At 71.6% G+C, this 56,378-nt stretch carries 50 protein-coding genes and 1 tRNA gene (1 of these 51 cut by a window edge); 29 read left to right on the top strand and 22 right to left on the bottom strand.

The window, feature by feature from the left end:
- Window positions 1-236, bottom strand: partial view of an ABC transporter ATP-binding protein gene (locus ACZ6QO_RS11510; protein WP_465849873.1) — the beginning only. The gene continues 466 nt to the left of window position 1, outside the view; the window shows 236 of its 702 coding nt (coding positions 1-236); it begins with the start codon at window positions 234-236; its stop codon lies beyond the left edge, outside the window.
- A 69-nt stretch (window positions 237-305) separates the two neighbouring features.
- Here ACZ6QO_RS11510 and ACZ6QO_RS11505 point away from each other — a divergent pair, with 69 nt between their 5' ends.
- Complete coding sequence (locus ACZ6QO_RS11505) at window positions 306-947, top strand: PadR family transcriptional regulator (RefSeq protein ID WP_465849871.1); 642 nt, start codon at window positions 306-308, stop codon at window positions 945-947.
- 57 nt (window positions 948-1,004) lie between these two features.
- Here ACZ6QO_RS11505 and ACZ6QO_RS11500 read toward each other — a convergent pair whose 3' ends face one another.
- A complete protein-coding gene (locus ACZ6QO_RS11500) occupies window positions 1,005-1,820 on the bottom strand; it encodes a crotonase/enoyl-CoA hydratase family protein (RefSeq protein ID WP_465849870.1) in 816 nt (271 codons plus the stop codon).
- A 194-nt stretch (window positions 1,821-2,014) separates the two neighbouring features.
- On the opposite strand from ACZ6QO_RS11500, the gene ACZ6QO_RS11495 reads away from it, so the two are divergent.
- The 6 genes from ACZ6QO_RS11495 (at window position 2,015) to ACZ6QO_RS11470 (ending at window position 9,412) form a co-directional block, all read left to right on the top strand.
- Window positions 2,015-3,559 carry an acyl-CoA synthetase gene (locus tag ACZ6QO_RS11495; protein WP_465849868.1) on the top strand — a complete coding sequence of 515 codons (1,545 nt, stop codon included), beginning with the start codon at window positions 2,015-2,017 and terminating at the stop codon, window positions 3,557-3,559.
- A complete protein-coding gene (locus tag ACZ6QO_RS11490) occupies window positions 3,549-4,466 on the top strand; it encodes a Zn-ribbon domain-containing OB-fold protein (protein WP_465849866.1) in 918 nt (305 codons plus the stop codon). The genes ACZ6QO_RS11495 and ACZ6QO_RS11490 overlap by 11 nt, the downstream gene beginning before the upstream one ends.
- 12 nt (window positions 4,467-4,478) lie before the next feature.
- Window positions 4,479-5,510, top strand: a complete 1,032-nt coding sequence (locus ACZ6QO_RS11485) for a lipid-transfer protein (RefSeq protein ID WP_465849865.1) — start codon at window positions 4,479-4,481, stop codon at window positions 5,508-5,510.
- A 2-nt stretch (window positions 5,511-5,512) separates the two neighbouring features.
- Window positions 5,513-6,661 (top strand): thiolase domain-containing protein, encoded by a 1,149-nt coding sequence (locus ACZ6QO_RS11480; RefSeq protein WP_465849863.1) that lies wholly within the window; start codon window positions 5,513-5,515, stop codon window positions 6,659-6,661.
- Window positions 6,662-6,774: 113 nt separating this feature from the next.
- A complete protein-coding gene (locus ACZ6QO_RS11475) occupies window positions 6,775-8,361 on the top strand; it encodes an acyl-CoA synthetase (protein WP_465849862.1) in 1,587 nt (528 codons plus the stop codon).
- A gap of 208 nt (window positions 8,362-8,569) precedes the next feature.
- A complete protein-coding gene (locus ACZ6QO_RS11470; RefSeq protein WP_465849861.1) occupies window positions 8,570-9,412 on the top strand; it encodes an SMP-30/gluconolactonase/LRE family protein in 843 nt (280 codons plus the stop codon).
- A 103-nt stretch (window positions 9,413-9,515) separates the two neighbouring features.
- Here the strand turns inward: ACZ6QO_RS11470 and ACZ6QO_RS11465 are convergent, their stop codons facing one another.
- Entirely contained in the window at window positions 9,516-10,151 is a 636-nt protein-coding gene (locus tag ACZ6QO_RS11465) for a LysE family translocator (protein WP_465849859.1), read from the bottom strand.
- Between the two features lie 135 nt (window positions 10,152-10,286).
- On the opposite strand from ACZ6QO_RS11465, the gene ACZ6QO_RS11460 reads away from it, so the two are divergent.
- Window positions 10,287-11,255, top strand: coding sequence for a threonine ammonia-lyase (locus ACZ6QO_RS11460; RefSeq protein ID WP_465849857.1), 969 nt, complete (start codon window positions 10,287-10,289; stop codon window positions 11,253-11,255).
- A 98-nt stretch (window positions 11,256-11,353) separates the two neighbouring features.
- On the opposite strand, the gene ACZ6QO_RS11455 is transcribed toward ACZ6QO_RS11460, so the two are convergent.
- Genes ACZ6QO_RS11455 through ACZ6QO_RS11445 form a run of 3 tightly spaced genes read right to left on the bottom strand, consistent with a single transcriptional unit; the run spans window position 11,354 to window position 13,082 of the window.
- Entirely contained in the window at window positions 11,354-11,863 is a 510-nt protein-coding gene (locus tag ACZ6QO_RS11455; RefSeq protein ID WP_465849856.1) for a hypothetical protein, read from the bottom strand.
- Between the two features lie 5 nt (window positions 11,864-11,868).
- On the bottom strand, window positions 11,869-12,753 hold the full coding sequence (locus ACZ6QO_RS11450; protein ID WP_465849854.1) for a WXG100-like domain-containing protein: 885 nt from the start codon (window positions 12,751-12,753) through the stop codon (window positions 11,869-11,871).
- Window positions 12,744-13,082 carry a hypothetical protein gene (locus ACZ6QO_RS11445; protein WP_465849853.1) on the bottom strand — a complete coding sequence of 113 codons (339 nt, stop codon included), beginning with the start codon at window positions 13,080-13,082 and terminating at the stop codon, window positions 12,744-12,746. Before ACZ6QO_RS11445 ends, ACZ6QO_RS11450 begins: the two co-directional genes overlap by 10 nt.
- Before the next feature lie 179 nt (window positions 13,083-13,261).
- On the opposite strand from ACZ6QO_RS11445, the gene ACZ6QO_RS11440 reads away from it, so the two are divergent.
- Window positions 13,262-13,654, top strand: coding sequence for a YbaB/EbfC family nucleoid-associated protein (locus ACZ6QO_RS11440; protein ID WP_465849851.1), 393 nt, complete (start codon window positions 13,262-13,264; stop codon window positions 13,652-13,654).
- A gap of 28 nt (window positions 13,655-13,682) precedes the next feature.
- Window positions 13,683-14,084, top strand: coding sequence for a YbaB/EbfC family nucleoid-associated protein (locus ACZ6QO_RS11435; RefSeq protein ID WP_465849849.1), 402 nt, complete (start codon window positions 13,683-13,685; stop codon window positions 14,082-14,084).
- A gap of 4 nt (window positions 14,085-14,088) precedes the next feature.
- Here the strand turns inward: ACZ6QO_RS11435 and ACZ6QO_RS11430 are convergent, their stop codons facing one another.
- Both ACZ6QO_RS11430 and ACZ6QO_RS11425 read right to left on the bottom strand, forming a co-directional pair.
- The gene (locus ACZ6QO_RS11430) at window positions 14,089-14,967 is read right to left on the bottom strand and encodes an alpha/beta fold hydrolase (protein WP_465849848.1); all 879 of its coding nucleotides are present in this window, start codon (window positions 14,965-14,967) and stop codon (window positions 14,089-14,091) included.
- A gap of 201 nt (window positions 14,968-15,168) precedes the next feature.
- Window positions 15,169-15,831 (bottom strand): PadR family transcriptional regulator, encoded by a 663-nt coding sequence (locus ACZ6QO_RS11425; RefSeq protein WP_465849846.1) that lies wholly within the window; start codon window positions 15,829-15,831, stop codon window positions 15,169-15,171.
- Between the two features lie 171 nt (window positions 15,832-16,002).
- Between ACZ6QO_RS11425 and ACZ6QO_RS11420 the strand changes: the two genes are divergently transcribed.
- From ACZ6QO_RS11420 to ACZ6QO_RS11410, 3 genes are all read left to right on the top strand, one after another.
- Window positions 16,003-16,452 carry a universal stress protein gene (locus ACZ6QO_RS11420; protein WP_465849845.1) on the top strand — a complete coding sequence of 150 codons (450 nt, stop codon included), beginning with the start codon at window positions 16,003-16,005 and terminating at the stop codon, window positions 16,450-16,452.
- Between the two features lie 382 nt (window positions 16,453-16,834).
- Entirely contained in the window at window positions 16,835-17,848 is a 1,014-nt protein-coding gene (locus ACZ6QO_RS11415) for a pectate lyase family protein (protein ID WP_465849843.1), read from the top strand.
- Between the two features lie 63 nt (window positions 17,849-17,911).
- Window positions 17,912-19,183 carry a pectate lyase gene (locus ACZ6QO_RS11410; RefSeq protein WP_465849841.1) on the top strand — a complete coding sequence of 424 codons (1,272 nt, stop codon included), beginning with the start codon at window positions 17,912-17,914 and terminating at the stop codon, window positions 19,181-19,183.
- Window positions 19,184-19,280: 97 nt separating this feature from the next.
- Here the strand turns inward: ACZ6QO_RS11410 and ACZ6QO_RS11405 are convergent, their stop codons facing one another.
- Window positions 19,281-20,621: a M20/M25/M40 family metallo-hydrolase gene (locus ACZ6QO_RS11405; protein WP_465849839.1), complete on the bottom strand. Its 1,341-nt coding sequence runs from the start codon at window positions 20,619-20,621 to the stop codon at window positions 19,281-19,283.
- A gap of 371 nt (window positions 20,622-20,992) precedes the next feature.
- Between ACZ6QO_RS11405 and ACZ6QO_RS11400 the strand changes: the two genes are divergently transcribed.
- Window positions 20,993-22,384, top strand: coding sequence for an aspartate aminotransferase family protein (locus ACZ6QO_RS11400; protein WP_465849838.1), 1,392 nt, complete (start codon window positions 20,993-20,995; stop codon window positions 22,382-22,384).
- A gap of 89 nt (window positions 22,385-22,473) precedes the next feature.
- Window positions 22,474-23,586 (top strand): alanine dehydrogenase, encoded by a 1,113-nt coding sequence (gene ald, locus ACZ6QO_RS11395; protein ID WP_465849836.1) that lies wholly within the window; start codon window positions 22,474-22,476, stop codon window positions 23,584-23,586.
- A 53-nt stretch (window positions 23,587-23,639) separates the two neighbouring features.
- Here the strand turns inward: ald and ACZ6QO_RS11390 are convergent, their stop codons facing one another.
- The 6 genes from ACZ6QO_RS11390 to ACZ6QO_RS11365 all read right to left on the bottom strand — a co-directional run bounded on the left by ACZ6QO_RS11390 (window position 23,640) and on the right by ACZ6QO_RS11365 (window position 29,618).
- Window positions 23,640-25,085: a tetratricopeptide repeat protein gene (locus ACZ6QO_RS11390; RefSeq protein ID WP_465849834.1), complete on the bottom strand. Its 1,446-nt coding sequence runs from the start codon at window positions 25,083-25,085 to the stop codon at window positions 23,640-23,642.
- Between the two features lie 82 nt (window positions 25,086-25,167).
- Entirely contained in the window at window positions 25,168-26,385 is a 1,218-nt protein-coding gene (locus tag ACZ6QO_RS11385; RefSeq protein WP_465849832.1) for a sulfite exporter TauE/SafE family protein, read from the bottom strand.
- A 223-nt stretch (window positions 26,386-26,608) separates the two neighbouring features.
- The gene (locus ACZ6QO_RS11380) at window positions 26,609-26,881 is read right to left on the bottom strand and encodes an SHOCT domain-containing protein (protein ID WP_465849831.1); all 273 of its coding nucleotides are present in this window, start codon (window positions 26,879-26,881) and stop codon (window positions 26,609-26,611) included.
- 216 nt (window positions 26,882-27,097) lie between these two features.
- On the bottom strand, window positions 27,098-27,706 hold the full coding sequence (locus ACZ6QO_RS11375) for an HD domain-containing protein (protein WP_465849830.1): 609 nt from the start codon (window positions 27,704-27,706) through the stop codon (window positions 27,098-27,100).
- Between the two features lie 89 nt (window positions 27,707-27,795).
- Window positions 27,796-28,443 (bottom strand): response regulator, encoded by a 648-nt coding sequence (locus tag ACZ6QO_RS11370; protein ID WP_465849828.1) that lies wholly within the window; start codon window positions 28,441-28,443, stop codon window positions 27,796-27,798.
- Complete coding sequence (locus ACZ6QO_RS11365) at window positions 28,440-29,618, bottom strand: sensor histidine kinase (protein WP_465849826.1); 1,179 nt, start codon at window positions 29,616-29,618, stop codon at window positions 28,440-28,442. Before ACZ6QO_RS11365 ends, ACZ6QO_RS11370 begins: the two co-directional genes overlap by 4 nt.
- Before the next feature lie 292 nt (window positions 29,619-29,910).
- On the opposite strand from ACZ6QO_RS11365, the gene ggt reads away from it, so the two are divergent.
- Complete coding sequence (gene ggt / locus ACZ6QO_RS11360; protein ID WP_465849825.1) at window positions 29,911-31,746, top strand: gamma-glutamyltransferase; 1,836 nt, start codon at window positions 29,911-29,913, stop codon at window positions 31,744-31,746.
- Between the two features lie 112 nt (window positions 31,747-31,858).
- On the opposite strand, the gene ACZ6QO_RS11355 is transcribed toward ggt, so the two are convergent.
- Window positions 31,859-33,322 carry a flavin-containing monooxygenase gene (locus ACZ6QO_RS11355; protein ID WP_465849824.1) on the bottom strand — a complete coding sequence of 488 codons (1,464 nt, stop codon included), beginning with the start codon at window positions 33,320-33,322 and terminating at the stop codon, window positions 31,859-31,861.
- 182 nt (window positions 33,323-33,504) lie between these two features.
- Window positions 33,505-33,675: a hypothetical protein gene (locus ACZ6QO_RS11350; protein ID WP_465849822.1), complete on the bottom strand. Its 171-nt coding sequence runs from the start codon at window positions 33,673-33,675 to the stop codon at window positions 33,505-33,507.
- A 232-nt stretch (window positions 33,676-33,907) separates the two neighbouring features.
- Between ACZ6QO_RS11350 and ACZ6QO_RS11345 the strand changes: the two genes are divergently transcribed.
- Together ACZ6QO_RS11345 and ACZ6QO_RS11340 are read left to right on the top strand one after the other, a co-directional pair.
- Window positions 33,908-34,924: an SURF1 family protein gene (locus tag ACZ6QO_RS11345; protein WP_465849820.1), complete on the top strand. Its 1,017-nt coding sequence runs from the start codon at window positions 33,908-33,910 to the stop codon at window positions 34,922-34,924.
- Between the two features lie 49 nt (window positions 34,925-34,973).
- A complete protein-coding gene (locus ACZ6QO_RS11340; protein WP_465849818.1) occupies window positions 34,974-35,294 on the top strand; it encodes a DUF3817 domain-containing protein in 321 nt (106 codons plus the stop codon).
- A gap of 83 nt (window positions 35,295-35,377) precedes the next feature.
- On the opposite strand, the gene ACZ6QO_RS11335 is transcribed toward ACZ6QO_RS11340, so the two are convergent.
- Window positions 35,378-35,569 (bottom strand): hypothetical protein, encoded by a 192-nt coding sequence (locus tag ACZ6QO_RS11335; protein WP_465849817.1) that lies wholly within the window; start codon window positions 35,567-35,569, stop codon window positions 35,378-35,380.
- Between the two features lie 93 nt (window positions 35,570-35,662).
- On the bottom strand, window positions 35,663-36,607 hold the full coding sequence (locus ACZ6QO_RS11330) for an LLM class F420-dependent oxidoreductase (protein WP_465849815.1): 945 nt from the start codon (window positions 36,605-36,607) through the stop codon (window positions 35,663-35,665).
- A gap of 519 nt (window positions 36,608-37,126) precedes the next feature.
- Here ACZ6QO_RS11330 and ACZ6QO_RS11325 point away from each other — a divergent pair.
- Window positions 37,127-38,131, top strand: a complete 1,005-nt coding sequence (locus ACZ6QO_RS11325; protein ID WP_465849814.1) for a winged helix-turn-helix transcriptional regulator — start codon at window positions 37,127-37,129, stop codon at window positions 38,129-38,131.
- A 179-nt stretch (window positions 38,132-38,310) separates the two neighbouring features.
- On the top strand, window positions 38,311-39,600 hold the full coding sequence (locus tag ACZ6QO_RS11320; protein WP_465849812.1) for a cellulose-binding domain-containing protein: 1,290 nt from the start codon (window positions 38,311-38,313) through the stop codon (window positions 39,598-39,600).
- A 67-nt stretch (window positions 39,601-39,667) separates the two neighbouring features.
- Here ACZ6QO_RS11320 and ACZ6QO_RS11315 read toward each other — a convergent pair whose 3' ends face one another.
- Complete coding sequence (locus tag ACZ6QO_RS11315; RefSeq protein WP_465849810.1) at window positions 39,668-40,558, bottom strand: arylamine N-acetyltransferase family protein; 891 nt, start codon at window positions 40,556-40,558, stop codon at window positions 39,668-39,670.
- Between the two features lie 79 nt (window positions 40,559-40,637).
- Between ACZ6QO_RS11315 and ACZ6QO_RS11310 the strand changes: the two genes are divergently transcribed.
- From ACZ6QO_RS11310 to ACZ6QO_RS11295, 4 genes are all read left to right on the top strand, one after another.
- The gene (locus ACZ6QO_RS11310) at window positions 40,638-41,321 is read left to right on the top strand and encodes a response regulator transcription factor (RefSeq protein ID WP_465849808.1); all 684 of its coding nucleotides are present in this window, start codon (window positions 40,638-40,640) and stop codon (window positions 41,319-41,321) included.
- The gene (locus tag ACZ6QO_RS11305) at window positions 41,318-44,563 is read left to right on the top strand and encodes a DUF4153 domain-containing protein (protein ID WP_465849806.1); all 3,246 of its coding nucleotides are present in this window, start codon (window positions 41,318-41,320) and stop codon (window positions 44,561-44,563) included. The genes ACZ6QO_RS11310 and ACZ6QO_RS11305 overlap by 4 nt, the downstream gene beginning before the upstream one ends.
- Window positions 44,564-44,599: 36 nt before the next feature.
- Window positions 44,600-45,817, top strand: a complete 1,218-nt coding sequence (locus ACZ6QO_RS11300) for a hypothetical protein (RefSeq protein WP_465849804.1) — start codon at window positions 44,600-44,602, stop codon at window positions 45,815-45,817.
- A 623-nt stretch (window positions 45,818-46,440) separates the two neighbouring features.
- Window positions 46,441-47,868: a glycoside hydrolase family 16 protein gene (locus ACZ6QO_RS11295; protein ID WP_465849802.1), complete on the top strand. Its 1,428-nt coding sequence runs from the start codon at window positions 46,441-46,443 to the stop codon at window positions 47,866-47,868.
- A gap of 129 nt (window positions 47,869-47,997) precedes the next feature.
- Here the strand turns inward: ACZ6QO_RS11295 and ACZ6QO_RS11290 are convergent, their stop codons facing one another.
- On the bottom strand, window positions 47,998-48,627 hold the full coding sequence (locus ACZ6QO_RS11290; protein WP_465849800.1) for a LysE family translocator: 630 nt from the start codon (window positions 48,625-48,627) through the stop codon (window positions 47,998-48,000).
- Between the two features lie 102 nt (window positions 48,628-48,729).
- On the opposite strand from ACZ6QO_RS11290, the gene ACZ6QO_RS11285 reads away from it, so the two are divergent.
- A complete protein-coding gene (locus ACZ6QO_RS11285; RefSeq protein WP_465849798.1) occupies window positions 48,730-51,657 on the top strand; it encodes a helix-turn-helix transcriptional regulator in 2,928 nt (975 codons plus the stop codon).
- A gap of 162 nt (window positions 51,658-51,819) precedes the next feature.
- On the opposite strand, the gene ACZ6QO_RS11280 is transcribed toward ACZ6QO_RS11285, so the two are convergent.
- Entirely contained in the window at window positions 51,820-52,236 is a 417-nt protein-coding gene (locus ACZ6QO_RS11280) for a response regulator transcription factor (protein WP_465850152.1), read from the bottom strand.
- A 298-nt stretch (window positions 52,237-52,534) separates the two neighbouring features.
- Between ACZ6QO_RS11280 and ACZ6QO_RS11275 the strand changes: the two genes are divergently transcribed.
- From ACZ6QO_RS11275 to ACZ6QO_RS11260, 4 genes are all read left to right on the top strand, one after another.
- Complete coding sequence (locus ACZ6QO_RS11275) at window positions 52,535-53,812, top strand: C40 family peptidase (protein ID WP_465850150.1); 1,278 nt, start codon at window positions 52,535-52,537, stop codon at window positions 53,810-53,812.
- A 371-nt stretch (window positions 53,813-54,183) separates the two neighbouring features.
- Window positions 54,184-54,255 (top strand) — tRNA-Arg (locus tag ACZ6QO_RS11270).
- Between the two features lie 325 nt (window positions 54,256-54,580).
- Window positions 54,581-55,399 (top strand): RipA family octameric membrane protein, encoded by an 819-nt coding sequence (locus ACZ6QO_RS11265; RefSeq protein WP_465849796.1) that lies wholly within the window; start codon window positions 54,581-54,583, stop codon window positions 55,397-55,399.
- Window positions 55,400-55,415: 16 nt separating this feature from the next.
- The gene (locus ACZ6QO_RS11260) at window positions 55,416-55,805 is read left to right on the top strand and encodes a hypothetical protein (RefSeq protein WP_465849795.1); all 390 of its coding nucleotides are present in this window, start codon (window positions 55,416-55,418) and stop codon (window positions 55,803-55,805) included.
- Window positions 55,806-56,378: the final 573 nt, after the last annotated feature.

Genomic DNA, 56,378 nt, shown 5'->3' with positions numbered 1-56,378 from the left:
CGCCGCCGGTGCGTGTCGAGCCTCTTGCGGGGGAGAGGCCGGTCGTCGATCACCACCTCGCCCGCGTCGGGCAGATCCATGCCTCCCACGAGGTGGAGCAGGGTCGACTTGCCCGCTCCCGACTGGCCCATGAGCGCGACCGCGCCGCCGGGCTCGAACTCCACGCTGACGTCATCAAGGGCTGTGATCGACCGGTAGATGCGGCTGACGCCCCGTAACGCGACTCCTGCTCCCATGCCTCCTACATTGTCACAATGTAGGAGGCATTATCGATAGATTGCGACAATCTATGGAAGGTCGGGAAGATGCCGTTGAGTCACGCCGTACTCGCCCTGCTGGCCGAGGGGCCGAGCCACGGGTACGAGCTCAAGAGCCGCTTCGAGGCGGCGATCGGCCCTCAGTGGGGCGGCCTCAACATCGGCCACCTCTACCAGATCCTCGACCGCCTGGTCAGGGACGGGCACGTGACCCGCAGCCACGTGGCGCAGAACGACCGGCCGGACAAGACGCTCTACCGGCTGACCGGCGGCGGCGCCGAGGAGCTGCGCGCCTGGGTCGCGGCGCCGCACGTGCGCGCGTCCGGCTTCCGTGACGAGATGTTCCTCAAATTGCTCGCCGCCACCCGGCTCGGCCCCGCGGCCCTGACGGCGTACGCCTCGGCCCAGCGGCAGACCTGCCTGTCCGACCTGGCCGGGCTCACCCGGCTGCGCCGCGAGAACGCCGGCGACCCGCTCGTCGCGCTGCTCGTGGACGCGGCCATCGCGCACACCAGGGCCGATCTTCAGGTGATCGACGGCGCCGAGCAGCGCCTGGCGCCCCTCGCCGGCCAGGCCCGTCCCGTGACGGCGACCGGCGACGCCCCGGCGGAGGACGGCGACGCCCCGGCGGAGGACGGCGACGCCCCGGCGCAGGACGGCGACGCGTCGGACGCGGCCACCGGCTCGTGACCGGCGGCTCGTGACCGGCGGCGGTCCGCACGGCGAGAGCGGCCCGCGGCCGGCGGCTCACTCGCCGCGGTACACGGCGGGGCGCTTCTCGCGGAACGCGCGGGAGCCCTCCTTGGCGTCCTGCGAGCCGATGACCGGCCAGCCGAGGGCGTCGGAGACCTTCAGCGCCTCCGGTTCCGGCATGCCGACCGTGTCGCGGTAGGCGCGCAGGATCGCCTGGACGGCGAGCGGGCCGCAGGCGGCGACCTGGTCGGCGATCTCGCGCGCCGCCGCCAGCGCCTCGCCGTCCGGCACGACCCGGTTGACCAGGCCCATCGACAGCGCCTCCCGGGCGGTGACGGCCCGGCCGGTGAGCAGGATGTCCATGGCGAACGCGTAGGGGATCTGACGCGGCAGCCGGATGGCGCTGCCGCCCATCGGGAACAGCGCGCGCCTGGCCTCGAACAGGCCGAGGGTGGCCGACTCCGCGACCACGCGCAGGTCGGTGCCGACGAGCAGCTCGGTGCCGCCCGCGACGGCGTACCCCTCGACGGCGCAGACGATCGGCTTGGTCGGCAGGGCGTCGCTGTCGCGCAGCAGGCCCTTCCAGTGGAAGTCGGGGATCTCCTGCGCGCGTCGCGCGACCCGGGCGTCGGCGGAGGGCGAGCCCATGGCCTTGAGGTCGGCGCCGGCGCAGAAGGTGCCGTTCGCGCCGGTCAGGACGCCCACCCGCACGTCCGGCTCGGCGGAGATGTAGGCCCAGGCGTCGGCGAGCCCGACCAGCATGTCGGTGGACAGCGCGTTCCTGGCCTCGGGCCGGTCCATCGTGACGATGACGACGTGGCCGTCCCGCTCGACCCGGCAGTGCGGGGTGCTGATGGGCAGGAGCTCCATGGACGACACCTTCCTGGCTCGCGGGTCCGATCAAGCGCTTGTTCACCACGGGCGGCCGGGGTTAGTCTGCCGCTGCGAACTAGAACAGATTCTTGTTGGTGGACCTCCCGTGACGCCAGGGTTGTCGGGAAACCGAGAACATGATTCACTTCGGCGCATCCGGAAGGTACGGCGCAACCGGACAAGGAGTTCCGATGGGCTCGCTCGGCTTCTGGAGGCTCGCGCAGGCCGATCCCGGCTGGATCGCCGCCGTGGACCCCGACGGCACAGAACACCCCGCCGGCGAGCTGCTCGCCCGCGCGAACCGGTTGGTCCACGCCCTGCGCGCCCTCGGGCTGCGGGCCGGGGACGGCGTCTGCGCCCTGGTGCCGAACGGCGTCGACGGCCTGACCCTCTACCTCGCCGCGCTGCAGGCGGGCTGGTACTACACGCCGATCAACTGGCACCTCACCGGACCCGAGATCGCCTACATCGTCGCCGACAGCGAGGCCAAGGCGTTCTTCGTCCACGAGCGGTACGCGAAGGAGGGGGCCAGGGGCGCCGAGGCCATCGACCCCGGCCGGCGGTTCTGCTTCGGCGCCATCGACGGGTTCCGCACGGTCGCCGACCTCACCGCCGGGCACCCGGACACCCCGCCGCCGGACCGTACCGCGGGCGCGGCCATGCACTACACCTCCGGCACGACCGGCAGGCCGAAAGGCGTCCGGCGGCCGCTCAGCGGGCTCGACCCCGACGACGCGGCCGAGCTGATGACGTTCCTGCTCTCGCTGTTCGGCATGACGCCGGGAAGGCCCAACGCGCACCTGGTGACCTCGCCGAACTACCACACCGCGGTCACGCAGTTCGGCGGCACGGCCCTGCACATGGGGCACACGCTCGTCTACATGGACAAGTGGGACGGCGAGGAGATGCTGCGGCTCTGCGAGAAGCACCGCGTCACCAACTCGCACATGGTGCCCACGCACTTCAAACGGCTGCTCTCCCTTCCCGACGAGGTCAGGCACAGGTACGACCTGTCCTCGCTGAAGTGGATGATCCACGCCGCCGCGCCGTGCCCGGTGCCGGTGAAGTGGGCCATGCTCGAATGGTGGGGCGACTGCGTCTACGAGTACTACGCCGCCACCGAAGGCGGCGGCACCATCGCCACCCCGGAGGCCTGGAAGAAGCACCCGGGCACGGTCGGCACCGCCTGGCCGATCAGCGAGCTGCTGATCGTGGACGACGACCTGCGGCCCGTCCCGACGGGCACGCCGGGCACCATCTACATGAAGATGGCCGGGATGCGGTTCGAGTACAAGGGCGACCCGCTGAAGACCGAGGCCAACCGGCTCCAGGACCACTTCACCGTCGGCGACATCGGCTACCTGGACGAGGAGGGCTTTCTGTACCTCTGCGACCGCAAGGCCGACATGATCATCTCGGCCGGGACCAACATCTACCCGGCCGAGATCGAGAACGAGATGATCGTCCACCCCAAGGTCGCCGACGTCGCCGTCTTCGGCATCCCCGACGAGGAGTGGGGCGAGCAGATCAAGGCCGTCGTCGAGCCGGCCGCCGGCGTCACGCCGGGCCCCGAGCTGGCCGAGGAGATCCTCCGCTCGCTGGAAGGCCGGCTGGCCAGGATGAAGTGGCCGCGGAGCGTCGACTTCATCGCCGAGATGCCGCGCGAGCCGAACGGAAAGCTGCTCAAACGCAAGCTCCGAGACCCGTACTGGGAGGGCCACGACCGTGCCATCTGAAGGGCCAGCCGCCGAGCCGCTCGTCGCCGAGCACGTGCTGGAGTTCCCCGGCGGCTACACCCGCACCACCGGCCCGGTGATCGGCCGCTTCCTCACCGAGCTGCGCGACGGGCGCATCGTCGGGGTCCGCACCGCCGACGGCCGCGTCCTGGTGCCGCCCCTCGAGTACGACCCGGCGACCGGCGACCCGGTGACCGAGGAGTACGTCCAGGTCGGCCCGGCGGGCACCGTGCGCACCTGGGCCTGGGTGGGCACCCCGCGCAAAGGGCACCCGCTCGACCGCCCGTTCGCCTGGGCGCTGGTCGAGCTGGACGGCGCCGACACCTCCCTGGTGCACGCCGTCGACGCCGGCACGGTCAAGGCGATGCGGCCCGGGATGCGCGTCCGGCCCCGGTTCAGACCGGACGGCGAGCGCACCGGCCACATCACCGACATCGCCTGCTTCGTGCCCGAGGTCACCACGATGACCGCGCAGGTCCGCACCGAGTACCGCGTCCAGCCGGGCCGTTCGCTGACCCGCTTCCTCGAAGGCGTCCGCGACGGGGTCTTCATCGCCGGACGGTGCGCGAGCTGCGACAAGGTCTACGTGCCGTACCGCACCACCTGCCCCGCGTGCGGCTCCACCATCGCCGAGGAGGTCGTGCTGCCCGACACCGGCACCGTCACCACCTTCGCCATCAACAACCTGCCCGACCCCCGCGCCCCGCAGGTGCCGTTCGTGTCGGCCTACATCCTGCTCGACGGCGCCGACGTCCCCATGATCGCGCTGATGGGCGACGTCCCCGCCCACCAGGTGCGCCAGGGCATGCGGGTCAAGGCGGTCTGGGTGCCCCCCGGGGAACGCACCCTGTCGATGAGCAACATCAGGTGGTTCGCCCCCACGGGCGAACCGGACGTGCGGCTGTGAGGGGAGGTCCGCGTGCGTGAGGTGGCGGTCATCGCGTTCGCCCAGACGAAGCACACCGGTCACGACGAAGGCCTGAACGAGCCGGAGCTGATCGCGCCGATCATCCAGGAGGTCAAGCGGACGTCCGGCCTGACGCGGTTCGGGTTCACCTGCTCGGGCAGCTGCGACTACCTGGCCGGGGCGCCGTTCTCGTTCGTCTCCGCCCTGGACGCCATCGGCGCCTGGCCGCCGATCTCCGAGAGCCACGTCGAGATGGACGCCGCCTGGGCGCTGTACGAGGCGTGGGTGCGGCTGCAGCACGGCGACGTGGACTCCGCGCTGGTCTACGGCTACGGCAAGACCTCCCAGGGAGACCTGCGCGAGATCATGACGCTCCAGCTCGACCCGTACTACCTGGCGCCGCTCGGACTCGACCAGGTCTCCGTCGCGGCCCTGCAGGCGAGCGCCGTCGGCGCCTCGGCGCGCGAGCTCCGCGAGATCGTGCGGCGCAGCCGCGCCGACGGTCGGGCCAACCCGTACGCGCTCGACCTGCCCGACCCCGGCGTGGGACTGACCGACGAGGAACAGGGAGTGCACCCGCTGAACCCGGTGGACGTCGCCCCCATCACCGACGGCGCCGCGGCCGTCGTCCTGGCCGCCGGCGACCTGGCCAGGGAGCTGGCCGAGCGTCCCGCGTGGATCACCGGCATCGCCCACCGCGCCGAACCGCACTACCTGGGCATGCGCGACCTGGCCAGATCGGCCTCCGCCGCCGACGCGGCGCGCGCCGCCGGCGTCGGCAAGGGCCCGGTCGAGGTGGCCGAGCTGCACACCCAGTTCAGCCATGAGGAGGTCATCCTGCGGGAGGCGCTCGGACTGCCGCCGGACACGGTGGTCAACCCCTCCGGCGGCCCGCTCGCCGCCAACCCCGTCATGGCCACCGGGCTCATCCGCATCGGCGAGGCCGCCCGGCGCGTCATGGACGGCACCGCGAGGCGCGCCGTCGCCCACGCCGCCTCAGGGCCGTGCCTCCAGCAGAACCTCATCACCGTCCTGGAGGCCTGACCATGGCGAACCGCTGCGCCGTCATCGGCGTCGGGCAGACCAAGTACCAGACCAAGCGCCGCGACGTCTCCATCGCCGGCCTGGTCCGCGAGGCCGCGCTGCGCGCCCTGGAGGACGCCGGGCTGACGTTCAAGGACATCGACGCCGTCGTCATCGGCAAGGCCCCCGACCTGTTCGAGGGCGTCATGATGCCGGAGGCGTACCTCGCCGACGCGCTCGGCGCCGCGGGCAAGCCGGTGACCCGCGTGCACACCGCGGGCAGTGTCGGCGGCTCGACCGCGCTGGTCGGGGCGTCGCTCGTCCAGGGCGGCGTCCACGACCGCGTCCTCGTCGTCGCCTTCGAGAAGCAGTCGGAGTCCAACGCCACCTGGGCGCTGTCCACCCACCTGCCGTTCACCGCGTCCCTGGTCGTCGGCGCCGGAGGGTACTTCGCGCCGCACATCCGCGAGTACATGCGCCGCTCCGGCGCGCCCGGCCACATCGGCGTGCTCGTCGCCGTCAAGGACCGGCTGAACGCGCTGAAGAACCCGTACGCGCACCTGCGGATCCCCGGCATCGACCGCGAGATGGTCGAGTCGACGCCGATGCTGTGGGAGCCGATCCGCTACCTGGAGACCTGCCCCTCCTCCGACGGGGCCTGCGCCATGGTGCTCGCGGCCGAGGACAAGGTGACCGGCACCCCCGCGTGGATCCACGGCGGCGCCATGCGCTCGGAACCGATCTTCCGCGCCGGCCGCGACACGGTGAGCCCGCAGGGCGGCAAGGACTGCGCGGCCGACGTCTACCGCCAGGCCGGCATCACCGACCCGCGGCGCGAGATCGACGTCGCCGAGGTGTACGTCCCGTTCTCCTGGTACGAACCGATGTGGCTGGAGAACCTCGGTTTCGCGGGTGAAGGGGAGGGCTGGAAGCTCACCGAGTCCGGGGCCACGGCGCTGTCCGGCGACATCCCGTGGAACGCCTCCGGCGGCGTGCTCAGCTCCAACCCCATCGGCGCGTCCGGGCTCATCCGCTTCGCCGAGGCCGCCCTCCAGGTGAGGGGCCAGGCGGGGGAGCACCAGGTCGACGGGGCCCGGCGCGCGCTCGGGCACGCCTACGGGGGCGGCGCACAGTTCTTCGCCATGTGGATCGTCGGGAGCGACAAGCCGTGAGAGCCGCTCCGGATGCCGGAGGATGAGGCGTGCGGCCCGCCTTGGGCCACTATGGAGGACATCGGGGGGACAGACCGTGAGGGCCGACAGCGACCAGTTGTGAGGAGTCCCCGATGGAGTTCAACCACGCCGACCTGTTCGAGGGATTGGCCGACGCGATCGGGGACCGCGTGGCCGTCGTCTGCGGCGACGCCCGCCTGACCTACGCCGAGCTGGACGCGCACGCCAACCGCCTGGCGCACTTCCTGACCGAACGCGGCGTGGGACCGGGCCGGCACGTCGGCATCCAGATGTACAACGGCATCGAGTACATCGCCGGGCTGCTGGCCACCTTGAAGATCAGGGCGGTGCCGGTCAACGTCAACTACAGGTACGTCGAGTCCGAGCTGCTCTACCTGTACACAGACTCCGACATCGTGGCCCTGCTGTACGACGTCGAGTTCGACGACCGGGTGGCCGCGACCGCGCCCGGCCGCCCCGGGCTGGAGACGCTGGTGGCCGTCGGCGGCCCCTCCCGCGTCGAGGGCGCCGTGCCGTACGACCAGGCCCTCGCCGGCCGGCCGGACGGGCGCGACGGCTTCCCGCCGAGGTCGGGCGAGGACGTGTACATCATCTACACCGGCGGCACGACCGGCATGCCCAAGGGCGTCATGTGGCGCACCAGGGACCTGTTCATGGCCTTCGGCGGCGGCAACCCCTACGGCGAGCCGCACAAGGAGCCGCGCCAGGTCATCGAGACGGCGGTGGCGTCCAACCCGATCATCATGATGCCCGCCGCGCCGCTGATGCACGGGGCCGCGCAGATGGCCACCTTCATCGCCTGGTGGATGGGCGCCACCGTCGTGTACACGCGCAAATTCGACGCGGCCGAGGTGCTGCGCGCCATCGAGCGCGAGAAGGTCCTCACCGTCAACATCACCGGCGACGCCATGGCCCGTCCGCTCGCCGACGAGATCGCCGCCGGCGCCTACGACCTGTCGTCGCTCATGGTGCTCAGCTCGACCGGCGCCATCCTGACCGGCACCGTGCGCGACCGGTTACAGGAACTGCTGCCCAACGTGATCATCATGGACAGCTTCGGCTCGACCGAGTCGGGCTACACCGCGAGCGCGGTCGCCGGCTCCTCGCCGGAGTCCGGCCTGAAGTACAAGCCCAACGCCACCGCCACGCTCGCGGTGCTCGACGCGGACCTCCAGCCGGTCAAGCCCGGCTCGGGCGAGATGGGCACCGTCGCCAAGGCCGGCGACATCGCCTTCGGCTACTACAACGACCCGGACAAGACCGCGCGGACGTTCGTCACCGACGCCGCAGGCACCCGCTGGCTGCTCACCGGAGACCTGGCCCGCGTCGAGGAGGACGGCACCATCCTGGTCTTCGGCCGCGGCTCGCAGTGCATCAACACCGGCGGCGAGAAGGTCTTCCCCGAGGAGGTCGAGGCGGTGCTCAAGGGCCACCCGGCCGTCTTCGACGCCGTCGTCACCGGCGTCCCCGACGAACGCTGGGGCAGCCGCGTCGCCGCCGTCGTCGAACCCCGCGACGGCGCCCGCCTCACCGCCGAGGAACTCGACGCCCACTGCCGCAGGAAGCTGTCAGGGTACAAGATCCCCCGCACCTACGCCTTCGTCGACCACATGGTCCGCACCCCGGCCGGCAAGGCCGACTACCGCTGGGCCAAACAAATAGCCACCGAAACCCCCTGACCCGCGCCCGCAAGGCCCCGCACCCCCACGGCCGCCCCGGGTGGTGGGAAAAGTGTCGGTGGGAGGGGGGATAGTGGGCCGACGATGTCGATCTGCGGGTCGCCCGTTCGTTGAACCGGCCTCAAACAGGGCTGGTGGACGGTGCCGGTGGTGCCGCCGTTCGTCGCCTTCATGGCTTTTTCCCATATCGACGTTGAGGAGTCCGCGGATGGCCGAACTGCGAACCTGGATGACCGGTCTCGGGCTGGTCGAGTCGCCGCGCTGGCACGACGGCCGCCTGTACTTCTCCGACTGGACGGCGCACGAGGTGATAGCCCTCGGTCTCGATGGCGAGCACGAGGTCGTCGCCCACGTGGACTCGTTTCCGCTGTGCACGGCATGGGGACCCGACGGGCGGCTGGTGATCGTCGATTCCGCCCGCGGACTGCTGCTGCGCCTGGAACCCGACGGCTCGCTGGCGACCCATGCCGACCTGTCCGGCATCGCGCGGGGCTGGAACGACATCGCCATCGACGGTCGCGGCAACATCTACGTCAACCGCGTCGGCTTCGACATGCTCGCCGGCGCGGCGTCCGCGCCCGGCATCGTGGTGCACGTCGCCCCTGATGGGGCGGTGCGCGAGGTGGCCGGCGGCATCGCGTTCCCCAACGGGATGGCCGTGACGCAGGACGACTCGACGCTCATCGTCGCCGACTCCTACGGTGGCAAGCTCATGGGGTACGACATCGAGGCCGACGGCGGCCTGTCCAACGGCCGGGTGTGGGCCGATCTCGGCGACGGCGCCCCCGACGGCATCTGCGTCGACGCCGAGGACGCCGTCTGGTACGCGGACGTGCCCAACCAGCGTTGTGTGCGCGTGCGCGAGGGCGGGCAGACGGTGCAGACCATCGAGCTTGATCGCGGCGGCTTCGCCTGCGAGCTCGGCGGCGACGACCTGTCGACGCTGTTCATCGTGGCGGCCGAGTGGCGCGGCATGCCCGAGATGGTTCCCGCCGGAACCGGTCGCGTCCTGTCCGCCGGGGTCTCCGTCCCCGGCGTCCGCCGGTCGTGAGACACCACCACTCGCCGACTTCGGTCGGGTCCGTCACGCCGAGCGCCCGCGCCGGCCCTCCCGCTGAGCGCGTTCGGCTCCGCCGGGGCGGCGGGCCGCGTGGTCAGGCAGTGCGGGCGTCGCCGGAGAAGGCGGCCAGGGTGCCGAGACCGATGTAGACCAGGCCGCTGGCGATGTCCACCTGGCGGGCGGCGGCGGGCGAACGGCGCAGGCGGCCGGCCAGAGCGGCCGACAGCACCGCGTAACCGCCGTCGCTGGCCATGCCGAGCGTGATCCAGATCAGCCCGAGCAGGACGATCTGCGGTGCGACCGGGCCGCGCGCGGGGTCGACGAACTGCGGCAGGAAGGCCAGGAAGAACAGCGCCGTCTTGGGGTTGAGCACGTTGACCACGAAGCCCTCGCCGAACAGGCGCGAACGTGAGACCGGCTCGACGTTCTTGGCCAGGGTCCCCGCGCGGGTGAGGAGCTTGCGCAGGCCGAGATAGACGAGGTAGGCGGCGCCTGCGTATTTCACCACGGTGAACGCGGCGGCCGAGGCGGCGAGCAGCGCGCTCACGCCGAACGCGGCGGCCACCACATGGACGACCGAGCCCACGTGGATGCCCGCGACCGACACCAGCCCGGCCGCCCTTCCCTGCGCGACGCTCCGCGTGACGATGTAGACGACGGCGGGTCCGGGGACGAGCAGCAGCGCGAGCGTCGCCGCGGTGAAAACCGCGAGCGTGGTCATGGGTGGCATGTCGCCGATGGTAGGAACCATCAGGCATCCCGGTCCATCCATTTCCGCCCCACCCGCCCGCCGCGGCACCCGCTCGGTCCCGCTCCAGCGCGTTGGCAGTGGACCTATGAAAGCGCGTGGGCGAGGGTGTTCATCATGACGACCGTTTCCGCGGCGCCGCCGCCGTCGTTCACCGACGTCCTGCGCGCGGCGCGCATCATCGCCCCGTACCTGCCGCCGACCCCGATGTGGTCCTATCCGGTGCTCGACGCGCACGTGGGCGCCGAGACCCACGTCAAGCACGAGAACGTCCAGCCGACGGGCGCGTTCAAGGTGCGCGGCGGCCTCAACCTGCTCGCGGGATTCTCCGCCGCGCACGACAAGGCGGGCGTGCTCACCTACTCCACGGGCAACCACGCCCAGTCGATCGCCTACGCGGCGCGGATCTCCGGCGTCCCTTGCACGGTCTTCATGCCGGAGAACCCGAACCCTGCCAAGGTGGCCGCGGCCGAGGCGCTCGGCGCGACGGTCGAGATCCGGGGCGCCACGATGGTCGAGACCGCGGACCACGCGCACGCGGTCGCCGAAGAGCGCGGCGACCGGCTGATCAGCCCCGCCGACGAGCCGGACCTCATCGCGGGCGTCGGGACGCTCTACCTGGAGATGTTCGCCCGGCAGCCGGACCTCGACGCCGTGTTCGTCCCGGTGGGCTCGGGCACCGGCGCGGCGGCCGCGTGCCTGGTGGCCCAAGCGGTCGCCCCGCGCTGCCGCGTCATCGGCGTGCAGTCGGCGCAGGCGCCCGCCGCCCACGATTCCTGGCGTTCGGGGCGGCCGGTCGGGCGGCCGGTCGGGACGGTCGCGGACGGCCTGGCGACCGGCTCCGCCTTCGCCCTGCCGCAGGGCATGATGCGCGGCCTCGACGACTTCCTGCTCGTCGGCGACGAGGACATCCGCGCCGCCCAGCGCCTCCTGCTCACCAAGGCCCACACGCTCGCCGAACTGGCCGGCGCCGCCGCCCTGGCGGGGCTCATCTCCGTCAAGGGCGAGTTCACCGGCCGCAAGGTCGCCGTCGTCTGCACGGGCGCCAACGCGAGCCCGGCCGAGATCGGCCGCCTCCCGTCCTGACCGCCCTGCCGCGCGGGTGAGCGTCCGCGCCCGGGCCGGGGCGGCGCGGGTGAGCGGCCGTGCCGCGAACGGGCGGCAGGGGCGGCTGCGTCACCGCGTTATCGCGCGGGGTCGGGGCCGCACGTCCATGACTGATCGAGCACGTCGAAGACGGCGCCGTACAGGGACGGGTCCCAGCCGTCCCTCGTGTGCAGCCGTGACACCACGTCGGACGGGGCTCCCAGCAGATCGTCCGCCCCCTGGTCGCCCACCAGGCGGGTGGCGGCCTCCATGTCGTTCACGCGGATCCGGTAACGGGCCTCCAGGACCACCACCGGGGCCTCCCCGTCCGCCGCTCCCGCGGCCTCCTCGGCCTCTCCCTCGTCGGAGTCCGGCTCGTTCTCGAGGTCGCTGAACGGATTGCCCCACCCGGCCTGGTCGGCGCACAGGGCGGCGTAGGCGATGGCGGAGGCGCGCAGGCGGTTGACCGCCTGAACCACCCGCGGGTAGTCGTCGGGGGACTCGCTGAGGATCCGGGCATGCTCCTCGATGGCCGAGCCCAGATCGCGGGCGCCGGCCAGCAGGTCGCCGCGCCCGGTTGCCTGGTTGTCGGTCTGGGACTCATTCACGATCGTTACTCCTGGAACGGGAAGTGCCTGGTGTGCATGATCTCACCCCGGTTGTTGAGGTAGTCCACGTGGAAGTGGTCGTTGGACTTGCACGGGCCGCGGAACACCGCTCTGCTGCCTCCGTCGGCGGCGGCCCTCCTCGCCTGCGACTCCGCGTCTCCTCTGCTCCCCGCCTTGCGTACACCGGAGTTCGTCTTGTTGGGGGAGTTCTGCCGCCGGCGGGCGGACATCTGCATGATGCCGGGCTTGCCGGGTCCGTCCACCTTAGGCGGCCGGAAGCGGGGAACACCGCCGGGGAGGTGCCTGGGCCCGCCGGCCATGGCGAGCGGGGGGCCGCCGAAGGGGCCGCGGGCGTTCCTGAGGATCCGCGCCAGCGGCTCGGTGACCCGGCGGGCGAGGCCGGGGGCCAGGACGCGGGCGCCGCCCTCGCCGGCCTCGCGCAGGATCCTGCCCATCGCGTACCGGGTGGCGAGCACGGTGGCGGTGGCGCTTCCGAGGGCGAGCGGGCCGCCGGCGAGCATGCTGGTGGCGAGTTTGACCGTGGCGGCGGCGGCCTGCGAGATCACCGCGACCTTCGTGCCGGTGACGACGGTGGCCGCGCCGTCGAGCAGGACGGGTGCGTAGCTGCTCGCCCGGGTCGCCTGGCCGAGATGCCCGCCGCCGCCGGTCTTGTCCCAGTGGCCGGACAGGGCGGTCGCCGAGGCCCCCTTGTAGCCGGCGGCCGTCGTCCGGACCGCCCGCTCGGCGCCTTCGGAGGAGGCCGCCGATCGGGCGGTGAGGTCACGCCACGACTGCGCCTCCTGGCGCATCTTGCTCTCGCTGATGTTGGGCCAGGGGACGCCGGCCATGTTGAGGACGCCGGCGGCCCACGGGGGCAGCATCACGTCCATGCGGCACCCGCGTCCCCGTCCAGCCCGTCCAGTCCGCCCATGCCGCCCACCAGGTCGTCCTCCACGTACGACACCCGTCCGCTCGCGGTCGTGAGCCCGTCGCCCGTGGCGGTGATCACGTCGCCCATGTGCGTGTAGGTGGCGAGGGCGGTGTCCTTGCACTCGATGTAGGCGGAGATGAGCGGGGACAGCAGGCCGTCGTCCCCCCAGGACCGGGGGTCGTTCTCCTGCAGTCCTCGTACCACCGACGCGTACTCTTCCCCGTGCGCCCGAAGGTGTGAGGCGGACACCCCCAAAGCCCCGTGGGCCATGTCGAATCCCCGTTCCATGGTCGCAGGCTAGCCATGATCGGTCCTGATTGCGGGGTATTCGCCCGCTTATAGCGACTTTTCACCTATGTGGTGGATCATCGGTGCGGGTCGCCGTCCCGGCCGCCGGTAGCATCCTCACGAGATGTCACCGTCCGACGCTCCGGCGTCCGGTGAAGCGTCCGGTAAAGGAGCATGTCGTGTCATCACCGACTCCGTGGACAGATGACCTGGAGCATCTGGAGCGGATAGTCCGCCAGACCGAGGAGGTGATGCGCGGGCTGCGGGACGCGCAGGCCGCGATCGGGCAGGTCACCGGCGAGGGGATCGGCGCCGGCGGTCTGGTGCGGGTGGTGTCCGACGGCAGGGGACGGCTCACGGACATCGGTTTCGACCCGCGCGTCATGCGCCTGGACCCCGGCGAGCTGAGCCGCGAGGCGCTCAAGGCCATCCAGGACGCCCAGCAGGCCGCGGTGCGCACGTCCGAGGAGATCGTCGAGCGCGCCCGGGAACACGCCGCGGGGTTCCCCGAGCCGCTCGACGAACGTTTCGTGCGGCGCAGGGTCGAACAGATCGCCCGCGAGATCGAGTGACGCGCGAGGCGCCGGCAAGGAGTGATCGATGGACAGGCTGGACGCCAACCCCGCCAACTGGCGGGACGGTGACCTGGAGCAGGACGCCGAGCGTGCGGCGCGCATCCTCGCGTGGGTCGAGGAGGGGCAGCACGAACTGGAGACGATCGTGGGGGAGGGCGAGGCCGCGGACGGCCAGATCAAGGTCGTCACGGGCTCGGACGGGCTGGTGCGCGACGTCGCCATCACCCGGCGCGCCATGCGCCTGGACAGCAGGTCGCTGGCCGAGGAACTGCTGACCGCCGTTCACCGCGCCCAGGACGACGCCGAGCGCAAGGGCCGGGAACTCCTCAACGAGGCGCTGGGAGAGGTGCTCCCGGCCGGCGCGTTCGACTCCGGGGCGATCGAGGAACAGTACGCCCGCCTGCTGGACTACTTCGACCGTCCTTGACCCGCTAGGCCCGCTCGAAGAAGCGGCGCAGCACCTCGGCGACGCGTTCTGGACGGCCGCGCCGGGCCGCGTTGCCCGAGGCGCTGTGGCCGAGACCGGCCAGCTCGGCGCGCTCGGCGCGCGGCAGCGCCTTCGCCAGGGCGTCGAGGGCCACCCGCAGGTACGCCGGGCTCCTGCCGCCGCCGAGCAGCAGGATCTCGGCGCGCATGGCCTTCAGGACGTCCAGCTCGTCGCTCTGCTCGACGACCAGCCGGATGTCGTGGCGGAGGGTCGGCGCCAGCGCCCTGAACGGCACATCGTCGGGTCCGGAGCTCTTGTCCTCGCGGTTCATGGCCATGGTGGTGAGCGCCTCCAGCAGCCGGCGCGGGACGTAGTCGAACACCTTGGGCCCCATCTGAGTGCCCTTCATGCCGGTGACCAGCGCCGCCGCCACATCGCCCTCGGCCATCTCCCTCTCGTGGCGTGCCAGCCAGGCGGTGGACGGCGAGCCGCCGACGATGATCGGCGGATCGAAGGCGACGGCCCTGCGCACGGACGGCACGGTCAGCGCCGTCCGCAGCGCGATGACGGCGCCGGCGCTGACGCCGAACAGGTCCCGGGCGCCGGTCTCGGCGAGGAGGGCGCCGACGTCCTCCACTTCGGTGCGCAGGCGGTGCCCCTCGCGATGCGGGCCGCTCAGGCCACGCCCGCGCCGGTCGGGCAGGTAGCAGGTGAAGTCGGGGGCCAGCGCCTCGGCCAGCTCGATGTGGCTGACGGAGGACTCCATCGCGCCGTGGAGCAGCACCACGCCGGGACCGCGGCCGAGCCGCCGGTAGCCGATGGTGGTGCCGTCCGCGGAGGTGACGGAGTGAGTGGTGACGGGGTGGGTGGTGACGTCGGTCATGGTCTCTCCCATGGTCGGCGCCGGAACCGGCCGATCCGGTCCCGGGTCGTGCCGGTCGGGCACGCGTCCAACCGGCCCATGCGGGAGAGCCCGGCTATCCTTGCGGTTGCCACCTTGTGGCCGGGTTCTCTCGACGGGTCTCGGTTCGAGGTCGAGCCCGGCGGGGTGTTCCCGCACCCCGCCGGGCGTCATGGTCGTGGGTCACGCGTCGGGGATGTCGTCTGTCGTGCCGCCCCTTTCCGCTATCTCGTCCAACTCGGGCGGCATCCGCCCCGTCTCGTGGTAGGCCCGCCACCCGGCCTGGCCGGGGAACGAACCGGCGGTCAGCTCCTCCAGCAGCGAGCGCACCCAGGCCGCCTCGGCCGCCATGACGGCCACCTCGTACTCGCTCTCGATGAGGAACAGCCGGGGGATCTCGCGGCCCTCGCGCGCCAGTGACGCGCGCCGGTCGGAGATCTCCTCCTCCAGCAGGCCGAGGCGCCGCCGCAGCAGGCCGGTGACCTCGTCGGGCGGCAGGCCGCCCATCACCGAGAGCCCGGCCTGGAAGCTCGACCACCCCGCCTCGGGGGTGGAGATGAGCTCGCGGGCCCAGTCGCGCAGTTCCTCCCGGCCCGCGTCGGTGATGCGGTAGATCGTGCGCTCTGGACGGCCGCCCTGCCGGCCGCTCTCGGCCGCCTCCAGGAAGCCATGCCGTTCGAGATTGCGCACCACCGTGTAGAGCGAGCCCCATTTGACGTGCATGTCGCGGTCTTTGCCGCGTGCCCGCAGCATCGAGGCCATCTCGTAGGGGTGCGTCGGCCGCTGGATGACGACGCTGAGGACGGCCAGCGCCAGCAGGTTGCCGACCTTGCGGCGCTTCGCCATCTCGTCACCTCGCTCACGAATACTCGCATGCGAGCATACGTCGGCGAGCATGAGACGACAAGCCCCGCTCGCCGGACCGCGATCGACCGCCAGAGACGCGCGGGTGGGGGCGCCGCCGCGCGGTGCGGGGCCATGGCCCTGCCTGGTGTGTCGCGGTCGTAAGCTCGCGGCATGAGCGGGTTCGAGATTGGCACCGACGGTCCTCAGGTGATCGTCGTGGGGGTCGACGGCTCCGACACCTCGCTGCGCGCGGCCGCGTACGCCTGGGGGCTCGCCCGCCGCCAGGGATCCGAGCTCGTCTTCGTGTTCGCCGCCGTGCCGAGCCCGATCACCTCGTTCATCCCCGACGCCTCGGCGACCGCCATCCAGGCGCAGGAGGAGGCGGGCGCCGAGCTCTGCCGGCGGCTGGCCGCGATCGCCGGGTCGGTCCACCCTCCGGTGCCGCACACCTTCCGCATGGAGCGCGGTGACGCCGCGTCCGTGCTGGTCCGCGTCTGCGACGAGGTGCGGGCGGACGCGGTGGTCGTCGGCGCCTCGACCCAGGCCGGCCACCGCCTGATGGGCTCGGTGGCGATCCGCCTGGTCCGCGCCGGCCGCCGTCCGGTCACGGTCGTCCCCTGACGGGCGCCCCTCCCGCGCGTCCTCTGACGGGCGCACCCCCGCGCGTCCCCTCGTCGGCATCCCGCCGCACGTCCCCTCACCGGCGCGCCCCGCGAGTCCTCTCACCGGCGCGCCCCCCGCGTTCTCCCGCCCGATGCCGCGCGTTCCGCTGAACGTTTCACCCCGTTCACACATGTGAAACAGATCCCTCAATGGGGAATCGGCGACCGCCCAGCTAGAAGGCCATGATCCCTCTTGGCTTCGGCGGAGCGATTTCCCCCGCGTCACCAGTCGGGTTGACAGCCGTGAAGGCGATTTTTACCTTCAACTCGTTCGCTTACATGTATGCCATACACATATGTGAACGTGTGTGGCGAGCAGGCACGCAACCCGAGGAGTGATCGTGGGCGTGATCGTGAGAAGCAGGCGGACCGGCGCGGTGCTCGCCATGACGGCCGCCGCGGGCGTGGTCCTGGCGGGCGGCGCCGCCGGCCCGGTGTCCGCCACCGCCGCGCCGGCGTCGGCCCCCTACCGCCAGGCCGCGATGGCCGGCCCCTCCGACCTGGCCGGCTGGGCCACACAGGCGGGCGGCACCACCGGAGGCGGCGGCACTCCCCCCACCACCGTCACCAGCGCGTCGGCGCTGACCAGCGCGCTCGCGTCGTCGAGCCCCGCGGTGATCCGCGTCTCCGGGACGATCTCCTGCTCAGGAATGCTGAAGGTCACCTCGAACAAGAGCGTTCTGGGCAACTCCGGAGCCACGCTCGTCGGATGCGGGCTGAACGTGACCAAGGCGTCCAACGTGATCATCAGGAACCTGACGTTCCGCGACTGGGGCGACGACGCCATCAACGTCCAGTACTCGACGAGGGTGTGGATCGGCAACAACACGCTGAGCCACGGCCACGACGGCGCCGTCGACATCAAGCGCTCCAGCGACTACGTCACCGTCTCGTGGAACCGCTTCTTCGACCACGACAAGACCATGCTGCTCGGCCACAGCGACGACAACGCGTCCGAGGACGTCGGGCACCTGCGGGTGACCTACCACCACAACTTCTTCGACGGCACCAACCAGCGTCACCCGCGCGTGCGCTTCGGCAACCCGGTGCACGTCTACAACAACTACTACCGCAACGTGGGATCCGGCGGAGGCTACGGCGTGGCCTCCACCGAAGGCGCCGGGGTGCTGGTCGAGGGCAACTACTTCGAGAACACCGCCGACCCGTTCCACCGGGGCGAGGCGTCCTCCGGCCCGGGCAGCCTCGTCGCGCGCAACAACCACTTCGTCAACTCCGGATCGGGGGACGCGGGCGGCAGCGTGGCCTCGATCCCCTACTTCTACTCGCTCGATGCCGCTTCGAGCGTCAAGTCGATCGTTTCCAGCGGCGCGGGCGCCGGCAAGGTCGGCGTCTGACGTCGCACGGGCGTACCGGACCCGAAGTCCGGCGTGATTAGGAGATCAACAGTGAGTCTCATCATGAGGAGAAGACGGACGGGCAGGACGCTCGTCCTGACGCTGGCGTCGGCGGGCGCGCTCGTGGCCGGCGTCGCGGGGGTGGGCACCGCCAACGCGGCGGCCCCCACCTCCGGCTCGTACACCCTGGTCAACGCCGCGAGCGGGCTCTGCCTGGACGTTCCGGGCAGCGCGGACGGCACCCAGCTCGTCCAGACGTCCTGCGGCGGCGGGGGCAACCAGGTCTGGACGCTCGCCTCGTCGGGCGGCGGCGTCACGCTCAGGCCCGGCGGCACCGGCAAGTGCGCGGGCGTGAAGGACGCGAGCACCTCCGCGGGCAAGGCCGTGCAACTGGAGACGTGCTCGGGCGCCTCCTCGCAGACCTGGCAGCTCACCGAGTCGGGCTCGAACTACCGGGTGGTCAACGCCAATGGCGGCAAGTGCCTGAACGTCAAGGACAGCTCGACGAGCCCGGGGGCGCTGATCCAGCAGAACTCCTGCGACTCGGTGGCCAGCAAGCAGTGGAGGCTGACGCCGGCCGGGTCGACGCCGACCCCCACCGCCACTCCCACCCGCACCCCGACGCCGACGCCGACGCCGACGCCGACGGGCGGCGGTGGCGGCACCATTCCGGCGTTCCCCTCGCCCAGCGGCTCGGTGAAGGTCAACGCCACGATCCAGGTGTCGGGCACCTTCGACGGCGGGATGAGGCGCTACTACGGCATCGGCGACGGCGGCCAGAGCGAGAGCCAGGACCCGATGTTCGAGCTGGCGCCCGGCGCGACCATCAAGAACGTCATCCTCGGCGCGCCCGCGGGCGACGGCGTCCACTGCAACGGCAACTGCACGATCCAGAACGTGTGGTGGGAGGACGTGGGCGAGGACGCCGCGACCTTCCTCGGTGGCAGCGACTACTACGTCACCGGCGGCGGCGCGAAGTCGGCCTCGGACAAGGTGTTCCAGCACAACGGGCCGGGCACCGTCCACATCAGCGACTTCTACGTGGGCAACGCCGGCAAGCTGTACCGGGCCTGCGGCAACTGCTCCAGCTCCTACCAGCGCCACGTGGTGATGAACCGCATCGTCGCCCAGAGCACCAAGGTGCTGGCGGGCATCAACACCAACTGGGGCGACACCGCGCGGTTCAGCGACATCACCGTCTACGGAAGCGTCGGCAGCACCAGCATCTGCGACAAGTACAAGGGCGTGCCCAAGGGGAGCGAGCCGACGAAGATCGGCAGCGGCGCCGACGGCGTCAACTGCATCTACTCCGCCTCCGACATCACCTACAGGTAGGCGGCCCGGCGCCCCGCGCGTGCCACCGCGCGGACGCGCCCGAGCCCGCAAGGACAGGCCCCCGTGCCCGCCCGGCACGGGGGCCTTCCCGCGCGGGTCAGACGTCGCCGTAGTCGGCCAGGAACAGGGCTTCGGCGGTGGCGGCGCGGCGCAGCTCCTCGATGACGAGGCGCTCGTTCGGCGCGTGGATCGCGGCGCCGTCGTCCTCGGCGCCGAACAGCAGGATCTCGGCGGCGGGGAACTGCTTGACCAGCGTGGCGACCAGCGGAATGGAGCCGCCCGCGCCGATGTCGCGCGGTGCCCGGCCGAACGCGCGCTCCATGGCGCGGTTCAGCGCGGCCCTGGCGCGGCCGCCGGCGTCGGCCTGGAAGCCCGAGCCGACGACCAGGTCGGTCACCGACATCTGAACGCCCCACGGCGCGGCGTGGCGCAGGTGCTCGACCACGTCGTCCGCGGCGGTCTTGGGGTCGCCGGACGGGGGGACGCGGACCGTGACCCGAGCCCGTGCCACCGACTGCACCGCGTTGATCGCGCCCTGCACCGTCGGCACGTCCAGGCCGGTGACCGTGATGGCGTACGAGGCCCAGAGACGGTCGGCCAGCGAGCCCGAGCCGACGAGGGACACCCCGTCCACGACGCCCGCGGTGGCGCGGAACTCCTCCTCGGAGGGGCCGGTGCCGAGGAAGACGCCGCGCGGCAGTCCCGGCACCCGGATGTCGCCGTTCTCGTCGTGCAGCGAGGCGAGCATGCGGATCAGCGCCGCCAGCGCGTCGGGGGCGGCGCCGCCGAACGAGCCGCTGTGCACCGACTCGGCCAGAGTGCGCACCTCAAGGGTGAAGGCGGCCATGCCGCGCAGCGACGTGGTCACGCTCGCGTCGCCCACCTTGGGGTTGCCGGTGTCGGCCACGACGATGGCGTCCGCGCGCACCAGCTCGGGGTTGCGCTCGACGAACTCCTCAAGACGCTCGCCGGCGTACTCTTCCTGACCCTCGATGACGACCTTGATGCCCACGGGGAACCGGCCCTGGAACGCCCGCAGGGCGAGCACATGCGCGAGGACGCCCGACTTGTCGTCGGCGACGCCGCGGCCGAACAGCTGCCCGTCGACGAACGTCGGCTCGAACGGGGGCGTGCGCCACAGCGCGGGGTCCCCGGCGGGCTGCACGTCGTAGTGGGCGTAGAGCAGGACGGTGGGCGCTCCGGGCGGGGCCGGCGCCTCGCCGTAGACGGCGGGGAAGCTGCCCTCGACCGGGATCTGGCGGACGTGGGGCAGCCCTGTGCCGCGCAGCAGCTCCTCGGTCAGCGCGGCCGCCGCGTACACCGGCTCCTCGGGATGACCGGGGAAGGCGACCGACGGGATGGAGGCGAGCCGCGTCAGCTCCTCCACCGCCCTCGGCATGTCGGCTGCCACGGCGTTCTCGATCTGATCAGGAGTCACGGCAATCTGTTCCCCGTATCGGCTGAGTTCTGATTCGACACATTGCATCACAGTCACGGCGGGAACCGCGCCCGCGTTCCGAATGGTCGCCGTGCGCGCGAGAACGCGGAACGTGCCGCAACTCACATGCCGGGATCTCGCCGTACACGCGCCGGCGCCGTCTTCTCGCCGTCACCGTCCGCGGCCGGTCAGCGCCGATTCCCCGGCCGGAGCGGGGTTCTCGCGCGACACGCCCTCACGGATTTCGTCGTTGTTACATAGCGATATGACGGAATCCGAAGTTCTTGCATAGTGTCGCCACGCAACCAGTTGTAATCATCCGTGTGGAACATGCACACTGAGGGCAGTCGAGATCACGAGGAAAGATAGCCATGACGCGACCTGAGACCGACACGGCCGCCGTCCTTAAGGCGGCGCAGGACAATCTGTGGCTGCACTTCACCCGGCACAGCTCCCACGACGACACGCGGGTGCCCATGATCGTGCGGGGCGACGGCGCGTACATCTACGACATCGACGGCAAGCGCTACCTCGACGGGCTGTCCGGTCTGTTCGTCGTGCAGATGGGTCACGGACGCGCCGAGCTGGCCGAGGCCGCGGCCAAGCAGGCGCAGGATCTCGCCTTCTTCCCCCTGTGGTCGTTCGCCCATCCCAAGGCCGCCGAACTGGCCCAGCGCCTCGCCGCGCTCACTCCCGGCGACCTCAACCGGGTGTTCTTCACCACCGGTGGCGGCGAGGCCGTCGAGACGGCCTGGAAGCTCGCCAAGCAGTACTTCAAGCTCGTCGGCAAGCCGCTCAAGCACAAGGTGATCAGCCGGGCCATCGCCTACCACGGCACCCCGCAGGGCGCCCTGTCGATCACCGGCATCCCGGCGTTCAAGCAGCCGTTCGAGCCGCTGGTGCCCGGCTCGGTACGCGTGCCGAACACCAACTACTACCGCGCCGACGACATCACCGGCATGCCTGGCATGACGCCGGAGCAGTTCGGCCGCTGGGCCGCCGACCAGGTCGGCAAGGCCATCGAGATGGAAGGCCCCGACACCGTCGCCGCGGTCTTCGTCGAGCCCGTGCAGAACGCCGGCGGCTGTTTCCCGCCGCCCCCCGGGTACTTCCAGCGCCTGCGCGAGATCTGCGACCAGCACGACGTGCTGCTGGTGTCGGACGAGGTCATCTGCGCCTTCGGCCGGCTCGGCACGATGTTCGGCGGGCAGAAGTTCGATTACGTCCCCGACATGATCACCTGCGCCAAGGGTCTGACCAGCGGATACTCGCCGATCGGCGCGATGATCGCCTCTGAGCGGCTGTTCGAGCCCTTCAAGTCGGGCACCACCATGTTCGCCCACGGCTACACCTTCGGCGGCCACCCGGTCTCGTCGGCGGTCGCCCTCGCCAACCTCGACCTGTTCGAGCGCGAGGACATCCTCGGCCACGTCCAGCGCAACGAGCCCGTCTTCCGCGCCACGCTCGAACGGCTCCGCGACCTGCCGATCGTCGGCGACGTCCGCGGCTCGGGCTACTTCTACGGCATCGAGCTGGTCAAGGACAAGAACACCAAGCAGACCTTCGACGAGGCCGAGTCCGAGCGGCTGCTGCGCGGCTTTTTGTCCAACGCCCTGTACGACGCCGGGCTGTACTGCCGCGCGGACGACCGCGGCGACCCGGTCGTGCAGCTCGCACCCCCGCTCATCAGCGGTCCCAAGGAGTTCGACGAGATCGAGTCGATCCTGCGGTCCGTGCTCACCGAAGCCTGGAACCGCTTGTAACCGGCCGGTTCCGGACGTCCCTCCCGTGCCGGTACGCGAAGTGCGCGCCCGCACAGTCTCAAGCCTTGCCATCCTGAAAGGATTCCGTGATGAAGATCGGCGTGCCAGCCGAGGTCAAGAACCACGAGTACCGGGTCGCCGCGACCCCGGCGGGCGTGCACGAGCTCGTCCGCCACGGCCACGACGTCTACGTGCAGCGTGACGCGGGCTCGGGCTCGCAGATCCCCGACGAGGACTACCTGTTCGCCGGGGCGAAGATCCTCGACACCGCGGACGAGGTGTGGGGCGAGGCCGAGATGATCCTCAAGGTCAAGGAGCCCATCGCCGAGGAGTACCACCGCATGCGCGAAGGGCAGGTGCTGTTCACCTACCTGCACCTCGCCGCGTCCCGCGCGTGCACCGACGCGCTGCTCGACCGCAAGGTCACCGCGATCGCCTACGAGACCGTGCAGACCGGCAACACCCTGCCGCTGCTGGCCCCCATGTCGGAGGTCGCCGGCCGGCTCGCGCCCCAGGTCGGCGCGTACAACCTGATGCGCTTCAACGGCGGCCGCGGCGTGCTGCCCGGGGGAGTCCCCGGCGTCGCCCCCGCCAAGGTCGTCGTCATCGGCGGCGGCGTCTCGGGCCTCAACGCCGCGCAGATCGCGGTCGGCATGGGCGCCGACGTCACCATCCTGGACGTCAACGTCGACAGGCTCCGCCAGATCGACGCCATCTACCAGGGCCGCCTGAAGACCATCGTCTCCACCCGGTACGCCATCGAGCAGGCCGTGGTCGAGGCCGACCTGGTCATCGGCGCCGTGCTGATCCCCGGCGCCAAGGCGCCGACCCTGGTCTCCAACGAGCTCGTCTCGCGCATGAAGCCCGGATCGGTGCTCGTCGACATCGCCATCGACCAGGGCGGCTGCTTCGAGGACTCCCGCCCGACCACCCACGCCGAGCCCACCTACAAGGTGCACGACTCGGTGTTCTACTGCGTGGCCAACATGCCGGGGTCGGTGGCCAACACCTCGACCTACGCGCTGACCAACGCCACGCTGCCGTACGCGGTCAAGCTGGCCGACCTCGGCTGGCGCGAGGCCCTGCGCGCCGACCCGTCGCTCGCCCTCGGCCTCAACTCCCACGCGGGCCGCCTCACCTACGCCCACGTCGCCGAGGCCCACGGCCTCCCCTTCGACTCGGTGAGCGCCCACCTCAACTAGTTCCGTGCCCGCTTCCCTTCGCCGATGCGCGGCGGGGTGGCGGGAGGTTGGGATCAGGGCAGGCCGAGGCGTTTGCGGAGCTTGCGGGAGGTGGCGAGGACGTGCTCGATCTCGGCGGGCGTGGGCCAGGGGGCGGTGCCAGGCCTCAGCAACGTCATGCGTACCGAGCTGAGGTGCTCCACAGCTCCGGCGTGCAGGCCGCTTCGCTCGGTCAGCCAGGCCACCACGTCGACGGGCTCGCGGAGCCGCCGGGTGAGCAGGTCCCAGGTGCCGAGGATCTCGCTGAGGTCGGCGAGGCGCAGGACGGTGCCACCGCGCCTGCCGGCCGCGGCGACGGCCAGCTCGGCACGGGCGACCAGTTCGGGCTCCACCGGGCGGTCCCACGCCGGGGCCGCCTGCTCTCCGGCGCCTGATCCGGTGTCCGGCCGGCCCTCTCGCGGCTCGGGGGATCGGCCGGTCATGACCGTACGCAGCGTGCCGAGCTCCGCCGCGGCGCCCTGGTGGCCGTTCGCGGCGGCCTGGCGGAGCCAGTGCTCCCCGCCTCGCAGGTCGTTGTGCTCGGCGATGAGCAGCAGGCCGAAGTTGTAGGCCGCCTCGGCGTCGCCGCTGGCGGCCGCGCGGCCGAACCAGTGGCTGGCGGCGCGCGCGTCCTCAAGCTCGACGCATACGAAGCCCGCCATGCGCTGGTCCTCCACCCGGCCGAGGTGCGCCGCGCGTTCGAACCAGGCCCGCGCCGTGCGAAGGTCGCGCCGTGCCAGCGCCAGCCTGCCGAGCTGGGACGCGGCCCCGGGATGGTCGACCTTGGCGGCCAGGCGGTAGAGGGCCTCGGCTCCCTCGGGGTCGCGGTCGGCGTGCAGCAGCCGCCCGAGGTAGTAGGCGGCGTCGGCGTGGCCGCCCCTGGCCGCGTACTCCCACCATCCGCGTGCCTGTGTCTCCTCGCCGGAGGCGTAGTTGAGGAAGGCGAGGTCGTGGGCCGAGGCGAGGTCCCCCGCCACGGCGGCGCGGTGGTGCCAGTCGCGGGCCGCGGCGGCGTCGCCGATGTCCTCGCAGAGCAGGGCCAGCCTGCGCGCCGCCGGACGCGACCCGGCGACGGCGGCGGTCTGGAACCACAGCCGCGCGCCGCGGACGTCGCCCCGCTGTTCGAGGAGCAGGGTCGCCAGGTTGACGGCCGCTTCGGCGTCTCCGGCCCCGGCGGCCAGCTCGTACCAGGTGATCGCCTCGTCGAGGCTGCCGTGCTTCTCGTGCCAGATGCCGAGGTTGTAGGCGCTGTCGATGTTGCCGGCCCCCGCGGCGCGCTCCCACCAGTGGCGTGCCGCCGACCGGTCACCGCGCTGGGCGTACAGGCGGCCGAGCCGGTGCGCGGCCAGGGAGTCGCCCGCCTGGGCGGCGCTCAGCAGCTCGCCCTCGGTGGGCTCGGGCAACGGCGGTTCGGGCGCGCGGGGCATCGGCACGACGGGCCACGCGACGGCCGCCTCCGGTTCACCATGCCACCACGTCATGGGGGAAAGAGTCGCACGTGATCCAAAGAGATGGAACATAATCGACGGCTTCTTGCCGTCCGGCGGAACGTGTTTGACCCGCCTAACCTCCCTGGTCCGCGCGTGCGGGGACGGCATGGAGGTCGGTTGGGGCAGGTTTGTTTATGTTGATAAATCCGACATACATCCCCATCCCGCATACGTAACGGAGAATTCCCGGACTTTGCGCCGCGAGCCGGAAAACGCGCTGTCCGCTCACCGGCAGAATGACGTCCTGGCCCTGAATGGCGACCGACCGCGTACACCCCTGGTCGCCGCTGGTGCGAAAGACGATCTCCGTGGGCCGGCCGGCCTCGATGGACGTGACGCCGGGGCGGTAGCCGCGGTCGGTCGCCCAGATCGTGAGCACCTGCGTGCCATCCGCCCGCAGCACCGCGGACCCGCCCCTCGGAGCGCCGGGCACGGCGTCCGCGGCCCCAGGACCGGCGGGTACGGCGGAGGTGGTGCCGGGACCGGCGGGTACGGCGGACGCGGTGCCCGGACCGGCGGGTACGGCCGAAGCGCGGGGGGCTAGCGCCGTCGCCGCGTCGGCGGGCGCGTTCGGCGCGGCCCGCGCCGTGCCGCCGGGGATGCCCGCGCCGGGCTGCCAGCCGCCGAGGCGCAGGCCTGCGACGACGGTCACCACGCCCGCCACCAGCGCGCCCGCCGCGGCGACGGCCATGAACCTCCTGGCCGCCGCCCGCTGTACCAGGAAGCCCAGCAGGGCGAACCCCGGAGCGCTGCCGGCGACGAACCCGGCCATGACGGCCGCTCCGCCGAGCCACGACCCACTGGAGACGGCCACCGCCTCGGTGCTGAGCGTCACCCCGCATGGGATGAGAACGGTCGCACCGCCGATCGAACCCGGCCGCACCAGCGCACTCCACCCGGCGCGGGCGGAGTGGGCCGGATCTGCTGGGTGGGCTGGATCTGGGGGGTGGGTTGAGTCTCTGGGGTGGGTCGAACAGGGGGAGCGGGGCGAGCCGGGGGCGGGGTTGAGGGCGACGCGGAGGGCGTAGACGATGACGGCGGCCCCCGCGCCGACCAGCAGCACCGCGCGGGCCGGCGGCGGAAGCCGCACCGCGTCGCCCAGCAGGCCGAGGAGCGCGCCGGCGACCGCGTGAGAGAACAGCCGCCCTCCGATGAACGCCGCGACGGTGCCGCGGTGGCTCGGCCGGCGGGCGAGGCCGATGAGGAGCCCGCCTTGGACGGCCGTGCAGGACGCGGTGCCGGCCACCAGCCCCGCGGCGAGCCCGGCGGCGAACAGCGCGGCCGGCGTCACGCTCGGCGGGCCCGGAAGGCCCCGGCGGGCCGCGGTGGTGCGCTCGGCTTCACGCGATCCTCCTCCGTGAGGGATTCCTTACGGAAGGTAACCGACGTCTACGATGACCGCGAGTGACAGTTCGCTAACCCTGGGGTGCCGACCTGCCACCGCCCGCCGAGTCCGCCCACCGCTCACCGAGTCTGCCCACCCGTCCGCCGGTGGCCGGGGGCGGGCGGTCGGGTCAGGCGGCGCCGCCCTTCAGTACGGACATGCGCTCGAAGTACTCGTCGTCGTTCAGTTCCCCCTTGGCGTACCGTTCGGCCAGGATCTTCTCGGCCGAGGCCGTCGGGGAGCCGGTGGCGCGGCCCGCCCATGGGGGAGTCCCGCCCGCGAACGGATTGAAGCCCCTCTTGCGGGCCCGGAAGACCAGCACGACGAGGGTCACCCAGAACAGTCCCCAGAAGAGCGGGATGACCGGCCACCATGGCCCCGGTCCCCAGTGTGCGTAAGGCATCTGCCTCTCCTCACTTCGATCGGATGCCTCCACACTCCTCCGTGCGGCCTCGCCGGGCATCGCCCGCCGGGTGCGTCCTGCACTACCGCGCCCGTCGTCGGCCGCGCGCGGCGCCTACCACAGGCGCGGTACGGCCGGCGCCCGCAGGATCGGTCAGCGTCGTACGGGCGGCGTTCCCGTCCGGTCAGTGTGGTCCGGTCGGTGTCTGTGGGCCGGTCAGTCCTGTCCGGCGGTCTCCAGTGGGTTGGCGGCGACGCGGGTGGCCATGCCGCTGCGCACGGCCCGGCCGGCGGAGCTGTCCGGCTTGCGCTCGGCCTGGTCCTTGAAGCACGCCATGAACTCGCCGGCGAGGTTCAGGCGGGGCAGCCGCCGCAGCACCTCGGCGCGCAGGCCGGCGGGCCAGGCCTCCGGCCGCCGCCCGGAGATGTCCAGGGCCGTGGACAGCTCCAGCAGGTGACCCTCGGGGTCCTGCTCCACGTCCACCTCGGCCCACATGTGGCGCACGACCACCTCATGGGCCCGGGTGCGCCGCTCGGCGGGCCAGCCGGCCGCCGCGCCGAACACCCAGGCGACGTGGCCCCCCGCCTCCTCGAACGGCACCGTGTGGCTGTCGAACTCCTTGACCAGTCCGATGTCGTGCAGCATCGACGAGACATAGAGCAACTCGGCGTCGAAGGCGATGTCGTTCAGCGCGCCGTAGGAGGCGGCCCACAGGTAGGAGCGCACCGAGTGGTTCAGCAGCGCGGGCGAGCAGTAGGCGGTCGCGACCTCCAGCGCCGCCCGGGCGGCCGGGGTGCCGGGGACCACGATGTCGTCGTATCTCATGCCTCCAGCCTGCCGGAAGCCTGAGGTGGGGCGACGGCGGCCCGGCCGGACGGGTACGGCGGCGCCCCCGGTGAGGCTCGCGCGTGCGGTCAGACCCAGCCGGGGCGGACCAGGCCCGACTCGTAGGCGATGACGACGAGCTGGGCGCGGTCGCGGGCGCCGAGCTTCATCATGGCCCGGCTGACGTGGGTCTTCGCCGTGGCGGGGGCCATGAACAGCTTGGCGGCGATCTCGTCGTTGGTCATCCCGGCGCCGACCAGCGTGAGGACCTCGCGTTCGCGCTCGGTCAGCTGGTCGAGGCCGGCCGTCGTCCTCGGCTCCTTGGCCCGGGAGGCGTACTCGGCGATCAGGCGCCGGGTGACGCTCGGCGACAGCAGCGCCTCGCCCGCCGCGACGACGCGGACCGCCTGGATGAGCTCGGCCGGCTCGGTGTCCTTGACCAGAAAGCCGCTCGCCCCGCCGCGCAGCGCCTCGAAGACGTACTCGTCCAGCTCGAAGGTCGTCAGGATGATGACCTTCACCGCGCCGGGCATCTTTCGCGTCGCGGTGAGCCCGTCCATGCCGGGCATGCGGATGTCCATCAGAACCACGTCCGGCGCGTGCCGCTCGGCGAGCCGGACGGCCTCGGCCCCGTCGGAGGCCTCGGCGACCACGGTCATGCCGTCCTGGGCGTCGAGCAGGGCGCGGAACCCTGCCCGTACGAGGGCCTGGTCGTCGGCCAGCAGAATCTTGATCACGCGGTGTCCTCGGTGTCCTCGGTGTCCTCGGTGTGGTCGGTGCCCGCCGCGGGCGGGATGGGGAGCATGGCCTCGACGCGGAAGCCCGTCTCGCGCGGGCCGGCCGTCAGGGTGCCGCCCAGCGCGGTGGCGCGCTCGCGCATGCCGGGGATGCCGTTGCCGCCGCCCTCGCCGGTCAGCGCGCCCGGCAGGGTGGCGCCGCTGTCGTCGACGCGGATGACGAGCCGGTCGGCGCCGTAGGTGAGCGTGACCGTCGCCCGCGCGCCGGGGGCGTGCTTGGTCACGTTGGTGAGCGACTCCTGGACGATGCGGTAGGCGGCGCGCTCGACGCCGGGCGGCAGCGGGCGGGGCGTGCCGTTGGTGCGCTTGACGACGTGGGGGCCGCTGCGCTCGATCAGCTCGTCCAGCTGGGACAGATCGGCGGTGGGCGAGCGCGGCGCGTCGTCGCGCAGCACCCCGAGCAGCGACCGCATCTCGGTCAGCACGTCCTTGCTCGCCTGCTTGATGGTCGCGAGCGCCGTGCGCGCCTGCTCAGGATGCTCGTCGATCAGGTGCAGCGCCGTGGACGCCTGGACGTGGATCAGAGAGATGCTGTGCCCGAGGACATCGTGCAGCTCCTGCGCCATGGACAGGCGTTCTTCGCTGGCCTGGCGCCTGGCCTCCTCGCGCGTCACCCGTTCGCGTTCGGCGTACTGGTCGCGGCGGGCGCGGACCACCTCGGCCACGGTGAGCACCACGAGGATGGCCGACCCGATGCCCGCGTGGTGGAGCCAGCTCGACGGCATGGGGAGCAGCCAGGTGGCGTAGCCGACGAAGCCGAGCCAGAACAGGCCCGCGGCGGTGTAGGCGGCGCGGCGGTGCCCGCGCTGCACGGCGTTGAACATGGCGATGACCGGGCTGATGAACACCGGGCCGTAGGCGTACCCCTTGTAGACGAAGACGGCGGTGACGACGACGGCCGTCCACAGCGTGAGCACCGGGTGGGCGCGGCGCATGGCGAGCGCCAGCGGCCCCGCCGAGAGCAGCAGGTATCCAAGGGGGTCGAGGGAGACGCGGCTTTCGAGGTCGCCCGGGTGCACCTGGGCCCGCTGCGCGCCGATGGTGCCCCAGACCTGTGCCATGCCGACCAGCAAGGGAAGCATGGGGTCGACCCAGTGTGGAGGTTTCGCGCGCACCCGAGAACGGTACGTCAGCGCGCTGACCAGCGCATCGTCCCAGAGTGGCAGGGCCGTCTACGGTGCCCGTCGTACGGGCGGGCGGCGGGGGCGGCACGCCGCGCTACACTCCGGTCACCGTGGGTCGATGCTCGTGTGGTCCGGTGGAGCGGCTTCGCGGCACGCCGTGACGCCCCTCCGGCGGGGCCGCGATGCGACGCCCGCGGGTTTGATCATTGTTGACCCACGTTGTGAAGCTGTGAGTCAATGCTGGTGCGATCTAGGAATGAGGTCCGCCATGAGCCTTCGCCGCATGACCGTTCCCCTCGTCGGGGTCGCCGCCTCGCTCGCGCTGCTCGCCCCGCCCGGCAGCGCCGCGTCGTCGCCCGCCCTGGCCGGGCCCTCGCACGGGCGGCCGGTCGCCAAGGCGCCGGTGGCCGAGGGGTACGGCGGCGCGGTCTCGACCGTCGACCTGGACGCCAGCAAGGCGGCTCTGAGCGTGCTGAAGCGCGGCGGCAACGCGATGGACGCCGCGGTCGCCGGCGCGGCCACCCTGGGCGTCACCGAGCCTTACTCGGCCGGGCTGGCCGGCGGTGGGTTCATCGTCTACTACGACGCCCGGCGCGGGAAGGTCGTCACGTTCGACGGGCGCGAGAAGGCCCCGCAGGCGATGACCGAGACCTCGTTCCAGGAGAACGGCGCCGCCATCCCGTTCGCCGACGCGGTGACCAGCGGCCTGTCGGCGGGCGTTCCGGGCAGCGTGGCACAGTGGGAGCTGGCGCTGCGGCGCTACGGCACCCTCTCGCTCCGGCAGGCGCTCCAGCCGGCCATCGACGTCGCGTCCCACGGGTTCACGGTCGACCAGACCTTCTACGACCAGACCGCGCAGAACGCCGGCCGCTTCGCCGACTTCACCTCCACGGCCGCCCTGTACCTGCCGAACGGCGCCCCGCCGCCGGTGGGCTCGGTCTTCCGCAACCCCGACCTGGCCGCGACGTACCGCGAACTGGGGCGGCGCGGCGGCGGCTGGCTGTACGGCGGCCGGCTCGGCGCCGAGGTCGTCGCCACGGTCAAGAGGCCGCCGGTCAGGCCCGGCGCCACCCGCGTCGTGCGGCCGGGGCTGATGGAGCTGTCCGACCTGCGCGCCTACCGCGCGGTGGAGCGACCGCCGACCAAGGTGAGCTACGGGTCGATGGACGTCTACGGCATGGCGCCGCCGTCCTCCGGCGGCTCGACGGTCGGCGAGGCGCTGAACATCTTGCGGGCGCTGCCCAAGGTGGGCCTGCACGAGTACCTGGAGGCGTCCCGGCTGGCCTTCGCCGACCGCAACAAGTTCGTGGGCGACCCCGGCCACGTCGACGTGCCGCTCAAGGAACTGTTGTCGGACGGGTTCGCCAAGGAGCGCGCCTGCCTGATCGGCGACGTCGCGATGCCGAACCCCGCCGCTCCCGGCTCGCCCGACGGCTCCTACGACGGCTGCCAGTTCGACGGCAGGTCCATGGACAGCGGCGACCCCGCCACGGCGGGCAAGGGCGACGAGGGCCAGGCGGAGAAGCCCGAAGGCCCCGAGACCACCCACCTGGTGGTGGCCGACCGCTGGGGCAACGTGGCGGCGTACAACATCACGATCGAGCAGACCGGCGGGAACGGCATCGTCGTCCCCGGCCGCGGGTTCCTGCTGAACAACGAGCTGACCGACTTCACCTTCGGCCCGGCCCCCGGCGACCCGAACCTGCCGGCGCCCGGCAAGCGGCCCCGCTCGTCGATGGCGCCCACCATCGTGCTCAAGAACGACAGGCCCGTTCTCGCGGTGGGTTCGCCGGGCGGCGCGACGATCATCACGACGGTGCTGCAGATCCTTCTCAACCGGTACGAGTTCGGCATGTCGCTGCCCGACGCGGTCGCGGCGCCGAGGGCGAGCCAGCGCAACGCCGCCGCGACGCAGGCCGAGCAGGCGTTCATCGACCGTTATGGCGCCGAGCTGACCGAGCGCGGCCACACCTTCACGCTCGTCCCCGGCCCGCCGGTCGGCGAGATCGGCGCGGCCACCGGCCTGGAGTTCCTGGGCAAGGGCAAGATCCAGGCGGTCGCCGAGCCGTCCCGCAGGGGCGGGGGCAGCGCCCTGGTGGTCACCCCCGCCAAGCCCTGACCCGTCGCGGGCCGGGGCCGCGGGCCCAGCTCGCCGCCCGGCCCCAGGGGGTCGGCCCGCCGCACGGCCCGGCCCGCCCTCCGGCGGCGTGCGGGCTGTGCGGCCGGTGGGGTCAGGGGATCAGCTCGAACGCGGCGGGCTTCACGGCGCGGGTGCGCGCCCAGAACTCGAACGTGAAGCCCGGCCAGAGAGTGCGGTTCCTGCCCTTGTCGTCGAGGTACCAGCTCGTGCAGCCGCCCTCTGACCAGACCAGGCGTTCCAGCCGCCGCTGAAGCCGGTCGTTGTACGCCCGCTCGGCCGAAGGCCGCACGTCCAGCGCCCTCGCCCGGGTGGACGAGAGCAGGCGCAGGCAGGACATGATGTAGCGCACCTGTGCCTCGATCATGAAGACGACGGAGTTGTGCCCGAGCCCGGTGTTCGGGCCGAGCAGGAAGAACAGGTTGGGGAAGCCGGCCGTGACGGTGCCCAGGTAGGCGTGGACGCCCTCGCGCCACGCGTCCTGGAGCTTCAGGCCGTTCCTGCCGATGATCCGCCGCTCGCCGAGCGTCTCGGTGACCTTGAACCCCGTGCCGTAGATGATCACGTCGACGGGGCGCTCGCGGCCGGCGGCGTCCACGATCGAACGCTCGCGGATCTGGGTGATCCGGTCGGTGACCAGCTCGACGTTGTCGCGGCGGAGCGCCGGATAGTAGTCGCCGGCGAGCAGGATGCGCTTGCAGCCGATCGTGTAGCCGGGCGTCAGCCTGGCGCGCAGCTCCGGGTCGGGCACCTGGGCGGCGAGGTGCCGCAGGGCGACGGCCCGGTGGGCCCTCATCAGCCGGGGGTCGACGGTGAAGCCCAGGGCGCGGGTCTCCAGCAGCCAGTAGACGCCGTAGCGCAGCGCGCGGCCCGCCGGCGGGAAGGCCCGCAGCGTCTTCCTCGTCCGCTCGGACAGCGGCACGTCGGGCTTGGGCTGGATCCACGGGGCCGTCCGCTGGAAGACGTGCAGCTCGCGCACCACGGGGGCGATCCGCGGGATGAACTGGACGGCGGAGGCGCCGGTGCCGACGACCGCGACCCGTTTGCCGGCCAGAGCGAGGGAATGGTCCCAGCGGGCCGAATGGAAGGCCGGGCCGGCGAACGACTCGCGCCCGGGGATCTCCGGCAGGGAGGGGACGTGCAGGCCGCCGAACCCGGCGACGACCGCGTTGGTGGTGAACGTCTCGCCGTCCTCGGTGCTCACCCGCCAGCGGCGCTCGTCGTCCAGGTACTCCAGCGCTGACACGTTCTTGCCGGTGCGCAGGTGGGGCAGGAGCCCGTACTTCTCGGCGCAGGCGCGCATGTAGTCCCAGATCTCCTGCTGAGGGGCGAACAGCCGGGTCCAGCCCGGGTTCGGGTCGAAGGAGAAGGAGTACATGGGGGAGGGGACGTCGCAGGCGCAGCCGGGATAGGTGTTGTCCCGCCAGGTGCCGCCGAGGTCCGCGTCCTTCTCAAGGATGACGAAGTCGTGGTACCCGGCCTGCTTGAGCTTTATGGCCATGCAGAGACCGGCGAAGCCGGAGCCGATGATGGTGATGCCGGGGCCCGCGGCTGCCATGTCATCTCCCCTACCCGGCATTGGATCGGCCATCCAATTGAATCGCGAGCGGGTCGCGTGGTCCACCCTTCTCCGCTGGTGGAGCGGTCCAGATCACGGACCGCCGCCGCCTGTTCCCGGGCGCGGGTACGGCGAGCACGCCGACGGCCGGTCGCCGACGGCGCGAGGCGCCTGCGCGGTACTTACTTCACGAGCAGGAAGACCACCACGGCGACCACGATGACGGCGGCCACGACGGCGACGATGGGGACCAACCGGGACCGCTGCGGCGCGGCGGCCTCCGGCTCCTGGCGCTGGGCGAAGGCTTTGAACTGCTGAGTGTTGCCAGCAGGATCAATCTGAGGTTCCGACATGGGAGGAACTTTAGCGACCCCAGATGTGAGTTGACGCCCTTTATGCCAGTTCGGCCTCGTCCTGATCGGCCACGATGCGCTCCGGCGAGCGGCCCGGGACCGCGGCGGGAGCGGCCCGGGACCGGTGGCGGGAGCGGCCCGGGACCGGTGGCGGGAGCGGCCCGGGACCGGTGGCGGAAGCGGCCCGGGACCGGCGGGCGGGACCGCGGGTGCGGGCGGATAGCGTGGGAACATGCTGCGGACGCTGTTGTCGCCCCGCCTCGTGGGCCTGCACCTGGTCACGATCGCGGTGCTGATCTCGTTCGCCTTTCTCGGCCGCTGGCAGCTCGGGGTGTTCGAGGAGTCCGGGCGGCCCCACGTCACCACCGACCCGACGCCGGTCGAGCTGACCACGCTGGTGCCGCCCGCGGGGCGGATGCCCGCCGAGTCCGCCAGCCGCCGGGTCACCGCGCAGGGCACGTTCGACGCGTCCCGGCAGCTCCTGGTGGCCGAGCGGGCGCCGACCGTCGAGGCCGCCGGCGGGTCGGCGGGCCGGGACGACGGCTACTGGCTGCTCACGCCGCTCACGCTCGCCGACGGGACGCTGGTGCCGGTCGTCCGCGGCTGGGTGCCGTCCGCCGCCGACCCGGCGACGGCCGTCCCGGGCGGGACGGTGACCGTCACCGGGCGCGTCCAGCCGGCGGAGCCGACCGACTTCGCCAGACGGCGGACGGCCCCGCTGCCCGCGGGCCAGGTGGCCACGGTCTCGACGTCCGAGCTCGTCAACCTGTGGCGCGGCGCACGGCTGCGCGACGGCTTCGTCGTGGCGACGCGGCAGCCGGACGCGCAACCTCCGGCCGGCTCGGCGATGCGGCCGGTCGCCGTGCCGCCGCCCACCGAGAGCGGCGGCTTCACCTGGCGCAACCTCGCCTACGCCGCGCAGTGGTGGATCTTCGCCGGGTTCGCGCTGCTCATGTGGTTCCACTTCGTGCGCGACGCGGTGCGCGGCGGCCGTCCCGGCGAGAGGGAACCCGGCGACGGACCTGGCGATGAACCCGGCGGAGAGGCGCCGGGCCGTGACGGCGACGAACGCCATGAACACGATGCCGGGCATGACCGCCATGACGGCCACGAACGCCATGACGGCCCTGACGGCCATGAAGGCGAGGAGGGGGCCGGCGGAGGCGGGGCGGGCGCGGGCGGGTCCGTGGAGCACCGTGGTCGTGCCGGAGTCGCCGCCCCGGCCGCGGGCTCGTCCCCGCCGGAGTGACCACCGCCCGGCCGGGATATCGTGTGGTGACCGCTCAGCTAGCGAGGTAATGATCGTCGTGGAATCCGCGCTCAAACCGTTCCGGGTGATGGCCTACATCGTGGGCTGCATGCTGCTCGTGCTCGTGGCGGCCATGGTCGTGAAGTACGGCTTCGACAATGCCACGTTCGTGGCCGTCGTCGGCCCCGTGCACGGCTTCGTCTACGCGGTGTACCTGTTGGCCGCGCTCAACCTCGGGCTCAAGGCGCGCTGGTCGTGGCCGTACACGCTGGGCGTGCTGCTCGCCGGCACCATCCCGTTCCTGTCGTTCGTGATCGAGCGCAAGGTGACCCAGCGCGTGCAGGCGCAGATCGCGGTCGCCGCGGCGTGACCCGCCTCGCGTGACAGGACGGGACGGCCCGTCCGGTCACGCTGTGCGGCCGGCGCTTGAGTGCGCCGGGGCCGCCCGGCCGGTCAGCGGCCGATCTGGCGCCTGCGGACGCGGCGCAGCCGGGCACGCTGGGACTCGTCGAGCATGAAGTAGGCCACCACAGGGCCGGCCAGCACGGCGATCACGAGAATCCAGGCCACCAGCGACGGCAGCAGGAGAAGGGCGAGGATCGAGGCGATCGCCGCGCCCACGTAGTACTTCGACAGTGGCGACATTGCCGGGCCTTTCTGTTCGCCGGGCGGGGGAGGTCCCCACCGCCCATTCTGCGTCCTCACCTCAACGAGCGGCCGCCCGGGCGGAGTTCCGCCTCAGTCGGCGAGGGCCTTCAGCGTGGCCTCGCCGCACGGGTCGGCCCCGGTGCTGACAGGAATGAGCGCCACCTCGTCCACCCCCGCCTCCTCGTAGGCGTCGAGCCGGTCCATGATCTCCACCGAGTCGCCGATCAGGGCGACCGCCTCCAGCATCCCGTCGGGGATGGCGGCCAGCAGGTCGCGCGGGTGCGGCCGGGTGCGGGCGTAGCGGGCCACGTCCTCGAAGCCGGCCTGGGCGAACATCTCGCGGTAGCCGGGCGCGTAGAGGTAGGGCACCAGCGACCGCCTGATCTGCTCGATGGCGGCCTGGTCGGGGTCGACGGCGGCGGCCACCCAGGCGACGACCCGGGTCGTGGAACTGAGCAGGCGCAGGTCGGTGATGATCCGGGCGGCGGAGGAAGGGGTGGGCAGGTTGAGCACCATGCGGTCGGCCAGCGCGGCGGCGCCGACCGCGCAGGGCCCGAAGGCCGCGACGCTGATCGGCGAACGCGGGGCCGCGAGCCGCAGCCGGTACCCCCGGCTGGCGACGTGCGTGCCGGAGAAGTCGGACTTCTCGCCGTCGAGCAGCGGCCGCAGGGCCTGGACGGCCTCGCGGAGCGCCGTGGCGGAGCCGGCCCTGGACCGGCCGTGCCACTCTTCCACGACGACGGGGGTGGAGGTGCCGAGCGCGACGCCGACCGGCCTGCCGGTGAGGTCGGCGACGGAGGCGGCGCCCATCGCGATCATCATGGGGTCGCGCACGCTGACCGCCAGCGGCCCGACGGTGAGCGCGGCCCGGCGCGTGCGCACGCCGATCGCCGTGGCCAGGGCGAAGGCGTCGTACGTCGCCAGTTCGCCCACCCATATCTCCGGATAGCCGTGCTCGTCCGCGATCTGCGCGGTCAGCACCGCCTCGCCGACCGGGCGATCGTGCCATAGCCCGACGGAGACGCTGAGCCTCATGTGCAATGCTCCTGCCATAGCCCGGGGGAGCCGTGGTGCCTCGCACGGCGCGCCCCCGCCGCCGTCCTTGCGAGACGTTCAGTCAACTGCATGGAGGACCTGTCCCACCACTGTCGTGTTGGAGGATTCATCAGTCGGTTACGAGGTCGAATCATCGGAGTCGTCCGGATCGCAAACGGTGGCACGGAGCTGTGAAGGAACCGCTCGTGAGACCGGACGGACGGGTGTCCTCCGGGCTCCGTCCGGCCCGCCTCCTCAGCGACCGCGATCGGCTTCACCGCCATTCCAGGAAGCTACGATGAAAAAAGTCAGCTCGCAATGTCGCCCGCCGGGCCGGCGGGCGAAAAGAGGCCGCGAATGTGACTTAGAGTTGACGCGGTGAACGCCAAGGAGTTATCGGTCGCGGCCGGCCTTCGAGCCGCCGAGACCGACCAGAAAGTCGCTCAATTCCCTGCCTCTCGGGTGCATATCGCCCAAAAGGGATACCATCCAGAAAATCCGACATCATGGTCCGCGGCCGTGCGTGATCCGGCCGACGGCGCAGACACCGATCTCAGCGCCCTGGGGCGTGCCCTTGGCATGCTCGGCGACCGCTGGGTGCTGCTCATCATCCAGCGCGCCTTCCTGCTGCGCGTGCGCACCTTCGCGGGCTGGCGCGACGAGCTCGGCATCTCGGAGTCCGTGCTCGCCACCCGGCTGAAAGAGCTCGTCAGCCACGGCATCCTCGCCCCTGCGGCCTACCGCGACGGCCGCACGCGCTACGAGTACCGGCTGACGGACGCGGGGCTTCGGCTGTGGTCCTTCCTGCTCGCCATCCACAGCTGGGAGCGCGACTGGGCCGACCGGCCGGGCCTGCTCGTCCCGTTCCACGACACCTGCGGGCAGGACGCCCGCCCCTACCTGGCGTGCGGCGCCTGCCTGCGCCCGGTGAGCGCCCGCGACACCGCCACCCGGCGCGGCCCGCGGGCGTCGTTCAGCCGCATCGGCCTGCCTCGCCATCATCGCCGCACCGTGCGCAGCGGCGACCGCGACGACTACATCGGCTACTGTCCGCACTCGATGGAGATCCTCGGCGACCGCTGGAGCACGGCGGTGCTCGCCGCGGCGCTGCTCGGCGTCAAGCGGTTCGTCGACTTCCAGAACGAACTCGGCATCGCGCCGTCGGTGCTGACCGACCGGCTCAAGCGGTTCGTCGAGGTCGGGGTGCTCAAGGCCGACTCCGGCCGCCTCTACCGGCTCACCGAGAAGGGGCTGGCCTTCTTCGAGGTCTTCGCCTTCCTGTCCGACTGGGCCCAGCGCGAGCTGCCCGTCCCGGAGGACGCCAGGCTGACGATCACGCACAAGGTCTGCGGCGAGGTCCTGCCGCCCGTCCTGGTGTGCCGGTCCTGCGGCGAGGTACTGGAGCGTCGGCGCGTCCATTTCGACCTGTCCGGGCACGTGCCGGCGGCCCGGCGCCCGCATTCGCGCCGCCACCGGCCGCCGACCCGGCGTCAGACGCCCACCGTGCCGCTGCCGGGCGCGTGAGCTGAAAGATTCAGCCCGCTCACAGGCTCGTCCGAGGTCGGTGAACGGACGCGCGCGGTGTCGTTGACAGGCGGTCGCCCCGCGGATGACGATCAGCGATCGAGCGCAGCAGAGCGATCCCGGTCCGGCGTGTGGGAGCGCTCCCACTTGTAAGCGACCTGTAGAAAGCGAGCTGTTTCATGGGTGCTCTCTTGCCCGGCCTGCCGGCCTCGTCGCCACCGTCGTCCCGCTTTCCCGCCTTCCGCCGGTTCGGAAGGCGGGAATTGCTCGCCGCCGTGGCCGCCGTGGCGGCGATCGCCGCCATGCTGTTGCCGGTGCGCGCCGCCTCGGCCGCCGATCCGGTGTGCAAGGTGGACTACACCGTGAACCAGTGGCCGGGAGGGTTCACCGCCTCCGTCAAGGTCACCAACCTCGGCTCGGCGGTGAGCGGCTGGCGGCTGGGCTGGGCGTTCGGCGGCGACCAGCGGGTCACGAACGCCTGGAGCGCGACGATCACCCAGTCGGGGACCGCGGTGACCGCCACCAACGCCGGGTACAACGGCAACCTGGCGACCGGGGCGTCGGCCGACTTCGGCTTCCAGGGCACCTGGGCGTCGTCCAACCCGACCCCGTCCGCCTTCACCTTCAACGGGGTCGACTGCAACGGCACCGGCCCCTCGCCGACCCCGACTCCGACGCCCACTCCGACTCCGACCCCCACGCCCACCCCGACTCCGACTCCCACCCCGACGCCCACGCCGACTCCGACTCCGACGCCCACCCCGACCGTGGAGCCTCCGCCCGGGTGCAACGGAGCCGTGGTGTGCTCCGGCTTCGAGGACCAGACGTCCACCTCGCCCAGCGGTGACTGGCAGGTCGTGACCCCCAACTGCTCGGGCACCGGCACGGCCACCATCGACACCTCCACCGTCCACAGCGGCGGCAAGGCGCTGCGGGTCAACGGTGGCGGCAACTACTGCAACCACATCTTCGTGGGCACCACCAAGAACGTGTCCTCGATCGGGCCGGTGGTCTACGCGCGCATGTGGGTCAGGCACACCACCGCCCTCCCCGCCACGCACGTCAGCATGATCACGATGGCGGACTCGGCCAACGGCAACAAGGACCTGCGCATCGGCGGGCAGAACAGCGCGCTGCAGTGGAACCGCGAGTCCGACGACGCCACGCTGCCCGAGCAGAGCCCGACCGGCGTCTCCCTGAGCAAGCCGCTGCCCACCGGCCGCTGGGTCTGCCTGCGCTACCAGATCGACACCACCAAGCAGGCGATGAGCACCTACCTGGACGACCAGGAGGTCGCGGGCCTGCACCTGGACCAGACGCCCACCCGGGACATCGACTCCCAGTGGCTCAGCCGCTCGACCGCGCCGCGTCCTGCGACGCTGCGCCTCGGCTGGGAGAGCTACGGCAGCGACTCCGACACCATCTGGTACGACGACGTCGCCTTCGGCTCCTCGCCGATCTCCTGCTGAGGCCCTGACCCCGATGGGACGGCCGTTCCGCCGGCCGTCCCATCAACCGCTCGCGGGCTCCGGCTCGTCAGCCGCTCGCCGGCTCCGGCTCGCGGGACCCGGCGCCCGCGAGCCACTTCTCGTGGGCGTCGCTCAGCCGCCGCCACAGCTCGTCCTTGCGCTCCGCGGCGACATCGTCCAGGGTCAGGCCGAAGACGTCGGCCAGCGCCTCGAAGTAGTCACGACGCCCCCGCAGGAGCGACGTCCCCTCCTCCGAGCCGACGCGCATCAGGTTCAGGCCGCGAAGGCAGTCGATCCCCGCGACGTCCCGCCGTTGCACCGACATGACGTGCCGGAAGCTCGACTCCGGCGAGGTTGATAGTTCGTGATGTTTCGCGGTGAACACCGACATGTCCACCGGTTCTGGTCGGAAGTCCATGCCGACGAAGCTGCCGCGCGGGTCGTGCTCGAACCGCCAGCCGCCCGGCTCGGCCGCCGAAGGACGCAGGCGGTACTCGAACGGACCCTGCCGGTGGACGCCCTCGACGAGCGGGAGCGGCTCGTGGAGGGCGTCGCCGAGGCCGACGTCGACGAACCACACGCCCTCCGGGCACCGCTCCGACGGCAGGCCCGACACGGTGAGCGCCAGATGGTTGCCGTTGGCGCCCACGGGGCCGCCCGCGGAGCCCTGCACCCCGCCCACATGCCGGCTCACCTGGTATCCCAGCTCGGCCAGCAGCAGCGAGAAGGCCCCGTTCAGATGGAAGCAGTAGCCTCCCCTGCCCCGCAGGATGCGCCCGGCCGACTCCACCGGCTCGACCGACGTCGGGTCCTCCAGCCAGATGTGGAAGTACTCGTAGGGCACGCGTTCGACGTGCGCTCTGTGCAGCCGTACCAGCGACTCGACGCTGGGCGGCCCGCCGAGACCGGCCAGCCCGATACGGCGCAGATAGCCGGAAACCTCAGAAGATCTCGTCACGGGCCAAGCTAACCAGGCTGCATCAGATCTGCACATATGGGCCCGGGCCGTCTGCACGAGCCGGTTCTAGGCTTCCAGCGTGACAGACCAGCGACGCATCCTCGTGGTCGAGGACGACAGCACCATCGCCCTCGCCGTGCGCAGCCGGCTGATGGCCGAAGGCTTCGACGTCCGCATCGCCGGCGACGGCGAGGAGGCGCTCGCCGCGTACGCGAAGGCCGAGCCGGACCTGGTGGTGCTCGACCGGCTGCTGCCCCGCCTCGACGGCGTGGAGGTGTGCCGGCGGATGCAGGCCGCGCGGCCGGTGCCGGTGCTGATGCTGACCGCGCTGGGCGAGGAGACCGACCTGCTCGTCGGGCTCGGCGTCGGCGCGGACGACTACCTGACCAAGCCGTTCAGCATGCGCGAGCTGGTGGCCAGGATCCACGCCCTGCTGCGCCGGGTCGAACGGGCCGCCCAGCTCGCCCGCGAGGACACGGTCATCCGCGCCGGCGACGTGGAGATCAACACCGCCGAGCGCAGGGTCTTCGTGCGCGGTGTGGAGGCGCAGCTGACGCGCACGGAGTTCGACCTGCTGAGGCGGCTCGCGGAGCGTCCGGGTCACGTCTTCGAGCGCGAACGGCTGCTGTCGGACATCTGGGGCTTCTCCGAGGCCGCGGCCACCCGCACGGTGGACAGCCACGTGCGCGCGCTGCGCCGCAAGCTCGGCTCCGGCATCGTCCGCACCGTCCACGGCGTCGGCTACGCGCTGGTCAAGCCATGAGGCCGCTCGACTTCCTCGGCCGGATCAAGGTCAAGCTGGGGCTGGTCATCCTGCTCGCGGTCGCCACCGCCTTCGCGCTCAACGAGTACGGCCGCTTCCTGGGAGTGGTCCCCTGGGCGCGCATGGGGCTCGCCGCCGTCCTCAGCCTCGGCACGGTGCAACTCGTCGGCAGGGGGATGACCAGGCCGCTTCGCGAGATGGCCGCCGCCGCCCAGACGATCGCCAAGGGACGGTACGGCATGCGCGTCAGGGCCACCTCGCGCGACGAGGTCGGCGAGCTGGCGCGGGCGTTCAACGCCATGGCGGCCGACCTGGCGGAGGTGGACCGGCAGCGCCGCCGGCTGGTGGCCAACGTCAGCCACGAGCTGCGCACGCCCATCGCCGGGCTGCAGGCCGTGCTGGAGAACCTCGTCGACGGCGTCTCCTCGCCCGACCGCGCCACCCTGAGCACGGCGCTCACCCAGACCGAGCGTCTCGGCCGGCTGGTGGCCCAGCTGCTGGATCTGTCCCGGCTGGACTCCGGCGCCCGGCACATCGAGCCCGAGCCCGTCGAGCTCGGCCCGCTGTGCGCCCAGGCCGTACGGGAGGCGGGGCTCGCGCGCGAGGAGGTCTCGCTGTCCAGCTCGGCGTCCGAGGGGCTGGGCGTCCACGCCGACCCGGCCCTGCTCGGCCAGGTGCTGGCCAACCTGCTCGACAACGCGGTCCGGCACAGCCCGTCCGGCGGCCTGGTCCGCCTCGAAGCCCGCGCGGAGGGAGCGGGGGTGCGGCTCAGCGTCACCGACCAGGGGCCGGGGATCCCCGCCTCGGAGCGTCCCCGGGTCTTCGAGCGGTTCTCCCGTCTGGACGCCGCCCGGGCGGCTGACGCGGGCGGCACGGGCCTCGGCCTGGCCATCGTCAAGGAGATCGTCGAACTGCACGGAGGCTCGGTGCGGGTCGACGACACCCCGTCCGGCTGCCGCATGGTGGTCGACCTGCCTGGAAGGACCACGGTCATGAGCGACCCCCCCGACGGCCTGCCGGAGGCCACCACCACGGCCACGACCGGCGACACCTCCGACGCCCGCGAGCCGGCGAGCGGCGTCCAGGTCGCCGGACCGGACCGGCCGGGTGAGACCACAGGACCCACGCCAGAGGCGGCGGGGGCGATGAGAGCCAGGGGAGCGGCATCGCACGATGCCGGCGCCGCGAAAGCCGCTGAGGCCCCGGCGGAGGGGGCCGGCGTTCGAGCGGCCGCGGGGGCGGAGGATCCTCGCGTTCCGCAGACCGTGGGTGCCACGGTGGAGCAGGCCGGCGCTTCGCGGAGCGCAGGGGTTGCGGTGGAGAAGCCCGGTGCTTCGGAGGCGGCGGGAACCGCAGGGGGCGCCGATCCGGTGGTCACATCTGATTTGTCCGGCATTCCTGACGCGCCGGCCGTCCTTGTCGTGCCGCGCAGGCCGAAGGCGCCCGGCGAGCCTCTGGCGGAACCGCTGGCGATGCCGCAAGGTGCGGCCATCGCGGAACCGGATGCCGCCACGGCGGCCGTCGCCGTCGCGGAGAACCCAGAGACGCCTGAGGACGCGGCCCCCGCGCGGGCTGCGGAGGCGTCCGAGAACATGCCGCCCGAGGCGGACCAGCGGTCGCAGGCGACGCGGCAGCGACCGCACGAGACCCGCGAGCAGTCACAGGGGACGCTGCAGCAGCCGGCGGGGGGGCATCACAGGCCGCAGGGGATGGACCGGCCGTCGCCGGAGACGCGTCCGGGGGCGTCCGGGTTCGGCCCGCCGGACTACGTGCCGCCACCGCTGCTGCCCCGGCCGAACCTGCCGCCCACACCCCGGTGGCTGCTGCCGTCGGCGGCGGCGGTCGGCCTGTTCGCCGCGCTCGCGCTCCCGTTCGCCCGTACGGGGCTCGGCGTGGTGCTGGTGGCCGTCGCCGCCGGCGCGGCCGTGCTCCCGGCGGCACGGCACCGCGTCACCCCTTGGACGGGCGCCTTCGCCCTGCTGGCGTACGCGCTGGTGGCGGTCGCGATGTTCCGGGACGCGGAATGGCTGATCTTCCCCATGCTGCTGGCGGGCTTCGGCCTGGCCGCCCTCGCGGTGTCGGGCGCCGGCCGAGGCTGGCCGGGAGTGATCAGGGGAGGGATGTCGGTGGCGCTGGCCGTCCTGCCGCTGCCGTGGTTCCTCATCGCGCCGCTCAAGGGCATCGACCGGCGGCGCACCCTGGGCCCGCTGCTGGCCGGGCTGGGCATCGCGGCGGTGCTGCTGCTGGTGTTCGGCGTGCTGTTCGCCTCGGCCGACGCCGTCTTCGCCTCCTTCATGTCGCACGTGTTCACCGCTCCGGCGTGGGCCTCCTCCCTGCCGGGCCGCCTGGTGATCTTCGTGATGTTCGCCGCGCTGGTCGGGGCCGCGACCCTCGTCGCGCTGCGCCCGACGGTCGAGCCGGCCGGTCAGCGGGCGCGCCGGAGGGTGAACCGCATCCTGTGGACGATCCCCCTCGGGGCGGTCGACCTGCTGTTCGCCGCCTTCGTGGCCGTGCAGATCAGCACGCTGTTCGGCGGCAACCGCAGGGTGATGGAGACCGCGGGGCTGACCTACGCCGAATACGCCAGGTCGGGGTTCTTCGAGCTGGTCACGGTCAGCGTCTTCGTGCTCGGCCTGGTCGCGGTGGCGACGGCCGTGGTGGCGGCGCAGGGCCGCGAACGCCTGCTGCTGGCCGGCCTGCTGGGCCTGCTGTGCGGTCTGACCCTGGTGATCCTCGCCTCGGCGCTGCACCGGCTCGGGCTGTACATCGACGCCTACGGCCTGTCCCTGCTGCGCGCCTCGGTCGGCGCGGCCATCTGGTGGCTGGCGGCGGTGTTCGCTCTGGTGCTGGTGGCGGGGGCCATGCGGCTGACCCGCCGGAACGCGGGCTGGCTGCCGCGCACGGTGGTGCTGGTGACGGGCCTGTCGATGCTGACCTTCGCGATCTGGAACCCCGACCTGCGGGTCGCCGAGTCGCAGCTGCGCATCCGCGACTTCTCGCAGCTCGACTTCGCCTACATCACCGACCTCGGCGCCGACGCCGTGCCCGCCATCGACGGGCTGCCCTCGGCGGCGCGCGACTGCCTGCTGTCGCAGATGTCGTCCGTGCGGCGGCTGCGCGAGCCCGACGGCTGGAGCGGGTGGAACCTGGCGCGCGAGCACGCGCGCGACCTGCTCGGCGACCGGCCGCCGATGGCGCCGTCCCAGGCCTGCGGCAAGGATATAAGGTCGCGTGGGACATAGGTCATCAACGGCGGGCTCGTCGAAAGGCACGGCGCGGTGCACGGTTCGGTATACGTCTACGTCGAAGACGTGCGCGACGAGGGCGCCGGGCGGGTCCTCGACCGCATCGCCGGGTACGGCGTGCGCGAGGTGACGGTCGCCGCGGCCTCCCACGGCGCCCGTGACGTCACCCCGCACGGCGCCTCACGGGTGACGGTCCGCTTCGATGGCGTGCACTTCCCGCCGCCCGCCGACCTGTTCACCGGCCTGCGGCTCGCGCCCCCTGTGCAGCCGGGGGCCGAGCGCGAGCCGATCGCGGCGCTGCGCGCGGCCGCCGCCGAGCGCGGCATGGCCCTGCACGGCTGGGCGGTTTTCCTGCACGACCTCACCCTCGGCCTGGCCAACCCCGACGTCACCGTGCACGACTGCTTCGGCGGGCGCGGCTTCCCCGCCGCGCTGTGCCCCGCCCATCCGGACGTGCGGCTGTACGCCGTCGCGCTGGCCCGGTCGGTGGCGCGGCTGGGCGTGGACAGCGTGGTCGCCGAGTCGCTGCACTTCGGGGGGTTCGCACAGGGTTACCAGCAAGAGAGGTGCTTCGTCCCGCTCGGCCCGATGGACGAGTTCCTGTTCTCCCTGTGCTTCTGCCCGTGGTGCATGCGGCGGGCGACGGACCTCGGCGTCAAGGCGGAGGTCGCGCGCGAAGAGTGCGCCCGCATCGTCGGCGGGGTGCTCGACGGCGACCCGCCCGCGCAGGGTGAGGTGACGCGGGCCGCGCTCACGGCGTACGCGGGCCCGGACGTGGTCGCGTACGCGCGCGCCCGCTCAGAGACGGTGACCTCGCTGGTCAGCGAGGTGTCCTCCGCGGTGGCCGCCGAGGGGTCCAAGCTGACCTTCCTGGACGGCACCGGGCACCGCAAGGGATACGCCGACGGGCTGCCGCCCGCCGGGCTCGCGGCGCACGACGCCTGGCAGCTCGGCGTAGACCTGGTGGCCCTCGGCGACCTGGTCCCGTCCTTCGGGGTCCTCGCCTACGCCAGGGACGCCGCGCGGGTGGCCGACGACGTCGGGGCCTACCGCCGCTCGGTCGGCAACGACAGAGAACTGCGCGTCGTGCTGCGTCCGGGCAGGCCGGACACCGACTCCGAGGAGCGGCTGGCCGCGAAGGTCCGCGCGGTGCGGGCGGCCGGCGGCGACGCGGTGGACTTCCACGCCTACGGGCTCGTGCCGTACAGCGTCCTTGACCGCATCCCCGGAGCCCTCGGCCACGAGACCTGACCCCCGCCCCACCGACGCCGCCTCTTCCCCTCCGCGCCTTCGTGCCCTCCGCCGTGCCGACCCGGATGATCTTACTGAGAGCGCTCTCTGTTAGGAGGCCCTCTGAAGGGCATCCGTGGGGCGACACTTTCAGAACACCCGGTTCTTCCCGTCGCCCCTTGTCAGACCGTGATCATCAGGCAATTCGCAGCTGCCGATGCTCGTACTTCCTGGTCAGCGGGCCCCCGGCGCGGCGGCTCTGCGGGCCCTGACGACAGACGTCGGCGAGAGCGCTCTCACGATCTACGAGAAACATTTTCTCGCTGTTGACACCGGTTGTCGGGCGATCTAACGTCAGCGGCGCTGAGAGCGTTACAAGCGCGTTACGTCGACGAGAACAGATGGTTCCCCGTGCGCGGCGCCGAACGGCCGCCGGTCCCGCGCCGCTGAGCCGCCGCCGGACGCCGTCCCATCGCGGGCGGCGGCCGGTCCACCCCCCACGACGAGGATCTCTCCGCGTGACCTGCGACCCGTCCACGGGCACGCGCGCGATCCGTCGGCTTCGTACGCATGGGCGACTGATCCGTCCACCGACTCGTCCTGAGAGATCCGACTCGTCCCGAGAGATGAGGAGCATCATGGGCATGACCACCGACCCACCGGTACGGCGCCGCCGCTCACGGCTTCGCGCCCTGCTGGCCGCCGCGGGCGCCGCCGTCCTTCCGGTGATCGCGCTGACCGTCGGCGGCGGACCCGCCGGAGCCTCCGTCCCCGCCACACCCAGCGGATGGAGCCTGGTGTGGAGCGACGACTTCGACGGCGCCGCGGGGACGCTGCCCTCGTCCGCGAACTGGATCATCGACACCGGGCACGCGTATCCGGGCGGGCCGGGCAACTGGGGCACCGGCGAGATCCAGAACTACACCGCCAACTCGTCCAACGTGAGCCTGGACGGCGGCGGCAACCTCCGCATCACCCCGCTCAGGAGCGGCTCGGGGGAATGGACCTCCGCGCGCATCGAGACCCGGCGCACCGACTTCAAACCGGCCGCAGGCACCGTCCTGCGCATCGAGGGCCGCATCCAGATGCCCAACGTCACCGGCGACGCGGCGCTCGGCTACTGGCCGGCGTTCTGGGCGCTGGGCTCGCCGTATCGCGGCAACTACCAGAACTGGCCCGCCATCGGCGAGTTCGACATCATGGAGAACGTCAACGGGATCAACTCCGTGTGGGGCGTGCTCCACTGCGGCACCAACCCCGGCGGCGCGTGCGCCGAGACCAACGGCATCGGCGCCAGCCGCGCCTGCCCCGGTTCGAGCTGCCAGTCGGCCATGCACACCTACCGCTTCGAGTGGGACCGCTCGGTCAGCCCGAACCAGCTGCGCTGGTACGTCGACGGACAGCAGTTCCACAGCGTCAGCCAGAGTCAGCTCGACGCCACGACCTGGAACAACATGACCGGTCACGGAGGCTACTTCCTGCTGCTCAACGTGGCCATGGGCGGAGCGTTCCCCAACGGGGTCGCCGGCATCGGCACCCCGACCTCGGCCACCGTGTCCGGCCGGCCCATGGTGGTCGACTACGTGGCCGTCTGGCAGAGCGGCGGAGGATCCACCCCGCCGCCGAGCTCGCCGCCGCCCAGCTCGCCGCCGCCCGGCGGCGTCGACGCGCGCTCCACGATCCAGGCCGAGCGGTACCAGGCGCAGTCGGGCACCCAGCTGGAGACCACCACCGACAGCGGCGGCGGGCAGAACGTCTCGTACATCGCCAACGGCGACTGGCTGCGCTACGACGGGGTGAACTTCGGCTCCTCCGCCGCCCGGCAGTTCGTGGCCCGCGTCGCCTCGGGCGCCGGCGGCGGCGTCAGCGGCCTGGTCCAGGTGCGGCTCGACAGCCTCACCGCCTCTCCGATCGGTGACTTCGCCGTCGGGAACACCGGCGGGTGGCAGAGCTGGCGCACGGTGCCGGCCAACATCTCGGGGGTGACGGGCACGCATACGGTGTACATCACCTTCTCCAGCGGCCAGCCCGCCGACTTCGTCAACCTCAACTGGTTCACCTTCGGCAGCTGACCCGTCCACGCCGCGCTCCCCCCCGGTGGCGCTCGCCGCTCGGCTCGACCCCGGCTGCACGGCTGCGCTCACCCCACGGCTCGCGTCCCCTCCACCAGGACGCGAGCCGCCGGCGTCCCCGGTGGCCGATCAGCGCGAACGGCCCGTGCTCCCCGCCAGCGCGGTGGCGACGCCGAGTCCGAGGTACACCAAGCCGCTGACGTATCTCAGCGCCCGGTGCCTGCGGCGCAGCAACCCGCTCAGCGTGCCGGCGCCGACCGCGTACACCATGTCGGCGGCGATGCCGAACAGCAGCAACGTCAGCCCGAGGACGACGATCTGCAGAGCGGCGGACCCGGCCGCCGGGTCGACGAACTGGGGGAGGAAGGCCAGGAAGAACAGGATGACCTTCGGGTTGAGCACGTTGACGATCACGCCCTCGAGGAACACCTCGCGCAGCGGCTGGGCGCTCGCCGCGCGGGCGGCGGCGCCGTCCCGGCCGCTCAGCGTGCGGATGCCGAGATAGACCAGGTACAGGGCGCCCGCCCACTTGACGGCGGTGAACGCCGCGGCCGACCGCGCGATCAGGTAGGAGAGCCCGGCCGCCGCCGCGGCGATGTGGATGAGCGTCCCGGTCTCCACTCCGATGGCCGACGCCACGGCCGCCGCGCGTCCCTGGGCGATGCCACGCGCCGTGATGTACAGGTTGTTCGGACCCGGAACGATCACCAGCACCATCGCGGCCAGCGAGAAGACCAGCAAGGTCGAGCCAGAGACCATGCCTGCGACCCTAAACCCCGCCGAGCGGCGGAAAGAGGTCCATATCCACCCTCGCCCCCTGGTCCAAACGATATGTCGGAGGCGCGTGCGATACTCCCGAACGTGGCGTGGCGCGAGGCGAGCAGTGCTCTTGTCGGGCGGTCGGGTGAGTTCGACCGCCTGCTAGGGGTGCTCGACGCCGCCGCCGCGGGGCAGGCCGGCGTGGCCGTCGTCAGCGGCGACGCGGGCATCGGCAAGACCCGCCTGGTCACCGAGTTCGTCGGCCTGGCGCGCACCCGGGGCTTCGCCGTGCTGACCGGCCAGTGCGCCGAGCTGGGCGACGCCCTGCCATACCTTCCGCTCGCCGACGCTCTCCGAGGCGCGGCCGCCGAGCCCGATCTCGCGCAGGCGATCGAGGCCCGCCCGACGCTCCGCAGGCTGGTCCCCGGCGCGTCGTTCGACTCCCCGTCAGAGGCCGGCTCGCGCCTCACCCAGCAACAACTCTTCGGCTCGATGCTCGACTTCCTCGCCGAGGCGTCGGCGGCCAGGCCGGTCGTCTTCGTGCTGGAAGACCTGCACTGGGCCGACCGGTCCACCCGTGACCTGCTGGTCTTCCTCAGCCGCATGCTGCAACGCGAGAGAGTGTGCCTGGTCGGCACCTACCGAACCGACGACCTGCACCGGCGTCATCCGCTGCGTCCCCTGCTCGCCGAGTTGCAGCGGCTTCCGTCCGTGACCGCCGTGCCGCTCGGCCCGCTGGACGCCGACGAGCTGTCCGAGCACCTCGTGGCCATCGGCGGCGCCGACGCCAAGGCGATGCGCGCCATCATCGCGCGCGCCGAAGGCAATCCCTTCTACGCCGAGGAGCTCCTGGCGGCCGAGGGGTTGCCGTACAACGTGGCCAATCTGCTGCTCGCGCGCGTCGAACGGCTGTCAGAGCCCGCGCAGGGCGTTTTGCGCGCCGCCGCGGTCGCCGGCCGGCGCATCGACCACGATCTGCTGCAGAAGGTCTCGGGTCTTCCCGACATCGAGCTGGAGGACGCCATCCGCGAGATCGTCTCGTGCGGCCTGCTGCTGCCCGACGGCGACTACGGCTACGCGTTCCGGCACGCCCTGTTGCAGGAGGCCGTCTACACCGATCTGCTTCCCGGTGAGCGGGCGCGGTTGCACGGCCGGTTCACCCACCTGCTCGATTCGCCCGCCGAGCTCGCCTATCACCACCTCGCCGGTCACGATCTGCCCGGCGCTCTGGCCGCGTCCGTCGAGGCCGGCCGGCGGGCCGACCGTCTCGGCGCGCCCGTCGAGGCCCACAGCCACTACGACCAGGCACTCGCGCTGTGGCACCGCGTCCCTGATGCCGAGCGGGTGGCGGGCATAGACCGCGTCCGGCTGGCACTGCTGTCCGCCGCGGCGGCCGAAGAGAGCGGGGACACCCACCGGGCGGTCGCCCAAGTACGAGACATCCTCGCCGCCGAGCAGCCGACGGCCGAGGTGTGGGAGCGCCTCGCGTACTACCTGGTCAACGCCGGCGACGACCCCGGCGCCATCGAGGCCGCCGACACGGCCGTGGATCTCGCCACGAAGGCCGCCGCCCCCGGCCACGCCGACGCGTGCGCGCTCGCCGTCCTGGCCAGAGCGCTGGCCACGTGCGCGCGGGCTCTGGTCTGGACTCCCCGGCACGGCGAGGTCGAGCTTCTCGCCGGCCGTGCGCTGGAGGCCGCGCGCGCGTCGGGCGTGCGCGACGCCGAGTCCAGTGCGTTGATCACCCTTGCCGTGGTCGCCGACATCGGCGGCGACCGTCAGCGGGCGGAAGAGCTGCTGACCGTCGCCGCGGGCATCCGGTCCAAAGATCTCTCCATCGACCTTCGCGCCATCTTCAGCCTGGCCAGGGTGCAGTACGACCGCGGCCACCTCGCCGACGCCGCCACCACCGCAGATCGAGGTGTCGCCCTGGCCCGCGAGACGGGCCTTTCATGGAGCCTGTACGGCACCGACCTGCGCTTCCTCCGGCTGCTCATCCACTACACGGCCGGCGACTGGGAGCAGGCGGGCGAGCTGGCCGCCGGGTTCGCGGTGCGGGTGGGCAGGCTTCCCGAGGCGCGGCTGTCGGGGTACGCGCTGTTCGTCGAGGTCGCACGCGGCGACGCGATCGTCGACGAACGCCTGAGCTGGTCGCGGCCGTTCTGGAACGACGAGTTCATCACCTACATCGTGCGCGGGCTGGCGGCTGAGCACGCGCTGTGGAACGGCGATCCGCGAGCCGCGATGGAGCACATCGACGCGGTGATCGCCGCCCTCGAACCCTTCGACCCGGCGTCGATCCGCATCTGCGCCACCGGCCTGTGGGCGCTCGCCGAGCTGGCGCTGCCGGCTCCCAGCGCCGACGACCTGGCGAAGGCCGACGACCTGCTCGCACGCGCCCACGCCGCGGCGACTCTCGGGCCCGGCTCGGGCACGCGGGGCGCGATGGGCGTCGAAGGACGGGCGTGGCTGGCCAGGGCAGAGGCCGAACGACGGAGAGCCGCAGGCATCGCCGATCCGGCGGCGTGGCGGGCCGCGGTGGAGGCCTTCGACTTCGGTTCGGTCTACGAGGTCGCACGGTCGCGTTGGCGTCTGGCGGAGGCCCTGCTCGTCTCAGGCGACCGCGACGAGGCTTTCCGAGAGTGGCGGCAGGCCATGGAAACGGCCGAGGCCCTCGGCGCCGCGCCTCTCCACCGCGCCCTCACCGACCTCGGGCGCAGAGCCCGCTTCGCCACCCAGTCCAAGCACGACTCCGCCCCCGATGGCGCGTCCTCGCCGTCCGGTCCCGCTACGACGGCGTCGTCCGCGCAGGCAGGCGACCATCACACCCCTGCGATCACGCTGACCGTCCGCGAGCAGGAGGTCCTCGCCCTCGTCGCCACGGGCCTGTCCAACCGTGAGATCGCCGAACGGCTCTTCATCGCGAACAAGACCGTCAGCGTGCACGTCTCCAACATCCTCGCCAAACTAGGCGTCTCCTCCCGCACCCAAGCCGCCGCCTACGCCCACCGACAAGGCCTCCTCCCATAACCCAACGCACCGATTTCCGCCACACCCCGGTGCGCCGCGGCATCCGGGCGGTACATCGGGCGGATGCCGGCGACCTCCGGCTTTGCCCCCGCGTGCCGTGGTCCTGGTCATGATCGGCGCCCTCCCGCGTCACGCGAAACCGGGCCGGCGCTTTCCGCTCGCTCAGTGATCGGCCGCGGCGGTTTCCGGCCCGTTGGCGGGTCTGGGGGCGGTGTTCTCGTCAGGAGCGAGTACGAGGTCGCGCACTATCTGAATCAGCTCGGCCGGGTCGAACGGCTTGGTGAGGTAGGCGTCGACTCCGATGCCGAGACCGCGCTTCTTGTCATCTTCCTGGGCCCTGGCCGTGATCATCATGATCTTTATATGGCTCAGGCTCTCGTCCGCACGAAGCTTCGTGGCCGTCATCCAGCCGTCCAGGCGCGGCATCATCACGTCCAACGTGATCACATCCGGTCGGACGGACGCCACTCGGTCGAGGCAGTCCTGCCCGTCCACCGCCGTCTCCACCTGAAAACCTTCCAAGCTGAGATTCACGGCGATGAGCTGCCGGATCACCTCATCGTCGTCCACTACCAGCACGCGTCCCAGAACCTCGTCCACGGCCGCGAGGCTAACTCTTAAGAACGCCTCCCGCGAGCCTTTCCAGAAACTCGACGAACTGCGGGCGTCCTACCAGCCCCTTATCCACAGCCCAGCAGTCGCAGGACATTCAGTCTCCCGCATCACCGCAGGTCAGCCTCGGTTCACCCGCTACCTCGTGAATCGACCGCGGCGAAACTTATCCACAGAACCGCTTTCGGGTCAACGGCGGACAGTCCGCCGAAATGATCCTGGGTCTCGATTCGCCATCGAGCCCAAGGAGGGCACCGTGATCACGATGCTCGTCACCACCGTCCTCGTCACGGGGGCGGCCCTTTCTCCAGGTGGCGGCGAGGTCGCTCCCCGCCTGCCAACGAGTCGATGCACGCAGATCCGCTGGTTCCCGGCCCCCCACACGCACCCCCCGCGCACCTCCGCCTCCGCGCCCCGACCGGCTCCAACCCAGCTCTCCACCTCCACCCGCACCGGTTCCTCCACCTCCCACCGCCCCGCCCCAAAGTCCATCCGACACCGACTCGCCACCATCCCCGGTCACCTGGCCACGGTCCCCGGTCACCTGGCCGCCATCCCTGGTCACCTGGCGACCACCCCCGAGTACCTGACCACCGTCCCTGGGCATCTCGCCACTCTCCCTCAGCGCCTGGCGACCATCCCCGGTCACCTGGCCACCGTCCCCCGGCACCTGGCCACCATCCACGGTCACCTCGCTGCCGCCTTCGGCCGCACGGGCCCGCATTCCGCTCCGGTGCTCGGCGTCACGGCGTGCGCCGGAGCGACCGGCGACGGCCCTCCTCCGGCCTCGCCCACGGCGTCGGGCACCTCCCGGCCGTCCTGGCCGCTCCACCGTCAGATCGACCCCTACGGCTCGCCGGGCGCCCGCCTGTGGCTCTGGCCGGCACCCGATCTCGTGCCCGACAAGATCGGCCCCCACGTCGGAGATGAGCCCCTCGTCCGCATCCACCAGCCGGCTCCCGGCGGACGAGAGCCATCTCCACCCCGGCAAGGCGGCGACGCCGCACCATCAAGTGATCAGCCGGCCCCAGGCCCCCAACGTGTCGCCGACGATCGGTCCCGTCCTGGCTCGGGGCATGCCGTCGGTGGGCGGGCGGCTCAGCGGCCACGGCGTGTCGTCAGCGGCCGATCCGCTTCGGGTTCGCGGCAGGCGGCGGCGGGGGCCATCGCCGCGCGGGCGGCCGTCCGGCAGATCGGCACGCCGTACGTCTGGGGCGGAGGGTCCAAGACCGGGGCGACAGGTGGAGGGTTCGACTGCTCAGGGCTGGCTCTCTATGCATGGTCCCGGGCCGGGGTCTCCCTTCCTCACTACACCGGCACCCAGTTCGCCAAGGGAAGCAAGATCCCCTTCTCCCGGCTCAAGGAAGGCGACCTGGTCTTCTTCGGCGGCGGGAACGGAGATCCCACTCATGTCGGCATCTATCTGAAAAACGGCATGATGGTCCACGCCCCGAAGTCCGGCGACGTCGTGCGCACCGTCGACTTCGCCCACTCCAGCTACTACCGAGCGCGCTACCGAGGAGCCATCCGCCCAGGCAAGTAAGCCTCCGCAGGCGCGTAGGAGGAGGAGTCAGCACGTCCGGGGGAGCGGCTGGGGATGTGCTGGGGGGCGGACGACCGTCTAGGGCGATGGGCTCAGCGCCGTCCGGGGGAGCGGCGGGGATGTGCGGGGGTACGAGGGTAGAGGCCGATCATCGTTGGCAGGGAGGTCGGGAGGGCCGTCCGGGGGGTCCGTCCGGAGGTTCGTGCGGAAGTCCGTCCGGGGTCTGTCTGAGGGCGTGCATCTGTCGGTTCGGGGCTCGGCGGGTCGGGGTCGTGGGGGTGGGAGGCCTGTCGTGGCGGGCATGTTCGGTCGGTCCGGGGTTTCTGAGTAACGGTGGACCTCCAGATGCTGGTAGCCTTACCACTCGTTGAGCCCCCTTAGCTCAGGGGATAGAGCACCGGCCTCCGGAGCCGGGAGCGCAAGTTCGAATCTTGCAGGGGGCACACGATCTTGACCAGCGGATCCGTCCGCTGACCAGGGCGAACAGCACAGCAACGGGCGGGCCTCCAGTCTCACGGAGTCCCGCCCGCTCTCGTTGCGCTCGCTGCTTGTGGGCCATCTCTGGGCCAAGGTCAAAAGGTCAGGCCCGCCGGCGGTCGGACTGGCCACGGCACCCAAACTAAGGATCTCTGCACTCAGGGTGCGTTCACCTGCTTGCGCTCAGGCTATAAGGGACACGCTTGGCTAGCTTGATCTGGTTGGCTTGCGGCAAGCTAGCTTGAGCTAGGTGCAGTTCGTGGCCGCTGTCCCCCCACTTGAGGTCGAATCGTGACTTCTAGAGCAACAAGAAGCGCCGAGTATTCTCGCATCCGCTCACTTTGGAGGCGATTTACGGGACGCCTGCCAAGCGGGGTTGTAACTGAAAAAACTGAGAGCTCGGTTGGCTCTGAAGGCGTAGTCTCATTCGAAGAGTTCAAGATGTATTACGAGTCGACGGAGTTGGTGACCGAGCGCCGCTTGTCGATGAACCGTTGGAACTATTCTGTATGTGTGGCTGTGGTCTTGGCCATCGGCGCTATTGTAGCGTGGTCGCTGACCAGGGAAACCTATGGGTTCCTCGGATTATGCGGTGTCCTTGTGCTCGCTCTCGTCGCGTCGATGCTTTGTCTGTACTGGATTCGCCAGATAGATGACTATAAAGCTCTAAATGGGGCTAAATTTGCGGTCCTCAACGCAATGGCGCCCTTGATATCATTCGATGGGGTCGAAGGAAGTTCTCCTGCCCGCTCTTATCGTCCTTTTGAGCGAGAATGGAGTATCCTCCAGGAACGCCATGCGCTAGCTTTGGTCCAGCGTGGCAGGCTGCGTAACGCCTTAGTGCTCAGCTCCTCGGGGGCCGAGTACTTCATCCCGAAGGCTTTTCTGGTCCTGTTCTTGGCCATTGCGGTTACTGTCGTACTCTTCGCGAGTCTAAGCTGGTCTTCCATTACAAAAAGTGTTTCCCCGTTCTATCGAAGCCCCATGCCAACGGTCAGCGGGCTTCCTGTGCCTGCGGTCAGGCGAAGCCCTGGCTCGGTATCCCCCTCGGAGCACTCGCCTTCGCCTGCCGGTGTTTCGCTGACGGGGGTTCCGCGTGCCACGCCTTGAATTCGAGGAGTCAGATATGCCTGAATATGTGTATGTTATTATGCCTGTCGCGTCTGATCCGCTTCACAGTAAGCGTCGTATGGCGATTGAGCAAGCAATACTTGCGAATGGCCTACACCCCTACTTTCCTCTAGATTGCGACGACACTCCGATGGCTTTCCATTTCGAGCGGGCGCTGGAGAAGATCAAGGGCGCTGGAGCGGTGGTCGTAGATCTGTCGCTCCAGCGCCCGAGCTGTTACTATGAATTGGGTTTGGTTCAGGCTGTAGGGAAGCGCAGTATTTTGCTTGCAGAGGTGGGAACCCCTATTCACCAGATGGATCGGCGCGAGACCGTCTACCTCTATGAATCTCTCGAAGAGTTGACCGACCAACTTACTTCTAAGCTGAATATGGCGCGCTCTTAGTGTAGGCTCTGTCCCATTCCGATAGGGCTACGCTGGTGAAGCGATTACCTTTCTCAAGTCGTCCGCCCAGGTCTTTGGCTTAGCGCTTCAGGAGAACCTCCACCGCTATTGCCCCGCATGGGCTGCTTTTTCGGTTGCATCCACGCCTGCGTTCTGCCGCGGATCACGGCGCGGAAAGCTTCCCGAGGAGGGGATCCTGGGCATCCCCGCGGGCGCCATGTACTTCGGGGCGCTGAGGCTGCTCGCCATCCTCGGTGAATCCTGTCACTCGGTTTGATCAGCCTCTGGGGACTGGTGCATCCCTAGCTGATCCCCGTGCTGGGTGGGCGCCGGGTACCGCCATGGTTTTCACTCAGTGCAACCGTCGTCGTGGGCTCCGTCCCGCTGGTGGGCTACTCGTTCACCCTGCCTGTGCGGATTCCTCGTGCCGCCGCTGAGGTGAGTTCGGACGGTCCATTCGCCCTGGCCGGTGCGTTCGTTGGCTTCCTGCCTTTCTTGAGTGGGTGATCGCGCTACCGGGCGCCGGTTGGTCGTACTGCCGGGCGCGCTCGGCGGGTCACTCCGGCCGCTGCC

The sequence above is a fragment of the Sphaerisporangium sp. NPDC049457 genome (genome assembly GCF_055586705.1).
This window is presented reverse-complemented; position numbering and strand designations above follow the sequence as displayed.

What these genes read in the sequence shown, in the direction of transcription:
- ACZ6QO_RS11260 (WP_465849795.1), top strand. Translation starts at nt 55,416, where the DNA reads ATGCCTGAATATGTGTATGTTATTATGCCTGTCGCGTCTGATCCGCTT.
- ACZ6QO_RS11445 (WP_465849853.1), bottom strand. Translation starts at nt 13,082, where the DNA reads ATGGAACGGGGATTCGACATGGCCCACGGGGCTTTGGGGGTGTCCGCC.
- ACZ6QO_RS11355 (WP_465849824.1), bottom strand. Translation starts at nt 33,322, where the DNA reads ATGGCAGCCGCGGGCCCCGGCATCACCATCATCGGCTCCGGCTTCGCC.
- ACZ6QO_RS11470 (WP_465849861.1), top strand. Translation starts at nt 8,570, where the DNA reads ATGGCCGAACTGCGAACCTGGATGACCGGTCTCGGGCTGGTCGAGTCG.
- ACZ6QO_RS11480 (WP_465849863.1), top strand. Translation starts at nt 5,513, where the DNA reads ATGGCGAACCGCTGCGCCGTCATCGGCGTCGGGCAGACCAAGTACCAG.
- ACZ6QO_RS11305 (WP_465849806.1), top strand. Translation starts at nt 41,318, where the DNA reads ATGAGGCCGCTCGACTTCCTCGGCCGGATCAAGGTCAAGCTGGGGCTG.
- ACZ6QO_RS11475 (WP_465849862.1), top strand. Translation starts at nt 6,775, where the DNA reads ATGGAGTTCAACCACGCCGACCTGTTCGAGGGATTGGCCGACGCGATC.
- ACZ6QO_RS11400 (WP_465849838.1), top strand. Translation starts at nt 20,993, where the DNA reads ATGACGCGACCTGAGACCGACACGGCCGCCGTCCTTAAGGCGGCGCAG.
- ACZ6QO_RS11450 (WP_465849854.1), bottom strand. Translation starts at nt 12,753, where the DNA reads ATGGACGTGATGCTGCCCCCGTGGGCCGCCGGCGTCCTCAACATGGCC.
- ACZ6QO_RS11465 (WP_465849859.1), bottom strand. Translation starts at nt 10,151, where the DNA reads ATGCCACCCATGACCACGCTCGCGGTTTTCACCGCGGCGACGCTCGCG.
- ald (WP_465849836.1), top strand. Translation starts at nt 22,474, where the DNA reads ATGAAGATCGGCGTGCCAGCCGAGGTCAAGAACCACGAGTACCGGGTC.
- ACZ6QO_RS11505 (WP_465849871.1), top strand. Translation starts at nt 306, where the DNA reads ATGCCGTTGAGTCACGCCGTACTCGCCCTGCTGGCCGAGGGGCCGAGC.
- ACZ6QO_RS11495 (WP_465849868.1), top strand. Translation starts at nt 2,015, where the DNA reads ATGGGCTCGCTCGGCTTCTGGAGGCTCGCGCAGGCCGATCCCGGCTGG.
- ACZ6QO_RS11420 (WP_465849845.1), top strand. Translation starts at nt 16,003, where the DNA reads ATGAGCGGGTTCGAGATTGGCACCGACGGTCCTCAGGTGATCGTCGTG.
- ACZ6QO_RS11330 (WP_465849815.1), bottom strand. Translation starts at nt 36,607, where the DNA reads ATGAGGCTCAGCGTCTCCGTCGGGCTATGGCACGATCGCCCGGTCGGC.
- ACZ6QO_RS11290 (WP_465849800.1), bottom strand. Translation starts at nt 48,627, where the DNA reads ATGGTCTCTGGCTCGACCTTGCTGGTCTTCTCGCTGGCCGCGATGGTG.
- ACZ6QO_RS11435 (WP_465849849.1), top strand. Translation starts at nt 13,683, where the DNA reads ATGGACAGGCTGGACGCCAACCCCGCCAACTGGCGGGACGGTGACCTG.
- ACZ6QO_RS11375 (WP_465849830.1), bottom strand. Translation starts at nt 27,706, where the DNA reads ATGAGATACGACGACATCGTGGTCCCCGGCACCCCGGCCGCCCGGGCG.
- ACZ6QO_RS11335 (WP_465849817.1), bottom strand. Translation starts at nt 35,569, where the DNA reads ATGTCGCCACTGTCGAAGTACTACGTGGGCGCGGCGATCGCCTCGATC.
- ACZ6QO_RS11460 (WP_465849857.1), top strand. Translation starts at nt 10,287, where the DNA reads ATGACGACCGTTTCCGCGGCGCCGCCGCCGTCGTTCACCGACGTCCTG.
- ACZ6QO_RS11410 (WP_465849841.1), top strand. Translation starts at nt 17,912, where the DNA reads ATGAGGAGAAGACGGACGGGCAGGACGCTCGTCCTGACGCTGGCGTCG.
- ACZ6QO_RS11320 (WP_465849812.1), top strand. Translation starts at nt 38,311, where the DNA reads ATGGGTGCTCTCTTGCCCGGCCTGCCGGCCTCGTCGCCACCGTCGTCC.
- ACZ6QO_RS11275 (WP_465850150.1), top strand. Translation starts at nt 52,535, where the DNA reads ATGCTCGTCACCACCGTCCTCGTCACGGGGGCGGCCCTTTCTCCAGGT.
- ggt (WP_465849825.1), top strand. Translation starts at nt 29,911, where the DNA reads ATGACCGTTCCCCTCGTCGGGGTCGCCGCCTCGCTCGCGCTGCTCGCC.
- ACZ6QO_RS11500 (WP_465849870.1), bottom strand. Translation starts at nt 1,820, where the DNA reads ATGGAGCTCCTGCCCATCAGCACCCCGCACTGCCGGGTCGAGCGGGAC.
- ACZ6QO_RS11340 (WP_465849818.1), top strand. Translation starts at nt 34,974, where the DNA reads ATGATCGTCGTGGAATCCGCGCTCAAACCGTTCCGGGTGATGGCCTAC.
- ACZ6QO_RS11350 (WP_465849822.1), bottom strand. Translation starts at nt 33,675, where the DNA reads ATGTCGGAACCTCAGATTGATCCTGCTGGCAACACTCAGCAGTTCAAA.
- ACZ6QO_RS11345 (WP_465849820.1), top strand. Translation starts at nt 33,908, where the DNA reads ATGCTGCGGACGCTGTTGTCGCCCCGCCTCGTGGGCCTGCACCTGGTC.
- ACZ6QO_RS11430 (WP_465849848.1), bottom strand. Translation starts at nt 14,967, where the DNA reads ATGACCGACGTCACCACCCACCCCGTCACCACTCACTCCGTCACCTCC.
- ACZ6QO_RS11295 (WP_465849802.1), top strand. Translation starts at nt 46,441, where the DNA reads ATGACCACCGACCCACCGGTACGGCGCCGCCGCTCACGGCTTCGCGCC.
- ACZ6QO_RS11390 (WP_465849834.1), bottom strand. Translation starts at nt 25,085, where the DNA reads ATGACGTGGTGGCATGGTGAACCGGAGGCGGCCGTCGCGTGGCCCGTC.
- ACZ6QO_RS11425 (WP_465849846.1), bottom strand. Translation starts at nt 15,831, where the DNA reads ATGGCGAAGCGCCGCAAGGTCGGCAACCTGCTGGCGCTGGCCGTCCTC.
- ACZ6QO_RS11380 (WP_465849831.1), bottom strand. Translation starts at nt 26,881, where the DNA reads ATGCCTTACGCACACTGGGGACCGGGGCCATGGTGGCCGGTCATCCCG.